The sequence below is a fragment of the Lentzea sp. NPDC020367 genome (genome assembly GCF_044387305.1).
In the GTDB taxonomy this organism is placed as follows: domain Bacteria; phylum Actinomycetota; class Actinomycetes; order Mycobacteriales; family Pseudonocardiaceae; genus Lentzea.
The window spans coordinates 1-57671 of record NZ_JBIRVV010000007.1 but is presented as its reverse complement, the minus strand read 5'-3'; the positions used below and the strand labels follow the sequence as shown (position 1 = coordinate 57671).

Genomic DNA, 57671 nt, shown 5'->3' with positions numbered 1-57671 from the left:
ACGGTGTCCGACGACCTGCTGACCCGGCTCGGGCACGGCGACATCACGGTGAAGCCGAACCTGACGCGGCTGGACGGATCCGGGGTCGTGTTCGCGGACGGATCCCGCGAGGACGTCGACGTGATCGTCTACTGCACCGGGTACAAGGTCGACTTCCCGTTCCTCTCCGCTGCCGAGTTCCCCGCCGTGACGTCCGTGGACAACGAGGTGTCGCTGTACCGGCGGGTCGTGGATCCGGCGCATCCCGGGCTCTACTTCCTCGGGCTGATCCAGCCGCTGGGAGCGATCATGCCGCTGGCAGAAGCGCAGTCCGAGTGGATCGCCGACCTGATCTCGGGGCGCGGGGCGCTGCCCTCGGTGCCCGAGATGAAGGCGGAGATCACCTCCTACCGGGAGACGCTGCGGCGCCGGTACGTGAAGTCGAAACGGCACACGCTGGAGGTCGACTTCCTCGGGTACCAGCGGGAGCTGCAGGAGGAACGGCGGGCCGCCGCCGCGCGCCGCTGACTGTTCGCCCCTTCCTGTTCGCGCTGGTCGCAGCCCTGCCGCCCCGATGTTGACCTTTGCAATGAGTCTTTTGACTTCGTCCGCAAACGTTTTTTGCATGCGGGTGGGCGGGAGCGATATATCAGTTGGCGGGCGGTTCGGCGGGAAATGAGGGGTGCGGGCCACGGCCGCGTGGGTACGGTCGGAGCGTGTCGTCGAGTGCTCAGGTGATCGTTCTCAACGGTGGGTCCAGCTCCGGCAAGTCGGGGATCGCGCGGTGTCTGCAGGCCGTGTTGCCGGAGGCGTGGCTGGCGATCGGGGTCGACACGTTGATCGACGTGATGCCCGCGCGGTTGCGGCTCGGGTCGGAGGGGATCGGGTTCGCGGGCGACGGTGAGGTCAGCGTCGGGGCCGAGTTCCGGTTGCTGGAGGACGCGTGGATGGGCGGCGTCGCGGCGATGGTGCGCGCCGGGGCGCGGGTGATCGTGGACGACGTGTTCCTCGGCGGGACCGAGTCCCGGCGGCGGTGGGAGAAGGCCCTGGACGGGCTGGACGTGGTGTGGGTCGGGGTTCGGTGTGACGCCGCCGTCGCCGCTGGGCGTGAGCTTGCCCGTGGTGATCGGGTCGCCGGGATGGCCGAGGCGCAGGCCGAGCTGGTGCATCGCGGGATGAGTTACGACGTCGAGGTCGACACCGCGAAGGCCGAGGCGGTCGAGTGCGCGCAGGCGATCGCTCGGGTCGTGAGCGTCTAGGGGCGGGGTGGGTCGTCGTTCGGGGCGCAGGAGCCGCCGCCCTGGGGCCAGCACGACGGGCCGGCGGTGACCGGCAAGGGCGGCTGGGCGGTCGACAGGATCGTCGCCAGGGTCGTATCCAATACATTGCCCAGCTGGATTCGGCGGGCGAACACGCACGGCCAGACTTCGCCGGACGATGAGATGGCGACGGCGCCGTGGCCGCAGCGGCCGCAGAGCTGATCAGGGACAGGTTGATCCGAACCGGGCTGGTCAGGGCCGGGTGAAGCGTTTGCGCCGCGGCCGACGCGACGCAGCCGGTCGACGCCGACATTCGCGACACCCAGCGACGACAGGTCGGCTTGGGCGGCGTGGGTGCGCTGGCGGCCGATGTGGTCCGAGGAACTGACATCGATGACGCCCGCGCGCAGCGGGATGTCCCGGCTCAGGGCCTCGGCGATGTTCGCGCGGGTGCGGGCGTGGCTGCCGAGCCGGCGGGTGATGGCCTCGTGCTGGGACGCCGTGTCGGAGTAGTAGCTCGTCGCCAGGCGCACGCCTGGACGGGAGAAGGTGTCCCACAGGCGTGGGCCGATGTGCACGAGATTGCTGAACACCTCGACCTCGAGTCCGGCGGTGAGTGCGCGGCCGACGAACTCCGGTAAATCGGGATGCAATGTCGGCTCTCCGCCGATGAACTGAATCGAGTTCGCGCCGAGTTCGGCGAGCTCGTCGATGACCCGGAACCAATCACGAGTTCTGAGCACGCCCTCGTCGCCGCGCGGTCCGGACTCCGCGTAGCAGTGGGTGCAGCTCAGCTGACATTTGCCGGTGATCTCAAGCCATGCGAAACGCAGGTCGGTCATGTCCCACTCCCCTGGACGACGCCGTGCGATAACCATCTTGCCCCGGCGAGCGGCGAAAGGAGCTGTCGAATTCAATTAAACATCGGTCTGCTGTTGGCGTGGTGACATGTCACCGACACGAATACGGCGTGCGCCTCGCCGTATTGGTATTAACTGACTAATCAATCGCGGTCAGGAGCGTCTCATTAGGAAGCACGCGAAACCGCTCCCGGAAGCGGGCTCCGGCAGCCGCTCGATGTCGAACGACTCCCCGAACAGCCGCTGTTCGTCACCCACGGCGAGACCGGGGAACCGGGCGCCACGGCGCTTCCACCACGGGATCTCGTCGTAGAAGCACCACATCAGGAACACCGAACCGGGGTGAGACAGCCGCAGCACGGTCGCCGCCATCGCCTCCTGGCCCGGCCCGCCCAGGTCGTCCAGCACGCCGTAGTCGACGAGCAGGTCGAACGTCCCGGAGACGCCGGGGATCGAGGTGGCCGTCAGATCCCCCTGCAGCCACTCGACCGACAACGACGGCGGCGTCGCGCGCCGGGCCTTCTCCAGGCCGACGGGGGAGAAGTCCACGCCTGTCACGTCGAAGCCGTGCTCCGCGAGGAAGATCGCGTTCGCCCCGCTGCCACAGCCGAGGTCGATCGCACGGCCTGGCGCGATCCGTCCCGACGTCACGAGGTCCACCAGTTCGGCACGGGGCCCGCCCTCCCACGGCGCCCAGGTCCGGTACATGAAGTTGTAGGCACGACGACCGACCATCCCACGTCCTCCCAACGAAAAACGGGGCCGCCGACATGACGTCAGCGGCCCCGCTCATCCGACAACCTTTCAGTGCACGCCCAGCACACCGTCGATCCGGCGCGGAATGCCGAGCGGGTTCGCGTCCTGCAACTCCACCGGCAGCAACGCGTCCGGCCACGACTGGTACGTCACCGGCGCGATCCAGCGGCGGATGGACGTGGCGCCCACCGACGTGTGCAGCGGGTTCGTCGTCGACGGCCACGGACCACCGTGGTGCTGACCCCACGCCACCGCGACACCGGTCGGCCACGCGTTGAAGATGATGCGACCCGCGACGTGCCGCAGGACCTCGGCGATCTCACCGGCCTCCGCGTGGTCCGACGCCTCCGCGTGCACCGTGCCGGTCAGCGTGCCCGGCAGCTTCGCCAGCACCGAGTGCAGTTCCGCCGGCGAGGAGTACGTCACGGCCAGGGCGGCCGGGCCGAAGTGCTCCTCGGTCAGCTTCTCGAGGTTCTCCTCGAACACCGACACCGGCACGCTGAACAGGCGCGGAGCCACGGCCCACGCCTCGTCCGGGCGCGTACCGGCGGACACGACGGTCACCAGGTCCGACGCGGCCAGCGCGTCCGTCGACGCCGTGTAGGAGTCGCACATCCGCTCGTTCAGCATCGCGCCACCGGACGTCGCCGCGACGGCCTCACCCAGCGCGGGCACCAGCGCCTCCGGCGTGAAGACCAGGCCGGGGTTCGTGCAGAACTGGCCGACGCCCATCGTCAGCGACGCCGCGAACCCGGCGGCGATGTCCTCGCGTTCGGCTGCGCCCGGCAGGATCACCGTCGGGTTGACGCTGCCCAGTTCGCCGTAGAACGGGATCGGGTCCGGCCGGCCCTGCGCCAGGTCGAACAGCGCCCGCCCGCCACCGGTCGAGCCGGTGAAACCGACCGCGCGCACCGCCGGGTGCTTCACCAGCGCGACACCCGACTCGGTGCCGTACACGATGCCGAACACACCCTCGGGCGCGCCGGCCTCGCGAAGAGCGTCCACCACGACCCGCGCGGTCTCGCGCGACGTCGACGGGTGCGCCGAATGTGCCTTCACCACAACGGAACAACCGGACGCCAGCGCGGAGGCCGTGTCACCACCGGCGACCGAGAACGCGAACGGGAAGTTCGACGCGGAGAACACCGCGACCGTCCCCAAAGGACGGAGCACCCGCCGCAGCACCGGCCGCGGCGGGATGATGTCCGGGTTCGCCGTGTCCAAAGTGGCCTCGACGTAGCTGCCCTCGCGCAGCACCTCCGCGAACAACCGCAGCTGGTTCGTCGTGCGCTTGAGCTCGGTCGTCAGCCGCGGCACGCCCAGCGCCGTCTCGCCGTCTGCCGTCTCCACGAGCAACGACGACTCTGCGTCCAGCGCGTCCGCGACCTTCTCCAGCACCACGGCGCGATCCGCCGCCGCGACGACCGACCACGCCGAGAACGCGACGGCCGCGGCGGAAGCGATCCGGTCCACCTCGCTGTCGGGGGTCTTCGCAACGGGTTCGCCGAACGGCTCACCGGTGCGCGGGTTGTATCCCTGAACGACGTGGCTCAACGCCCTGCCTCCTTGACTGCCGTGTCGAAATCGGGGCCACACCAGGCCCCGCCCACGTACCTCGCCGCGGGCGACGAGGGATCGAGCTCACCGCCGTGCTGCTCCAGCACCGCGGCCGCGTACTCCTCGGAGTCGTCCTGGGGCTCGTAGCCCAGAGCGCGGGCCTCGTCGAGCGAGAACCAGCCGCGCTTGTTGTCCGACACGCCCCACACGATCCGGAAACCGGGCGACGGGAAGGAAAGAGCCGCCTCGAACAGGCGCGCGCCGTCGTCCGGAGACATCCACGTCGACAGCATCCGCACGTCGCGCGGCTTCTCGAAGCACGAACCGATGCGGATCGCGATCACGTCCATGCCGTAGCGGTCGGCGTACAGCGACCCCAACGCCTCCAGCGCCACCTTGGACACGCCGTAGTAGGTGTCCGGACGCGGGAACGCGTAGTCGCCCGCCTCGCCGTCGGCGCGTTCGACGTAGCCGACCGCGTGGTTCGAGCTGGCCAGGACCACCCGGCGAACTCCCTGGCGGCGCGCGGCTTCCAGCAGCGTGTGCGTGCCGTCGATGTTGACGCGCAGGATCTTCTCCCACGGCTCCTCGAGGCTGTGGCCACCGAGGTGGATCACCGCGTCGACGTCCTTCAACGCCGCTTCCATCGCGGCCATGTCGGTCACCGACGCCTCGACGAGTTCGACGTTCTCGCCGTCGGCGGCCGCGGGAAGCTCCGCGATGTCCAGCAGCCGCAGGACACGGCCCTCCGCCGCGAGGCGGGTACGCATGAGCGTGCCCACCCCGCCGCCGGCGCCGGTGATCAGGATGCGTGCGGTCACGGGTTGGACCCCTCCGTCTTGTTCAGATGTGTCGGCAAAGCTCAGCGACCGAACTGGCGGAGGAGCTCGGTGATCTGCCGGGCGGCGTCGAGCAGAGCGGCGATGACCTGCCGTTCGTGCTCGGGGTCCAGTCTGCCCAGGGGAACCGAGCAACTCATAGCGTCCAGAACGGGATTTCGGTAGGGCAGCGCGACGGCGAAGCAGCCCAGCCCGGGCGTGTTCTCCTCGCGTTCGTGGGCATAGCCGACATTCCGGAACCCGGCGAGCTGCTCGTGCAGCGCCGCCCGATCGATCACGGTGTTCGGCGTCAGCGGAGCCAGCTCGGCCGGAAGGATCAGGTCGACCTCCTCCGGCGTGCGCGTCGAGAGCACCGCCTTGCCCAGCGACGTCGAGTGCGCGGGCAGCCGGCGGCCGACGCGGGAGACGACCCGCAGGTGGTGCTCGGACTCGCGGCTCGCCAGGTAGACGACGTCCGCGCCGTCCAAACGGGCAAGGTGGACGGTCTCGTTGATGTCCTGACGGACCTGTTCCATCACGCGGATCGCCGCGCGCACAACAGGGTCGTGGTCCAAATAGGACGTACCGACGAGCAGTGCGCGCACACCGATGCCGTAGGTGCCGCGGTCCGCGTCGACCTCGACCCAGCCGCGCGCCACCAGTGTCTGCAACAACATGTAGAGGCTGGACTTGGGATAGCTGAGTTCGCGGTGCAGCTCCGTGAGCGTGAGCCTGCGGTCCGACGCGGACAACACCTCAAGCAACTCCACTGTGCGGTCGGCGGACTTCACCGCACCGGGACGAGCTGTGCCCTTGCCGATCGGCGACGCCACCTGAAGCCTCCTCGAAACAGGGAAGAAACTTTCCCTTGACACGTTGCTGTGCTGATTCTTACAGTCCTGACTCAGGTTCACAAGTACGACCCACGTTCACATATCTGAACACGAAGGGCTTCGACGATGCGCCGTAGAACAGCCACGACACTTGCCACACTCGGTGTGGCAGCGCTGCTCGCAGGATGCGGTAGCGGTGGCACCACGGCGGCGTCGTCCAAAGACCCGAACAAGCCTCTGGAGGTGTGGACCCGCTCCACCGAGGCGACCGCGAAGGTCTACGAGAAGATCTTCAAGTCGTTCACCGAGAAGACCGGTGTGCAGGTCGACTACAAGCCGATCTTCAACGACTTCGACAAGCAGGTGCAGCAGCGCGCCGCGTCGAAGGACCTCCCCGACGTCGTCATCACCGACACCGGCTCGCTCGGCAACTTCGTCAAGCAGGGCTGGACGACCGAGGTGAACCGCGACGACGTCGCGGGCAGCGGCGACATCGTCGACCGCGCGTGGAACAACGGGAAGGGCGCGGACGGCAAGTTCTACGCCATCCCCTACTCCACCCAGGCGATGGTCACGCTGATCCGCAAGGACTGGCGCGAGAAGCTCGGCAAGCCGATCCCCACCACGTGGGAGGAACTCGACGACCTCGCGAAGGCCTTCACCTTCAACGACCCGGACGGCAACGGGCAGAACGACACCTACGGCATGCTCGTGCCGGGCACGACCGACCGCGGCTACCTCGCCTGGTGGGCGGCCAGCTACATCTGGCAGGGCGGCGGCGACATCCTCGAGGACGAGGGCGACGGCAAGTTCCGCGTCGGCATCGACTCGCCGGAGTCGACCAAGGCCGTCGAACGGCTGCGCAAGCTCTTCTGCGACGACAAGGTCATGCAGCCCGGCTCGCTGACCCTGGGCACGAACGACGCGCACCCGCTGTTCGAGTCGGGCAAGAGCGGCATCTACCTCACCGGCCCGTACATGATCGGCCGCTTCGACAAGTCGGTCGGCAAGGACAAGTACGAGGTCATCGCCTCCCCGAAGGGCCCGGCCGGCGCCACGGTGCTCGGTGAGGGCGAGAACATCTACCAGATGGCCGGCTCCGCGAAGACCGCCGACCAGAAGAAGCTCGCCGAGTACCTGATCACGCCGGAGGCGCAGCAGGCCGGCATGAAGGGTGACCCGCAGCCGGTGGTCCGCCTGCCCGTCAACAAGACCGTCGACGTCAACGCGACGTACAAGGACCCGCGCTGGGCGACCGTGGCGGGCGTGTACTCGAGCGAGGCGCGGCCGTTCCCCAGCGTTCCGAACTTCGCGCCGTTCCGGCAGAAGACCTCGGAGACCCTGAACTCCATTTTCGCGAAGTGCCCCGCTGACTCCTCAGCCGAGCTGAAGACGCTCGCGGAAGCGCTCAAGAAGGAGCTCGAGAACCAGAAGGCGTCGAAGTGACGGCACTTCAATCACTCGGCGACACCCGAGACGTGGGCTCGACGGCTAGTGGCGGCGGTGCCGTCGAAACCCACCCCGTGAGGCGGCGCCGCCGGCGTCGCCTCACGGGAGCCACCTTCATCCCGTGGCTCTTCCTGCTTCCCGCCGTGCTGATCTTCGTGGTCTTCAAGTTCATCCCGATGGGCGAGGGCATCCGGCTCTCGTTGTTCGAGGTCCGGCCGTTCCTCGGCGACATCTTCGTCGGCTTCAAGAACTACGCGACCATCCTGCAGGACGAGAAGTTCCTGACCGCCAGCTGGCACACCCTCGTGCTGGCCGGCGGTCAGACCGTCGGCGCGATGGTGATCGGCTTCTTCCTCGCGCTGCTGCTCGAAGGCCACACCAAGTCGCTGTGGTTCGTGCGGTCCGCGGTGTTCCTGCCCGTCGTGGCGGCCACCGCGGTCATCGGCGAGATCTGGCGGCTGTTCTTCTACCCGGCGCCAGAGGGCTTCCTCAACGAGCTCATCTCGTGGATCGGCCTCGGGCCCTGGGAGTACATCCACAGCACGGACACCTCGCTGGTGTCGGTCATGTTCGTCGGCATCTGGAAGCACGCCCCGTACGACATGGTGCTGATCCTCGCCGGGCTCGCCGGCATCGACCGCCAGCAGTACGAGGCCGCCGCGATCGACGGTGCCTCGACGCCGCAACGGATCTGGAACGTCACGCTCCCCGCGTTGCGGCCCGTCATCACCATCCTCCTGACGCTGGCGGCGATCCGCGGCCTGCGTGTCTTCACCGAGGTGTACGTGCTCACCGGGGGTGGACCCGCGGGGTCGACCGACGTCTGGATGACCCGCGTTTACACCACGGCGTTCGAACAGTCCGAAGCCGGACTCGCCTCGGCGGGCTCGGTGTTGTTGTTCCTGGTTACGCTCGTGCTCACGGTCAGCGTGCAGTGGTACCGCCGGAGGAAGGAGGCGCGATGAGCGTCAACTCGAGCCGCTTCGACAGCGCCATCGGCTGGTCCACCAGGCCGGACGCGTGGGGCAGCAAGGCCGTCCGCTTCTTTTTCAGTGCCCTCGCTGTAATCCTTTTCTGCGGCCCGCTGCTGGTCATCTTCTCCGGCGCGTTCGACCACAACCCGGACCCGACCAAGCTGTCGGTGATCCCGGCCAACCCGTCGCTGATCAACTTCCAGGTCGCGGCGGAGAACAAGATCTGGCACTACCTGATGAACTCGTTGATCATCGCCGGTGGTGCGCTGCTGTTGCAGCTGTCGGTGAGTGTTTTCGCCGCCTACGCGTTGGCGCGCAAGAAGTTCCGCGGTCAGGCCATCGCACTGTTGGTCATTCTCGCCACGATGATGTTGCCGGAGGAGGTCATCGCGATCCCGCTGTCGCTGGTGATCGGAGACCTACCGCTGGTGCACGTGAGTCTCAAGGGCACCCTGCTCGGCGTCATCCTCCCGTTGGGGGCTTGGGGTTTCTCCATCTTCGTCATGACGGAGTTCATGAAGGAGATCCCCAACGAACTGGAGGAAGCGGCCAAAGTGGACGGTGCCGGGGAGCTGCGTCTCTTCGCGCAGATCATCCTCCCGCTGTGCAAACCCGCGCTCGGCGTCATCGCCGTGTTCGGCTTCAACATGATTTGGGAGCAGTACCTGCTCCCCCTGATCGTCGCCGCTGACCCCTCCGATTACACGCTCACGGTCGCACTTCTCGCGCTACGTTCCGACGACCAGGTCGGAACGGGCATCGTGCTGGCCGGTGCGTTGCTGGCGCTGGTACCGAGCCTGGTCGTGTACCTGTCGCTGCAGAAGTCCTTCCTGCGTGGGATCACCACCGGAGCGATCAAGGGATGAGTCTGGTTATGCAACTCGATGGTGTGCTGTTCTTTCCGGTGACCCCGTTCGACAGCGAGGGGAACATCGCGTACGACGTGCTCGCCGAGCACGTCAAGCACGGTGTCTCCGCCGGGCCGGGCGCGGTGTTCGCCGCCTGCGGCACCGGCGAGTTCCACGCCCTGGGGCTGGACGAGTTCGAGCGCGCGGTGGCCGTCGCGGTCGAGGCGACCGCGGGCAAGGTGCCGGTGTTCGCCGGAGCGGGCGGCTCGGTCGTGGCGACCAAGCAGTTCGTCCAGGCGGCGGAACGTGCTGGTGCGCAGGGCATCCTGCTGCTGCCGCCGTACCTGGTGACGAACCCGGCCGCCGGACTCGTGCGCTACGTGGCCGAGGTCGCCGGCGTCACCGAGCTGCCGATCATCGTGTACCAGCGCAACAACGCGCGGTTCACGCCGGAGACCGCCGTCGAGGTCGCGCAGATCCCGAACGTCGTGGGCTTCAAGGACGGCATCGGCGACCTCGACCAGATGCAGCGGATCGTGCTCTCGGTTCGTGCCAACGTTGACAAGCCGTTCCAGTTCTTCAACGGCCTGCCGACCGCGGAGATGACCCAGCTCGCGTACCGGGGCATCGGCGTCGAGCTGTACTCGTCGGCGGTGTTCTGCTTCGCGCCGGAGATCTCGATCGGCTTCTACAACGCCGTGCAGTCCGGCGACACCGAGCTGGTGAACCGCTTCCTCTACGAGTTCTACAAGCCTCTGGTCGAGCTGCGGGACAAGGTTCCCGGCTACGCGGTCGCCCTGGTGAAGGCCGCGGTGCGCGCGAACGGCCTGGAGGTCGGTGGTGTTCGTCCGCCGCTGATCGACCCGTTGGACGAGCACCTCGCCGCTCTCGACAAGATCATCGCTGCGGGCAAGGCTCTGCTGAGCTGAGAGGGCGTTCGGAATGAAGATCACCGAGATTGTTCTGACACCGATCGCGTTCCGGGACCCGCCGCTGCTGAACTCGGCCGGCGTCCACGAACCGTGGGCGCTGCGCACCATCGTCGAGGTGCACACCGACGAGGGCATTTCGGGGCTGGGGGAGACCTACGGCGACCTCGGGCACCTGGAGCGCTCGAGGTCCGTTGTGGACTCCCTGATCGGCCTCGACGTGTTCGCGTTGAACGAGATGCACGCGCGGGTCTCCGCGGCTCTCGGCGGCAGGACGGGCATGGACAAGCACGGCCTGACCGGGAAGATCACGGCGGAGAGCACCGTCGACCGCGTGTACTCGCCGTTCGAGGTCGCCTGCCTGGACATCCAGGGCAGGGCACTGGGCCGTCCGGTGCACGACCTGCTGGGCGGCGCCGTTCGCTCCGCTGTCCCGTACTCGGCGTACCTGTTCTACAAGTGGGACGGGCACCCCGGGGCCGAGCCGGACGAGTGGGGCGAGGCGATCGACCCCGCCGGCATCGTGGCGCAGGCGACCAAGATGATCTCGCAGTACGGATTCGGGTCGATCAAGCTCAAGGGCGGTGTGTTCCCGCCGGAGCAGGAGATCGAGGCGATCCGGGCGCTGCGCGAGGCGTTCCCGGAGCACCCGCTGCGGCTGGACCCGAACGCGGCCTGGTCGACGGCGACGTCGCTGAATGTCGCCGAGGAGCTCGACGGAGTGCTGGAGTACCTGGAGGACCCGACGCCGGAGATCTCCGGGATGGCGGAGGTGGCCGCGAAGGCGCCGATGCCGTTGGCCACCAACATGTGCGTGGTCGCGTTCGAGCACCTCAAGCCGTCGGTGGAGCAGGACGCCGTGCAGGTGCTCCTGTCCGATCACCACTACTGGGGCGGCCTGCAGCGGTCGCGCCAGCTGGGGATGATCTGCCAGACGTTCGGCATCGGCCTGTCGATGCACTCGAACTCGCACCTCGGCATCTCGCTGGCCGCGATGACGCACCTGGCCGCGGCGACGCCGAACCTGAACTACGCGTGCGACACGCACTACCCGTGGAACGCGGCCGACGAGGTCGTGGAGCCCGGTGTGCTGTCCTTTGTGGATGGTGCGGTGCCGGTGCCCGTCACGCCGGGCCTCGGTGTGACGCTGGACCGGGACGCGCTGGCGCGCATGGCCGAGAACTACGAACGTTGCGGCATCACGTCTCGCGACGACACGGGCTACATGCAGAAGTTCGACCCGAGCTACGAGAGGAAGCGTCCCCGGTGGTGAAGTCGGTTGTCCATGCCTATCCGTGGGACCTGATCGGAGACCCTGAGGCCGTCGCGCGGTACCAGGAACTCGGAGTCGACGCGATCGCCGTTGCCGCGTCGTACCACACCGTGCGGGCCGCGACGCCGCTCCACCCTTCGCATCGGATGGTCGACGCGCGGCACGCGGCGTTCTACCTGCCGGTGCGTTCGGAGAAGTACGGCCGGCTGGCGCCCGCCGAACCGTCCTGGGTGGACGGTTCGGATTCGTTCGGTGCCGCGGCGGCATTGGTTCGTGCCGCCGGACTTCCCGTGTACGCGTGGACCGTGCTGACGCACAACTCGCGGCTGGGCGACCTGCACCCCGATGTGACCGTGGTGAACGCGTTCGGGGATCGCTACCCGTACGCGTTGTGCACCGCGCAGGCCGACGTCGTCGAGTACGCGTCGGTGCTGGTGTCCGAGGTGCTGGAACTCGGCGCGCCGGACGGGATCATCCTGGAGGCCTGCGGGCCGCTGGGGTTCTTCCACGGCGGGCACCACGAGAAGACCGACGGCACGGACTGGAACGCGGTGCAGCAGAAGCTGTTGTCGCTGTGCTTCTGCTCTGCGTGCACCGCCCTGTACGCCGACCCGGATGCCCTGCGTGAAGCGGTCCGGGCCGGGGTTGATCGCGGTGCACCCAATGTTGAGGAAGCGTTGGGTGCGCTCGCGGAAGACGTTCAGGCCGTGCGCACCGGCGTGGTGCGGTCGTTGCGACAGAGGCTGGTCTCGGAGATTCGGGCCGCCGCGCCTTCGATCCGGGTCGGCATGCACGTGACCGCGGATCCTTGGGGCACTGGGCCGTTCGCGACCGTGGCCGGGGGAGTCGGCGCCGATGTCGACGTCCTGACGACGATGTGCTGGCCCGGCCCGGAGATCGCGGTCCCCGGCATCGAGGCTCTTCGTGCCGCCGCCCCGGACACGCGGATCGCCGCGTACGTGCTGGGGTTGCCGCCCAAGCCGGCCGACGGTGCGGCGTTGTCGAAGGAGTGGCTCGCGTACCTGGACGCCGGTGTGGAGGAGTTCCACCTCTACCACGGAGGTCTCGCGTCCGCGGCACGGTTGGAAGCTTTGCGAGAGGCTGTAACCGCCGTTAGCCGGTAACTGTGAAGAGAAGTCCCAAGAGAGTCACTGCAACCCGTTGTGACTGTGGTTCCGTCCTTTGACCATGAGGCACATAGGAACCGTAGTTGGCACTGGCGTCCTGCTGCTGGTCATCTCGGCCTGTGGCAGTGCGCAGAACGCGGGCACCGGAGCAGGTGGCGGTCAGGAGTTGCCGACCGCCACCTCGTCCTCCGAAGTGCCCCCGAACATCGCGCCAGGAGAAGTGCCGCCGGACGGTAAACCCGTGACGAAGCTCGATGCCAACGGTCTGACGCCGGACTATCCGCGCACCGTGTGGACACAGGGCGACGGGAAGACCGTCGGAGTCGTCGCCCAGGAGGGCGGATGCGGCAAGGCGAGCGCGTCCGTGCTGGAGCAGAACGCTTCCACGGTGAAGATCGAGCTCCTCGAGACGCTGCCGCTGACCAAGCAGATGTGCACTATGGACATCCGCTTCCCTCCGCTGACGGTGCAGCTCTCCGAGCCCCTTGGCGAGCGCACGGTCGTGCTGACGTCGCGGCAGGACCAGAAGTAGACCTTCCTCCCCACGGTGCCCGGCCGGCATCTGCCCCGCCGGCCGGGCATCTCTTCTCGTTTCGCGGTGAAAGTTCGACCGGACAGGTCGCAGGACATTTGACAGGGACTTCGTGTCCCGGTTTGCGAGGATGGTGCGCATGAGAAACGCCGTCGCAGCCGTTGCTCTCGCCGTCGTGCTCGTCGGTTGCTCGTCCGGCACGCAGTCCGGCGCACCCGGCTCCAGCTCGTCGGGCGGAGCGCCCACGGGCACGACCGCGCCCGGTTCGAGCGGCACCCCCGGCACGGGCTCGTCGAGCGGTAACCCCACCGCTCCCGTCCAGCCTCCGGTCTCGATCTCGGAGGAGAAGCCCGTCGTCCCGCCCAACGTCACGCCCGTGGCGAAGGAGAAGGTCGACACGACATCGTTGTCAGACACCTACCGCGACGAGGCCTACGTCTTCGGCGACGGCCGTGACGTCGAGGTCTTCGGCGTCGGCGGGGGCTGCAAGGAGGCCCGCGCCGAGATCACCGGCCAGTCGGCCGACGTCGTCCAGATCACGCTCGTCACGATCACCAAGCAGCCCGCCGGCACCGTCTGCACCCAGGAGGTCCGGCAGGTGCCGCTGACCGTTCGCCTGGACGCGCCTCTGGGCAACCGCCGCCTGGTCCTCGAGTCCCGCGAGGAAACCGGCTGAGCGTTCAACACCTCGCACTTTCGCGGTCGTCAGGCACTGGGGCGGCGCACCATGCCCTCGCGTGCGCCGTCCCAGCGCTCGACCGCACCCTCGCTCACCTGCGGCTTAGCAATGACTCTTTTGACTTCGTCCGCAAAAGACTTGTTGCAAAGGGTGGAAGCGAGCCTGGGTGAGCGAGCCGATATATCAGTTTCCGGCGTCGGCGAGGAACTCCACGCGGTTGCCGACGGCGTCGAACGTGTGGAAGCGGAGACGGCCGGGGATCTCCGCGGGATCGGCCCAGACGACCGGGTGGCCCGCTGCCGCCACGGACTCGGCCACCGCGGTCACGTCGACCACGAACGCCGGGTGCGCTTTGCGTGCGGGGCGGAAGTCGGCCTCGACGCTGACGTGGATCTCGCCGCCGCCGGGTACCGCGAACCAGCAGCCGCCGCGCGCGGCGAGCAGCGGTGGTTTGGGCAGTTCGGTCCAGCCCAGCACGCCCGTGTAGAACGCGCGCTGCTCGTCCTCGGCTCCCGCCGGACAGGTGACCTGCACGTGGTGGATCAACGCGAAACCCCCGATCAACGAATACGGGACAACCGTACTGTTTGACCGGGGGCTTCGGGACAGCTGAGGAGATCTAGCGGCGGAAACTGATCTGCAGGGTCGGGGTCGACGTCTCCGCGAAGAAGTCGTTGCCCTTGTCGTCGACCACGACGAACGCGGGGAAGTCCTCGACCTCGATCTTCCAGACCGCCTCCATGCCCAGTTCGGGGTACTCGAGCACCTCGACCTTGCGGATGCAGTCCTGCGCCAGCCGCGCCGCCGGGCCACCGATCGAGCCCAGGTAGAAGCCGCCGTGCGACGAGCAGGCGTCTGTCACCTGCTTGGAGCGGTTGCCCTTGGCGAGCATCACCAGCGAGCCGCCCGCGGCCTGGAACTGCTCGACGTAGGAGTCCATGCGGCCGGCGGTGGTCGGGCCGAACGAACCGGAGGCGTAGCCCTCGGGCGTCTTGGCCGGGCCGGCGTAGTAGACCGGGTGGTCCTTGAGGTACTGCGGCATCTCCTCGCCGGCGTCCAGGCGTTCCTTGATCTTGGCGTGCGCGATGTCGCGGGCCACGACCAGCGGACCGGTCAGCGAGACGCGGGTCTTCACCGGGAGCTTGGTGAGGATGTCGCGGATCTCCGTCATCGGGCGGGTGAGGTCGATGTTGACGACCTCGTCGGACAGGTCCTCGCCCTCGATCTCGGGCAGGAACCGCGCCGGGTCGCGTTCCATCTGCTCCAGGAACACGCCCTCGGCCGTGATGCGGGCCTTGGCCTGGCGGTCCGCCGAGCACGACACCGCGATGCCGACCGGCAGGGACGCGCCGTGCCGGGGGAGCCGGATGACGCGCACGTCGTGGCAGAAGTACTTGCCGCCGAACTGGGCGCCGATGCCGAAGTTCCGGGTCAGCTCCAGGACCTGCTGCTCGAGGTCCGTGTCGCGGAACGCGTGGCCCACCGCCGAGCCCTCGGACGGCAGGTTGTCCAGGTAGCGGGCGGAGGCGAGCTTCGCGACCTTCAGGTTCTGCTCGGCGGACAGGCCACCGACGACGACCGCGAGGTGGTACGGCGGGCACGCGGCGGTGCCGAGCGAACGCAGCTTCTCGTCCAGGAACGACGCGAGGCGCTTCGGGTTCAGCACCGCCTTCGTCTCCTGGTAGAGGAACGTCTTGTTCGCGCTACCGCCGCCCTTGGCCATGAACAGGAACTCGTAGACGGGCTCCTGGCCGGGCTTGTGGAACACCTCGATCTGCGCGGGCAGGTTCGTGCCGGTGTTCTTCTCGTCCCAGAACGTCACGGGAGCCATCTGCGAGTAGCGCAGGTTGAGCTCCTGGTAGGCCTCGTAGACGCCACGGGCGAGCGCCTGCTCGTCGTCGCCGCCGGTCAGGACGGTCTCGGAGCGCTTGCCCATGATGATCGCCGTGCCGGTGTCCTGGCACATCGGCAGCACGCCGCCGGACGAGATGGCGGCGTTGCGCAGCAGGTCCATGGCGACGAAGCGGTCGTTGCCGGAGGCCTCGGGGTCGTCGATGATCTTGCGCAGCTGGGCGAGGTGCGACGGGCGCAGCAGGTGCTGGATGTCCCGGATCGCTTCCTTCGCGAGCAGCGTCAGCGTCTCGGGCGCGATCTCGAGGAACTTGCGGTCACCGGCCTCGATGAGCTTGACCCCGTCGGAGGTGACGAGGCGGTACTCGGTCTCGGTGTCCTTCGCGAGGGGGAGGACGTCGGTGTACTCGAATGTGGTGGGCACGGGGTACACAACTCCAACGGTGTGCAGTTCGGATCAGAAAACCGTACCGCCATCAAAGGGACGTACTGGTCCCCGTCCACCGTGTTCTTCGCAACCGTGCTTCTTGCGAGGCCCGCAAACGCGGAAGGCCGAGGCGGCCCCCGGCCGTCCCGACCTTCCTTCGCGTGCTAACCCGACTCACGACGGGCGTCGCGTGGCTCTGGTAACGCCCGACCGTGCCGTGAGTTGAGTCACAAGTCAATACTGCTGGTCGGGTGAGACCCGACCGTGACGACTCCGGGACTACGAGGCGTAGGCCCGCAGCTTCGCGGCGCGTTCGCCCTGACGGAGCTTGGACATGACCTCGCGCTCGATCTGGCGCACCCGCTCGCGCGACAGGCCGAACCGCTTGCCGATCTGGTCGAGGGTGCGCGGCTGGCCGTCCTCGAGGCCGTAGCGCAGCCGGATCACGGCCTGCTCGCGCGGCTCCAGCGTCGCGAGAACGCGGCGCAGGTCGTCCTGCAGCAGCCCGGAGATGACGGCGCTCTCGGCGTCGGTGGCGTCCGAGTCCTCGATGAAGTCACCGAGGGGAGCGTCCTCCTCCGTGCCGACCGGCATGTCGAGCGATACCGGGTCACGCGCGTGGTCGAGCAGGTCGGCGACCTTGTCCGGGTTGAGGCCGGCCTCCTTCGCGAGTTCCTCGTTCGTCGCCTCGCGGCCGAGCGTCTGGTGCAGGTCGCGCTTGATCCGCGCGAGCTTGTTCACCTGCTCGACGAGGTGGACGGGGAGGCGGATGGTGCGGCCCTGGTCGGCCATGCCGCGGGTGATGGCCTGGCGGATCCACCACGTCGCGTAGGTCGAGAACTTGAAGCCCTTGGTGTAGTCGAACTTCTCGACCGCGCGGATCAGGCCCAGGTTGCCTTCCTGGATCAGGTCCAGCAGCGGCATGCCACGGCCCGTGTAGCGCTTGGCCAGCGACACGACGAGGCGCAGGTTGGCCTTGAGCAGGTGGTCCTTGGCGCGGCGGCCGTCGCGGACGAGCGCCCCCATCTCGTCGCGGCGGGTGGGGGTGAGGCGCTTGGCCGTCTCCAGGACGTGCTGCGCGAACACACCTGCCTCGATGCGCTTCGCGAGCTCCACCTCCTCCTCAGCGGTGAGGAGCGCGGTCTTGCCGATTCCGTTCAGGTAGACTCGAACGAGGTCGGCTGCTGGTCCTTGCGCGTCGAGTTCGTGCTCGACGACGGTGGGCGTGTTCTCTCCGACTTCACGGTCGGAGATCCTCGTGACGGTCATGGATCTCCCTCCCCCTGGTGCGGGCGACGCTGCTGTCGGTCAGGACAGTCGCGCGTGGCGGTCAAGGCGGCGCGGCGCTGCGCCCTGGTTGCCGGTTGCGGCGGGCCCGCTCGGGATCCCATCGCTAGCTGGCTGATACCTGGGTAACGAAGACGATTCCGAATTCGTTCCCGACTTCCATGACCTGAAGACGTCATCGCTGTCACAGCGGTTGCGCGACTAATCTGAGGATTGGCTGAGAACCGTTTAGTCAGAGCTCGACGATCACCGTGAACGGACCGTCGTTCACGCTCCGTACCTTCATCTCGGCTCTGAATCGTCCCGTTTCGACGCGCGCGCCCTTTTGGCGTAGTTCCTGCACGACGGCGTTCACCAACGGTTCCGCGTGCTCGGGCCGGGCGGCCGCCGTCCAAGACGGACGGCGGCCCTTGCGAGTGTCCCCGTAGAGCGTGAACTGGCTGACGACCAGCAACGGAGCACCGGTCGACTCACACGACTGCTCGTCGTCGAGGATGCGCAGACCGTGCAGCTTCTGCGCCATTTTGCGAGCGTGCTCGGCCGTGTCGTCGTGATGGACGCCGAGCAGCACCAGCAATCCGGGCTCGTCGATCGCGCCGACGATCGCCCCTTCGACTTCGACACTCGCTTCTGTGACGCGCGCCACAACTGCTTTCACGCGGGAATCAACATTCCGTGCCGGATGAGATCACGAACGATCGGCAAGGCCGCTTCCGCGTCGATTTCTCCGTAAGCGAACTCGAGCAGCGCGAGCAGGTCCTCCAACGGCAGTGAGCCGTTGCAACCGGCGACGAGCTTCGCGGTCGCCTCGTCGACCTCGTGCTGCCAGCCGGGCCCGTCCGTGCGGTGCAGGCGCGCGACGACCTTGCGCCAGCCCTCGTCGCCCGCCTCGGACACCTCTTCGAGCAGAACGGTGTCGGCGACCCGGAACCGCCGGCTCAGCAGATCGGGATTCGCGCGCAGCCACGCGACGTTGTCGAGCCAGCGCGCCGCCTCCGGACCCAGCGGGTCGTCGTAGGCGTGGCGCAGGTCTTCGCAGATGACCTGGGAGTGCATCTCGTCGGTGCGTCGCAGCGTCACGTAGCCGAAGCCGACGCCCTGGACGTCGTTCTCCTCGAACCAGTCCAGCCACGCCGCGGCCTTCTGCCGTCCCTCGGGGCTGCGCGGGTCGACGCCCGCGTCCTTGAGCCACGTGCCGACGTACAGGGCGGGCTCGGCGATGTCGCGCTGCACGAACCACGCGTCGATGCCGCCGCGAGGCAGCCAGCCGGAGACGCGCTCCTCCCAGTCCTCACCCCTGCGGTGCACCCACGACGCGAGCAGCTGGCCGACGCCGCCCTCGTTGAGGAACGCGGGCAGCTGCCGGATGACCAGCGCCGACGCGTCATCGCCGCCGAGGCCGGAGTCGCGGTAGACGAAGTCCACGCGCGGCGGGCCGACGACGAACGGCGGGTTGCACACGACCTGGTCGAACCGACGGTTGCGGACCGGGCCGAACCACTCGCCCTGCAGCGTCTCCACGTCGAGCCCGTTGATGCGGAACGTGCCCTGCGCGAGCCTCAGCGCGCGCTCGGACAGGTCGGTCGCGGTGATGCGCTCGGCGTGCGTGCTGGCGTGCAGCGCCTGGACGCCGCAGCCGGTGCCGAGGTCGAGCAGAGTGCCGACCGGCGTGCGCTTGGTCGCGCGGGCGAGGCTGATGGACGCGTGCCCGACGCCGAGCACGTGGTCTTCGGGGACAGCGCTGCCGCGCAGGTCGGAGTCGAGGTCGGCGATGACCCACCAGTTGTCCTCGTACGGCCGCACGTCCAGCCCGGCCTTCAGACTCGCCGCGTCGAGGGCGGGGGCCAGGACCTCGTTGGTGACGAGGTCGTCGATGCCGACGCCGTCGAGCGCCTTGCGGACGTCCTGCTCCGGCTCGTGGTCGCCCAGCAGGAAGAGGCGGATCAGCGTGCCGAGCGTCCCGGCGTCCTTGCTCGCGCGGCGGGCGGGTTCGGGCTCACCGCGGCCGAGAGCGGAGTGGGCCTGGGCGCCGAGGGCCTCCACGACGCCGTCCGCGGTGTAGCCGGCGGTCTCGAACGCCCCGCGCAAACGGGCGCAGAGGTCAACAGAAAGATCGGGGTGCACGGGTGGAGATGCTTTCACGCCGCCCAGGTCACCGTGAGATCTGGCGGGAGTTCTGGAGGGTGATCTGGAGGGCGATGGCCATCGCGAGCCGCTGATCGGGATCGTCGAGGGGGAGCGGCGTCACCTCGGACATCTTCTGCATGCGATACCGCAACGTGTTCGGGTGCACGTTGAGCTCCTTCGCCGCCGCCCGCACGTCGCCCTGAGCCGCGAGCCACGCCCTCAACGTCGTCGCGTACTGCGTCCCGTACTCGGCGTCGTATCGCAATATATTGGATATCGGCCCGCGGGTAGGCAGCCGTCCAGCCTCGGCGACGGCGGCGAGCCGGTGCAGCAGGACCTGCGCCCACTCGTCGTCGTACACAACGGGTGTACCGGTGGAGAGCGCGAGGCATTCATCCGCTTCCTGCCGTGACGTCGGCAGCTGCGTTGCCTCGGCCGGACCACCGATGCCGGCCAGCACCGTCGCCTCGGCGGGCAGTTCGCGCACCAGCGACCTCACCCACCCGACGGCGTCGTCGGCGGCCGGGATGACGGTGTAGAGCACGTTGCCGAACAGCGCGCTGCGCCCCGGCCGCGACCAGCCGAAGCCCGCGGTGGCCCGCTGGAACGCGAGCACTGCCGCCCCGTGCTCGCCCTCACCCGCGTGGGCCTGGACCGCGATCACCCGCAGGTCTGCGGACGGCAGGCCCAGGCGCACGACGTCGGCTGATTCCGGGTGTTCGAGCAGCCTGATCACCAGGTCCGCCTCGGCCTGGCGTTCGAGGTCGGTCGACGCCCGCGACCGCAGCAGGTGCAACGCCGCCGTGCGCGCCCCGTCGACCAGCGCGGCGCTCCGGGCGGCGTCGACCGGCCCCGTCACCTCGACCCAGACGGACCCGAGCAGCTCACGGCCCGCCCGCACCGCGGCGACGAGCCGGTTGCCCAGCTGCGGGGTCAGCTTGGGCACGAAGATCGGCTCGTCCGACGACGCGAGGTGCGTGAACACGCCGAACTCGTCCAACGCCCGCCGCGCCTCCTCCGGAACGCGCCGCCCGAGGATGGTCTGCACGCGAACGGGGTCGACGTCCTCCTGCCGGTAGGAGTAGGCGAGCACCCGCGACTGCTGGTCCTCGATCGTCACCGGCCCGCCCACGACACCCGCGATGACGTCGGCGAGACCGAACAGGTCGCCGGTCCGCGTACCGCCGTTGACCAGCGTCTGCGTGACGTTCGCGAGCTGCCCCCACGGCACGGAGGGATCCACGAGCAACACCGCCGCACCGGACTTCTTGGCCGCGGCGATCACCCGTTCGTCGAGCGGCGGCCTCCCGTGCAACACGACGGCGGAAGCCGCGGTGGAGGACACCAGACGCGCCGCGGCGGCCACTGATGGCGTGCCCAGCCCGAGAAGCACGTCGCCCGCCGCGGCCGGCGTGTTCTCCGCTGGATCGTGCAGGGCCACCCCGCGCAGTTCGGCGTCACGGCCCCTCGGCGCGCAGGCCAGATGCGTGCCCAGACTGCCGAGCACGTCCACGAGGCGATCAAGGGCGACCACCCGCGGATGTTAACCGCCGACCGGGTGTCCCGGCGGTCACTCGGACGTGGGAGCATGAGACACGTGGAGGTGGTGTCGTGAGCAGTCCCGACCGGAACGACACCCCGGTGTTGATCACCGAGGCGGCCCCGTCCTACGAGGAACAGCACGCCGCTCGGCGCCGCAAGTACGCGATCATGATGAGCCTGCGCTTCCCGTGCCTCATCCTCGCGGCGTTGTTCGCTCACACCTGGTGGCTCGCCCTGTTCTTCATCGTGCTGTCCGTGCCGCTGCCGTGGATGGCAGTGCTGATCGCGAACGACAGGCCGCCGCGCAAGACCGAGAAGGCCAACCGCTACGAGGTCGAGCGCCGCGCCATCGCCCAGAAGAGCACCACCGTCATCGACGGCTGACCCTCCGCGAATCCCGCACGACCAGGCCGTCGCCGAACGCCGCCCACCCCTTTGCAATGACTCTTTGGACTTCGTCCGCAAACGTCTCGTTGCTAGGGCTCGTCCCTGCTCGCCCCGCCTTTGCAATGAGTCTTTTGCGGACGTCCGCAAACGTTTTTTGCATCCGACTGGCTGAGGAGGACACCGCGACCTGGGCCGATGGCCTCGGCGGCGAGGTTCGCAGGGCGTGCGAAGGGCACCGGTATATCAGCGGTGAGCTGATATACCGGCTGGACCCAGGTGCTAGCGGGGCGGTTGGGCGCCCACGACGCTGACCGCGCGAGAGCCTGCCCGGACACCGCCGAGGAGTGCGTCGCGCTTGGACGCGCCGGACAGCCAGGCCGCGAGGAAGCCCGCGTCGAAGGCGTCGCCCGCGCCGGTCGAGTCGACGCACTCGGTGACTTCAGCGGGGACTGAGATCAGCTCGTCGGCGTCGACCCACGCCGCTCCGTCAGGGCCCGAGGTGACCACGACGGCGCCGACGTGGGACAGCAGGGACTTCGCCGCGGCCGGTTCGGAGGAGCCGGTGAGGGCTAGGAGTTCGTCGGCGTTGGGGAGCAGGAAGTCGACGCCGCGCACGTCCTCGAGGAACGCCTCGGCCGAGTGGATCAGGACGGCCGCCTGCGGGTCGACGGACGTCGTCCAGCCCGCGGTGCGGGCGGCTTCGAGCACGGCCAGGCCGGCGGGGCGTGAGGTGGCGTCGAGCAGCACGTAGCCGGACAGGTGCAGGTGGCCGTCGGTGCCGGTGAGCAGGCCCAGGTCGAGGTCGGCGGGGGAGAAGCGGGCGTTCGCACCGCGGTCGGGCAGCATCGAGCGCTGGCCGTTCTCGTCTACCAGGACGACCACGCAGCACGTCGCCAGGTCCTGGTCCACCGCGAAGGCGCACTGGACGCCGGCGTGGGTGAGTTCGGCGTGGACCTGGCGTCCGGCCGAGTCGGCGCCCACGCGGGCCACCAGGACCGGTGAGGCGCCGCACGCGGCCAGCCACACGGCCGTGTTGGCGCCGGCGCCGCCGGGCTCGATGGTGACCTTCGCGCGCACGTCGCCGCCGTGGGCGATGGGGCCGGAGTGGCGGGCGACCACGTCGAGGCCCGCGTCACCGACGACCACGATCGGCCTCATCGGAACAGCTCAACGGCGACAGCGGCGGCGACCGAGGCGTTGTTGACGACGAGTTCCTCGTTGGCGTCGAGGCTGACGCCCTCGCTCGCGGTGTGGAAGTGCTCCAGCAGGACGGGCGTGACGTCCTTGCCGCGCACGTCCCCGTCGACGAGCTTTTGCAGGCCCTCGGCGAGCAAGCGGTCGTGCAGGGCCGTTTCCATCTCGAACGCGGCGGGGATCGGGTTCGCCAGCAGCATGCCGCGACCGCCGGCCGCGAACACGGCGGCGGCCTCGGCGGCGGTCTCGACGCGCCACGGGACGTCGAACTCCGACTCGCGGCGGTAGAAGGCGGGGAAGCGCGAGGTCTGGTAGCCGACGATCGGCACCGAACGGGTCTCGAGGACCTCCAGGGTGGCGCCCATGTCCAGGATCGACTTCACGCCCGAGCAGACGATCAGCACCGGCGTCGTCGCCACCACGTCGAGGTCGGCCGACACGTCCCACGTCTCGCGCGCGCCGCGGTGCACGCCGCCGAGACCGCCGGTCGCGAAGACGCGGATGCCCGCCTGGTGGGCCAGGGCAGTGGTCGAGGCCACGGTCGTCGCGCCGCTGCGGCCCAGGGCGTAGGCGGGGCCCAGGTCGCGCAACGAGAGCTTCACGAGGTCGCCCGCGTTGCAGACGCGGTCGAGCTCGGCGGAGGTGAGGCCGACGTGGGGCACGCCGTCGAGCACGGCGATCGTCGCGGGGACGGCGCCGGCCTCCCGCACGACCTTCTCCAGGCGTGCGGCGACGGCCAGATTGCGCGGCGCGGGCAGGCCGTGGGACAGGATGGTGCTCTCAAGAGCGACGACGGGCCGGTTCTCGGCCAGTGCGGCGGCAACTTCATCGGCGATGTGCAGCGTGGTCACGAGGGGACATCATCCCAGGTACCCTGGGCGCGTGAGCACCCAGACTCTTCCTGAGGTCGACGTACGGCCGGACGAGACCGACCAGTCTTCGGACGACACGCCGAAGATGTTCCACTACGTGCGCAAGGCGAAGATCGCCGAGAGCGCCGTGATGGGCACGCACGTGGTCGCGCTGTGTGGCGAGGTCTTCCCGGTCACGCGGTCGCCGAAGCCCGGTTCGCCGGTGTGCCCGGACTGCAAGAAGATCTACGAGAACCTGCCTCCCGGCGGAGACGGCGACTGAGCCTCGGCCCCAGAACCTCACACGCCCGGCGCCTCGAGTCGACTCGAGACGTCGGGCGCTGCTGTTCTCGTGCCCGCTAGCCCCGCTGCTTCTCCTCTTCCGAGTGGGACCGCTGCTCCTGGATCTTGAGCGGCGTCGTCAGCTGCGTGTCGGCGGGGGAGGGCGCGGAGTAGACCGTGTCGGTCGCTTCCGATTTGGGTTGCGCGGTCTCCTCGCGGATGCGGGACGCCGCGCGTTCCATCTCGAGCCTGCGCCAGCGGCGGCGCTGGCGGCGGGTCATGCGGGCGGGCCACATGTCCTGGATGGCGCTGTTGAAGTACGCGCCGATCGTGATGGCCAGGCCGATGAAGAACACGAACAGCAGGAACGCGATCGGTGTCGCCAGCGCGCCGTAGGTGTAGCCGGTGGTGGTGATCCACTGGATGTACAGGCGCAGCCCGATGGACGACAGGATGAACACCGCCATCGCGAGGATCGCGCCCGGCAGGACGCGGTGGTACGGCAGCCTTCGCGGCAACGCGACCTTGTAGAGCAGCGACAGCGACAGCACCAGCAGCAGCGCCACGCCGGGGTAGTAGAACCGGCCGACCCACGTCGCGATGTACGGCTGCCAGGACGTCGGGAAGAACTGCGGCAGGACGTCCGGGCCCAGCGCCAGCACCGGCAGGCCGATCACCAGCGCCACCAGGGAGATCATGTAGAGCAGCAGGGCGAAGATCCGCTGCCACAGCTCGTTGCGCACGCCGTACTGGCCGTGGGCGACCGTGATCGCGTCGACGAACGACGACATGGCAGACGACCCGGCCCACAGCGAGATCAGGAAGCCGATGGAGACGATCTCGCCCTTGCCGGTCGAGAGGATCTCCGCGACGGTCGGCTGGATCACGCCGTTGACGACGTCCGCGCTGAAGATCGTCCGGGTGAATCCGATGATCTTCTCCTGGACGGAGAGGACGATCTCGGGGCCGAACCAGGTGCCGATCCAGCCCATCGAACCCAGCACGCCGAGCAGCAGTGGCGGGAACGACAGCGTCTGCCAGAACGCGGCCTCGGCGGCTTCTGAGAAGATGTTGCCCTGCCACGCCTTCGACAGCGTGCGCGCAAGTAGACGCAGCGGCCCCTTGCGGCCGGACCTGCGTGCGTCGTTGTCGGAAGGCGAACCCATCGCAGTGACAAGCATGGTGCATACCGCCACGTTTCGCGGCATCGACGCTCGGAACAGGTACAGTCGCGGTGCCCTCGGCCACCGTCCGCCTGAGGGTATTACCTTGTTTGACCTGCATAAATGAGGAGAAACACGTCTGTGACAGCGACAGCAGCAATGCGACCGCTGCGGGCATGGCAGCGCCGCGCGCTGACCAAGTACCTGGCCGTGAAGCCGAAGGACTTCCTCGCCGTCGCCACGCCGGGCGCGGGAAAGACGACGTTCGGACTGCGTGTCGCCGCGGAGCTGCTGGCCGATCGGACGATCGAGGCCGTCACGATCGTGACCCCCACCGAGCACCTCAAGCACCAGTGGGCGAAAGCGGCTGCCGAACAGGGCATCCACATCGACTCGAACTTCCGCAACACCAACGCGATGACCTCCCGCGACTACCACGGCGTGGCCGTCACGTACGCGCAGGTCGCCGCCCATCCGACGTTGCACCGCGTACGCACCGAGAACCGCAAGACGCTCGTGCTGCTCGACGAGGTGCACCACGGCGGCGACGCCAAGTCGTGGGGTGACGCGATCCGTGAGGCGTTCACGCCCGCCGTGCGCCGCCTCTGCCTGACCGGCACGCCGTTCCGCTCCGACGACTCGCCGATCCCGTTCGTGCAGTACGAGGAGAGCAACGGCGGCTTCAAGACGTCCAAGGCGGATCACACTTACGGGTACTCCGACGCGTTGCGCGACGGCGTGGTGCGGCCGGTGCTGTTCCTGGCGTACTCCGGTGAGGCGTCGTGGCGGACCAGCGCGGGCGAGGAGTTCACCGCCCGCCTGGGCGAACCGCTGACGCAGGAGCAGACCGCAAGGGCCTGGCGCACCGCCCTGGACCCGGCCGGCGACTGGGTGGCGTCCGTGCTGCGCGCCGCCGACCAGCGGCTCACCCAGAAGCGCGAGAACGGCCTGCCCGACGCGGGCGGCCTGGTGATCGCCACCGACCAGACCGTCGCGAAGGCCTACGCGCAGGTGCTCCAGCGCGTCACGGGCCACATCCCCACGCTCGTCCTCTCCGACGACCCGAAGGCGTCCGGCAAGATCGCCGAGTTCGCGGCGACGACCGAACGCTGGATGATCGCCGTCCGCATGGTGTCCGAGGGCGTCGACGTGCCGCGGCTCGCCGTCGGCGTCTACGCGACGTCGTCGTCGACGCCGCTGTTCTTCGCCCAGGCCATCGGCCGCTTCGTGCGCAACCGGAAGCCCGGCGAGACCGCCTCGGTGTTCCTGCCCTCGGTGCCGGTGCTGTTGCAGCTCGCGTCCGAGCTGGAGGCCGAACGCGACCACGTCCTGGGCAAGCCGCACCGCGAGAAGGACGGCTGGGACGACGAGCTGATGGCGGCGGCCAACCAGGCCAAGGACGAACCCGGTGAGGACGAACGCGCCTTCACGGCCCTGGGCACCACCGCCGAGCTCGACCAGGTGATCTTCGACGGCTCGTCGTTCGGCGCCCCGACCCTCGCGGGCTCTGCGGAGGAGCAGGAGTACCTCGGCCTGCCGGGGCTGCTGGAGCCCGACCAGGTGCGGACCCTGCTGCTGCAGCGGCAGGAGGAGCAGATGGCGACCGCCGCCAAGCGCCCCAAGCCCGAGGTCGCGGTGCGGGAGGCGCGGCCCGTCGGCGTGCAGGAACGCCTCGCGTCACTGCGCAAGGAGCTCAACACCCTCGTCGCGATGCACCACCACCGCACGAAGAAGCCGCACGGCAAGATCCACAACCAGCTGCGCGAGTACTGCGGCGGGCCACCCACCGCGATGGCCACCATCGAGCAGCTCGAAGAGCGGATCTCGACCCTGCGCTCCTGGTAGAGCCAGGTCTCCGCGGCTGATATCCGATGTATCAGCCGCGGGTGACGGCGACGGCCAGCGTGTCGTAGTGCGTCGTGAAGCGGCCGCCGATCGTGTCGATCGCGCCGCCGACGTCGTCGAGGAGCCCGGTGACCTGCTCCGCGCCGAGCAGGGCCATCGGGCCCATGGTGAGCATGAGGTCGAGGTACTCCGCCGTCGTGTAGGTCTGCTCCCAGCTCGCCCGCCACTGGTCGGCGTGGGAGAACGCTCCGGTGCCGACGAACGCCTCACCCGTGCGCACGCAGCCCGCCTGATAGGCCTCGAGCGCCTCCTCGCGGCTCTGGCCGACGCGGAACGGGATGTCCGGCGCCGCCTTCCGGTAGGCGTCCATGAAGGCCTGGGCGATCGGCTCGGGCGGCGCGAACACGTGCCACAACGCCACGAACACCCCGCCGGGCCGCAACACCCGTGCGACCTGCCGCGGACCAGCTTCGGCATCGACCCAGTGCCACGCCTGCCCGGCGACGACGGCGTCGAACTCGCGGCCGGCGGGATCCCAGGTCTCGAACTTCGACACCTCGACGGGGACGCCGGTGCCGCGGGCGAACTCGGCCATCCGCTCGTCGTGCTCCACGCCGAGCACCTCGCACCCGGCCGCACGCAAGGGGCGGGACAGGACACCGGTGCCGCAGCCGACGTCGACGACGCGGGGCCCCGGACTGACCTCGATGATCTTCCGCACCAACTCGTCCGGGTAGGTCGGACGGGTGCGGTCGTAGCGAGCCGCATCGGCACCGAACGAGTTCGCCAGCCTTTCGGCGGCTTCCTTGTCGACGGTCATGCACCCAACCTAGGGATGTCCGGGAGGTGACAGGCGAGTGTTCGCCACGGGCGATATCCGATATATCGCCGCTGGAATCAGTAGCGTGGTGGTAACGCTCTCACGACTCTCAGTGACTAAATTTCGCCAGGGTTACCGCATCGTTGCGACTTAATCGATCCAGTGTGGTTCCGGTCACGCATATGTCAGGCATACGTTGTGCGCCACAACATTCTCTGTGACACAGCGCAGTGAAAGGGATGGCGGATGCGCAGCAAGACTCTCGCTTCCATCGCTGTTACCGCGGGCCTCGCCCTGACGGTTACGGCATGCGGCGCCAACACCTCCTCCAACACCGGAGGCAGCACCAACACGAGCACTGGCAGCGGCACGGGCGCGAAGGTCGGCGTGATCCTGCCCGAGACCAAGACCTCCGCTCGCTGGGAGGGCTTCGACAAGCCCCTCCTCGAGGCCGCTCTGAAGGCCGAGGGTCTCGACCCCGACATCCAGAACGCCCAGGGCGACGTCCAGAAGTTCAGCACCCTCGCCGACGGCATGATCAACAACGGCGTCAAGGTCCTGATCATCGCCACGCCCAACAGCGAGGTCGGTGCCTCCGTCGCCAAGAAGGCGCAGGCCCAGGGCATTCAGGTCATCGACTACGACCGCCTGAACACCGGTGGCTCCTCGTCTTACTACGTGTCGTTCGACAACGTGAAGGTCGGCGAGCTGCAGGGCCAGGGCATGGCCGACGCGCTCAAGGACGCTCCGCAGGGCGCGAACGTCATCGAGATCGAGGGCGCGCCGACGGACAACAACGCGACCCTCTTCGCGGACGGCCAGAAGAAGATCCTCAAGCCGCTGTACGACTCGGGCAAGCTCAAGCTCGTCCAGTCGCAGCCGATCGACGACTGGGACAACCAGAAGGGTGGTCAGGTCTTCGAGCAGATCCTGACCGGCAACGGCGGCAAGGTCGACGGCGTCGTCGCCGCGAACGACGGCCTCGCCGGCGCGATCATCACCGTGCTGAAGAAGGTCGGCCTCAACGGCAAGGTGCCGGTCACGGGTCAGGACGCGACCCCGGACGGCCTGCAGGCCGTTCTGCTCAAGGACCAGTACATGACCGTCTTCAAGCCGATCAAGGAAGAGGCCGAGGCGGCTGCCAAGCTGGCCGGTTTCCTCGCCAAGGGCGACACCGCGGGCGCTGACAAGCTGGCCTCCGGCGTCACCAAGGACACCAAGGCGAGCCGCGACGTCAAGTCCGTTCTCCTCACGTCGCAGCTGATCACCCGCGACAAGGTCAAGGTCGTCGTGGACTCCGGCTTCGTCAAGGCCTCCGAGGTCTGCGTGGCCGCCACCCAGGCTGCCTGCACCGAGCTCGGCATCAAGTAGGACCGCTCGTGACGAGGGCGGGGTGCGCGTCAGTCGCACCCCGCCTCTCGCCGCGTGTTACCCCGGAGGAAACCCAGTGAGCGAGCCGATTCTCGAGCTGCGCGGCATCAACAAGAGCTTCGGTCCCGTGCACGTCCTGCACGACATCGACCTCGACGTCAACCCAGGCGAGGTCACTGCCCTCGTCGGCGACAACGGCGCGGGCAAGTCGACGCTGGTCAAGTGCATCGCGGGCATCCACCCGACCGACTCGGGTGAGGTCCTGTTCGAGGGCCAGCCGGTCCACATCAAGGGCCCGCGTGAGGCCGCCGAGCTCGGTATCGAGGTCGTCTACCAGGACCTCGCTCTGGCCGACAACCTCGACATCGTCCAGAACATGTTCCTCGGCCGTGAGCGCACCAAGGCTGGTCTGCTCGACGAGTCCGACATGGAACAGGCGGCGCGCAAGACGCTGGCGTCGCTGTCGGTGCGCACGGTCAAGTCCGTCCGCACGCAGGTCTCGTCGCTGTCCGGTGGTCAGCGCCAGACCGTGGCGATCGCCAAGGCCGTGCTGTGGAACAGCAAGGTCGTGCTGCTCGACGAGCCCACCGCCGCACTCGGCGTCGCGCAGACGCGCCAGGTCCTCGACCTGGTCCGCCGCCTCGCGGAGCAGGGCCTGGGCGTCGTCCTGATCAGCCACAACATGAACGACGTGTTCGAGGTCGCCGACAAGATCGCGTGCCTCTACCTCGGCCGCATGGCCGCCGTCGTGTCGACCAAGGACGTCACGCACGGACAGGTGGTCGAGCTGATCACCGCCGGCCGTTCCGGTGACCTGGGCATCGCCCGCCCCGAGGCGGCGACGATCTGATGAGTACCGAAGAGGCGAGCAGCATGACCGACACCACCGAAACGCACGAGGCGGAGGCCCCGCAGGGCGCCATCTCCGACTTCGGCATCGACACGACCTCCCGTTCCGCCGGCGAGGCCATCAGGGACTACTGGTCCAGTGTCCGCGGCGGCGAGCTCGGCTCGCTGCCCGCTCTGCTCGGACTGATCGTGCTGCTCATCGTGTTCAGTTCGCTGTCCGACTCGTTCTTCACCCTCGGCAACCTCGCCAACCTGCTCCAGCAGGGCGCCAGCATCACCATCATCGCGATGGGCCTCGTGTTCGTGCTGCTGCTCGGCGAGATCGACCTGTCCGCCGGCACCGCGTCCGGCGTGACGGCCTCGGTGATGGCGCTGGACCTGATCCACGGCGGCAACCTGCTCGGCGGCATGGGCGACGGGGTCTTCTACGTCTTCTGCGGCTGGCTGGTCCTCGCGGTCGGCCTCTCGCTGCTGATGCGCCTGTGGACCGGCGCCGTGCTGTCCGGCATCGCGCTGGTCATCGCTCTGCTCGGCGTCCCCGCGAACGCGTGGATCGGCATGCTGCTGGCGATCTGCGTCGGCGCGTCGATCGGCTGCATCACCGGCTACCTGGTCGCGAAGATCGGCATCCCGTCGTTCGTCGTGACCCTGGCGCTGTTCCTCGTGTGGAGCGGTGTGGTGCTGCAGTTCATCGGCCAGGGCGGCACGCTCGGCCTGCGCGACGACACGATCTTCCAGGTCGCCAACGGCAACATCGGCACCGCCGGGTCGTGGATCCTGTGCGTCGTCGCGGTCGGCGGCTACGCGGCCCTCGTGCTCAACCGGCACTTCACCCGGCTGCGCAAGGGACTCGTCGCCCAGCCGACCGCGCTGGTGCTGACCAAGATCGGCGGCCTCGCGCTGCTGGCCGCGGTCGCCACGTTCGCGCTGACGCAGAACCGGTCGCCCAGCACCCTCGTGGTGATCGCGGGCGTGCCGTACGTCGTGCCGCTGGTGCTCGTCCTGCTGGTGATCGGCACGTTCGTGCTCGACCGCACCAGCTACGGCCGTCACCTCTACGCGGTCGGCGGCAACAAGGAGGCCGCGCGCCGCGCGGGCATCAACGTGGAGAAGATCCGGATGAGCGTCTTCGTCATCGCCTCCTCGGCGGCGGCGATCGGCGCCATCGTCTACTCCTCCAAGGTCGGCTCCGTCGACCCGAACGCCGGTGGCGGCAACACCCTGCTGATGTCGGTCGGTGCGGCCGTCATCGGTGGCACGTCGCTGTTCGGCGGCAAGGGCCGGCTGCGTGACGCCGTCATCGGTGGTGCGGTGCTGGCGGTCATCGCGAACGGCATGGGCCTGCTCAAGCAGCCCTCCGCCGTCGTGTTCATGGTGACCGGTCTCGTCCTGCTGCTCGCCGCGAGCGTCGACGCGTTGTCCCGCCGCCGGGCGGCCACCGCGGTCCGATGACGCGGTGACAGGACCTACGTCCGGCACTCGTCCCGACGAGATCCGCAGGCACAACAGGACGGCGCTGCTGCGCCGCCTGCACATCGACGGACCGTCCACCAGGGCGTCGCTCGCGGCTGAGCTCGGGCTCAACCGCAGCACGATCAAGGCCCTGGTGGACGGCCTCGCCGAAGCCGGTGTGGTCGCCGAACGCGTGCCCGCTCTGCGCAGCGGAGCGGGCCGCCCGTCCCTTCTCGTGCTGCCCCAGCCCAGCGCCGCCGTCGTCATCGCGATCGACGTGCGCGTGGAGCACGTGGCGATGGGGTTCGTCGGCCTCGGTGGGGAGATCCTCGGGCGGGACAGCTGGAACCTGCACCGGACGCGTGATCCGGGGGAGGTCATCACGCACATCGTCGAGTCGGCGCGCCTCATGGCCGACGACCTCGACGCCACCGCGGTGGGGGTGGGCGTCTCGGTGCCCGGCGTCGTGCGACGCGCCGACGGGCACGTGCACGAGGCACCCAACCTGCACTGGACCGGTGTGGCACTCGGCAAACGCCTGGAGGCGGTGCTGAAGCTGCCGGTCCAGGTCGGCAACGACGCGGAACTCGGCGCACTCGCGGAGCACGTGCGCGGTGCGGCCCGGGAGTCGGCGGACATGGTCTACATCTCCGCGGACGTCGGCGTCGGCGGGGGAGTGATCCTGTCCGGGCAGCCGTTGCGCGGCTCGGGCGGCTACGTCGGCGAACTCGGGCACATGGTGGTCAACCCGCGCGGCCTGCGGTGCTACTGCGGCTGCGACGGATGCTGGGAGACCGAGGTGGGCGAACCGGCGCTGTGCCGGGCCCTGGGGCTTCCCGACGACGCACCACGCGGCGCCGTCGTCGCGGCACTGCGGGCGCTGGACGACCCGTCGGTGCTCGACGAGTTCGCCGGCTGGCTCGCACTGGGGCTCGCGAACATCGTCAACGTCCTCGGCCCGGAGCTCGTCGTGCTCGGCGACCTGTACACGGCGCTGCCGCCGTCGGTGGTCGACTCGGTGAGCGCGGCCGTGCAGGTGCGCAGCCTGGTCTCCCGCGCGGTCGGCGGAACCCAGGTCGTGACCTCACCGCTGGGCAGGGACGCGAAGCTCGTCGGAGCGGCCGAACTGGCCTTCGAACCCGTCCTGGACGCCCTGTAAAGCCCTGGAAAAGCGAAGGGGGCGGAGATCCCTGGAGGATCTCCGCCCCGAGCGGCTAGGTGGGGTGGAAGTCAGCCCTGCTGAATTTCAGCAGCGAGTTCGCGCAATTTCTCACTGTGCGCCCGGGCGTGGTGCCCGCAGAACAGCAGCTCGCCCCCGGACGGGAGCAAAGCGCGAACCTGGGCAGCAGCCCCGCAGCGGTCGCAGCGGTCGGCAGCGGTCAACTCGGGGCGGGTGAGTGCTGCAGTCATGATGAATCTCCCTCCGTCCCGGCAACGGAACTGAGGTGTTCCGGTGCCCTCTTACCAAGCTGCGACCACAGCGCCCCTGGCAGGTGCGCGGTGCTCGCTGGCTCCACTCTGACAGACGTTTCGGCGATAGTCAGTGTTCCCGTGTACGTGGCGACTCGCGTCACTATCCGATTTACCCGGCTGCAGCAGGCTTACACCTGTGTTTGCCACCGGTTCACAGTCTTGACACGCACGCTGAGCAACCAGAAACCCGCTGGTGGAGCAGCACGTTCGGGCCATCCGGTCGGTTGCGTGCGGCCGGGAGTGTGATATCGGTTGCCCTTGTCCGCCCTCCGCGAACAGGTCACGAACGTCCCACGATTCGGACGCGGAACCGTGATCAAACTCCCGATCGAGCGCTTGTTCGGACCCCGTTCGATCAGCTCGCGAGGGCTGCGCTGATCGCTCGTGCGGCGTGCCCCACGGCCTCTCTCAGGGCCGTGGCGCTGCGCCCGTTGTCGAGCACCGCGGACACCGTGCCGACGACGCTGCTGGACGGCGTGCGCACCGGAGCGCTGACGAACTCCATGCCCGCCGGCACCGTCGCCCCCGGCCGCAACCGGGCCACGTCCTCGGCCCGCACGATGCTCGCCGCCGCGACCAGCACCCGGTCCCGCCGCGGCACCGTGAGGATCGTCGACGTCCTGATCGTCGCGGACAACGCCCGCAACGGCTGCCGGGCCACCCGCAGGATGCCGGGAGCAGGTTCCCAGGCCTGCCCGAACCGGAACATCTGCGCGCCGATGCGATAGCGGCCACGCACGTTCTCCACCGCGCCCAGGTCCTCCATCTGCTCCAGAAGCCTGTGCACCGTCGTCTTCGGCATGTCGCAGCGATCGGCGAGCTGCGTGAGCCCCAGCTCACCCTCGTCCATCAGCTTGTCCAGCAGTGAGAAAGCCCCTTCGAGTACCGACCTGCCCATGTTCTCCCGCCCCCTCGTTCCGTTGTCCGGAACTGTCCCTGTGCACCCCTCCGGCACAGCTGCACACTTGATGCTGTCGCGGATGCATAGGCGGCACATGAGTACAGGGGTACTCATCTTTCGGATGCGTTCGATCTCGGCTGCTCAGGCCAGGGCAGCACGGTGAGGTCCGGCCACTGCCCACGCCAGCGCGTGGTCTTGGCCTCGTAGACGGCGCGGGGAGCGAGCACGGGGTTGGGGCGAACAGGTCGATCGCCGATTCGGTCGACGTGTAAGGCACGCACGGAAAGCCGCAGTGATCCTCGTACCAAGAGGTGCACCCGCTTCATTGGCGGATCTCGACGACAGCGGGCAGCTCGGCGAATGGCGTTCAGCAGCCTGGATGACCTCGTTCTCGGAGGGAGCCGGCCGAGGATCATGCCGCAGCAAAACACAACAGCCCCGCACCGAACCGGTGCGGGGCTGTGTGCGTATGACTGGGTAAGACCTAGTCGAGGTAGTCGCGCAGAACCTGCGAACGCGACGGGTGACGCAGCTTCGACATCGTCTTGGACTCGATCTGGCGGATGCGCTCACGCGTGACGCCGTAGACCTGACCGATCTCGTCCAGCGTGCGCGGCTGGCCGTCGGTGAGACCGAAGCGCAGCCGGACGACGCCCGCCTCGCGCTCGGACAGCGTCGCGAGCACGGACTGGAGCTGGTCCTGCAGCAGCGTGAACGAGACGGCGTCGACAGCGACGACGGCCTCGGAGTCCTCGATGAAGTCACCGAGCTGGCTGTCGCCCTCGTCGCCGATCGTCTGGTCCAGCGAGATGGGCTCACGCGCGTACTGCTGGATCTCCAGCACCTTCTCGGGCGTGATGTCCATTTCCTTGGCGAGCTCCTCCGGGGTGGGCTCGCGGCCCAGGTCCTGGAGCAGTTCGCGCTGGATGCGACCGAGCTTGTTGATGACCTCGACCATGTGCACCGGGATGCGGATGGTGCGGGCCTGGTCGGCCATCGCGCGGGTGATCGCCTGCCGGATCCACCAGGTGGCGTACGTGGAGAACTTGTAGCCCTTGGTGTAGTCGAACTTCTCGACGGCGCGGATCAGACCCAGGTTGCCCTCCTGGATCAGGTCCAGGAACGCCATGCCGCGGCCGGTGTAGCGCTTGGCCAGCGACACGACGAGACGGAGGTTCGCCTCGAGCAGGTGGTTCTTGGCGCGCTCGCCGTCACGGACGATCCAGCGCAGGTCGCGGCGCAGCTGCGGGGTGAGCTTCTCCGCGTCCTCCTCGGAGCGACGCACGCGCTCGGCGGCGTAGAGACCCGCCTCGATGCGCTTGGCGAGCTCGACCTCCTCCTCGGCGTTGAGGAGGGCGACCTTGCCGATCTGCTTGAGGTAGGCGCGGACCGAGTCGGCCGAGGCGGTGAGTTCCGCGTCCTTGCGCGCCTGGCGCAGGGCCTCGGACTCCTCCTCGTCCCAGACGAAGTCGCCCGTCTTGCTGTCGGCGGTGTCCTCCGCCTCCTCGGGCTCGTCCACGACGGGCTCGTCGACGATCTCGACGTCCTCGACCAAGTCCTCGGCGCCGGGGGCGCCTTCCATGTCCTCGGGCTCGTCGCCGCTCTTGGCGGTGCCCTTCGCGGCAGGATCGGCCTTGCCGGCCGTCTTGCGCGGGGCCTTGGCGGCGGCTGCGGGCTTCTTCGCTGCCGCAGCGGTCGTCTTGCGCTTCGGCTTCTCCTCGGCCTCGCCGGCCGCGGTCGCCTTGGTGGTCCTGGCGGCGCTCGCGGCGGAGCTGGAGCGTCGGGTTGCGGATTCTGCGGCTGCCACGTACGCCCTTTCGCGACGGTCGTTCAAGGCAAACCAGAGGGCGCGAAACCTCGGTCGCCAGAGTTCGGGGGATCTCCCCGCCGATCTTGCTTGGCGGGTGTGCGTTCCATTGTAACGACGTCCGTGACTCGGTGTTGCGCCCCGAGGTGCTTCGAGGCGCTCTCACCTGCGTTCTCGCAGCTAGATCGAGTCGGACACGTTTCGGTGTCGAACGCTTCTCAAGGCCTGACGCCGTGCGCGGCGGCCCATGCGGCACCGACGATGCCCGCGTCGTTCTTGAGCGCGGCCGCGACGACCTCGGTGCGGACCTCGAGCAACGGCAACCACTTGTGCGCCTTCTTGCTCACGCCACCGCCCGCGATGACGAGGTCGGGCCAGATGAGGTCCTCGAGCACGTTGATGTAGCGGGTCACCCTGGGCGTCCACTCCTCCCAGGACAGGCCCTTGTCCTCCTTCACGGAGGCGGCCGCACGCGATTCCGCGTCGTGCCCGTCGACCTGGAGGTGACCGAACTCGGTGTTCGGGACGAGCTTGCCGTCCAGGAACACCGCGCTGCCGATGCCCGTGCCGAACGTCAGCAGCACCACGGTGCCGTTCTTGCCGACGCCCGCGCCGAACGACATCTCCGCGATGCCGGCCGCGTCCGCGTCGTTCATCACGACGACGTCCTCGGGCTTGCGCTTGAGGCGCTCCGCGAAGAGCTGCTGGGCGTCGCAGTTGATCCAGCCCTTGTCCACGTTCGCGGCACTGAGAGCGACACCGTGCTTGACCACGCACGGCAGCGTGACGCCGACCGGGCCGTCCCACTGGAACTTCTCGACGATCTCCGCGACGACCTCCGCCATCGCCTCCGGTGTCGAAGGCTGGGGCGTGGGGATCCGCATGCGTTCGCCGTCCAGTGTTCCTGCCTCGAGGTCGACCAGGCCGCCCTTGACGCCGGAGCCGCCGATGTCCACACCGAACCCGCGGGTGATGCCCATCCCCGTGGTCCTTCCTACTCGATCCTGCTTGCTTCGATTCAGTACCTGTGGTGCGCAGACATTAGCCTGACGGTCTCCGATAGTCCCGTGCTAGTGACGCAGGAGGGAACCGGTCGTGTTCGATCCCCGGCCACTCGTCGACATCGCGACGGCCATCGGACAGGAAGCGGGCGCACTTGTTCAGCGCATGCGTGCTTCCGCCGTCGTCTCGTTCGACACCAAGAGCACTTCGACGGACGTGGTGACCGCCGCGGACCGCGCCTCAGAACAACTCGTCCGGACGCGTCTTTCCGAGTTGCGCCCCGGCGAGCCGGTGCTCGGCGAGGAGGAGGGCGGAACCGTCGTCGAAGGGCTGACCTGGGTGGTCGACCCCATCGACGGCACCGTCAACTACCTCTACGGAATCCCCTGGTACTCGGTGTCGATCGCAGCGCAGCTCGACGGCGAGTCCGTCGCGGGCGCCGTGGTGGAACCGGCGACCGGCCGCGTGTGGACCGCCGCACGCGGGTGCGGCTCCTTCTTGGACGGTGCGCCGTTGCGCGTCTCCGCGACGACCGACCTGTCTCTCTCGTTGCTCGGGTACGGGTTCGCCTACCGGCCGGAGCGGCGTCAGCGGCAGGCCGACGCGTGGGCGCGGATGTCGACTCGGGTGCGCGACCTGCGCCGGGCCGGTGCGGCGTCGCTCGACCTCTGCTCGGTGGCCGCCGGTCGGCTCGACGCTTACACGGAGCACGCCCTCGGCCGGTGGGACTGGGCGGCCGGCGGGCTGATCGCCGCGGAGGCCGGTGCGGTCGTGCGGCTGCCTGGTTCTTCTCCCGAGCTGGGGGAGGACGCGACGTTCGCCGCCACGCCCAGCATCGCCGACGAGCTGTACACCGCGCTCGCCGAGTCCGGCTACGGCGAGGTCTGAAAACCGCAGGTCACGGCGCTAATATATTGGTTGTGCGAAGAACGTTTGCGGACGTCCGCAAACGTTCTTCGCATGAAGAGGCGGTGGTTCAGGTGCTCGAAGATCAGGAGCAGGTGACGTCGCGCGCGCCGGCCAGGTTCTCGGCGCTCAGCGTCGGCGGGGCGGCCGCGGCCACCTGACCGCCCTGCTGCTCCGGCTGCTGCTCGGCCCACTCCTTGAGCTGGTCGAGCACCTTGCGGGCGTCGCTGTTCGGCTTGACCTCGTCGAACTTCTTGCCGATCGCGATGTCGAGGGTCGCGTCCTGGCGGTCGTCGCGCACGAGTTCCAGGCACGGCTCCAGCAGCGACAGCGTCCTCGCGGCCGACGCTCCGGGCGCGCCGAAGCGGATCTGGCCGCGGCAGTTCATGTCGCCCGCCGGGTAGACCAGGTCGTTGCCGGGGTCGGCCGCCTGCTTCAGGCCGAGCTCGGTGAACATCGTCGCGACGGCCTTGGCGTGGTTGCGCTGCGTCGAGGCGTTGACGACCTTGAAGTTGACCTCGCCGACCGGCACCGGGTTCGTGCGGTCGAGCGCGTCGTGTTCCAGGACGGTGCCCAGCGGCGGTGGCGGCGCCGTCGACTCGGCGGCCGGATCGGCCCCCGCGACAGCCGAGGTCGTCGTCGCGACGTTGCCGGGTGCGTTGCACTTGATGGCCGCGTCCACGTCGCCCGCGTTGCCGAGCACCTTCACCCACACGAACACGGAACTGACCAACAGCACCGCGAACAGGACGAGCGCGGGCACGGGCCGACGCCTCTTGTAAGGCGTCAAGCTTCCCGATGCGGATCCCACGTTCGAAGCCCTCCCCGTGATCCGTCCCCTGAGATCAGCCTAGGCCCTGCCCGGCTGTTGCGCGCCCCGACGTGCGTGACCGACCGCACCGGCCTGATTGCTCACAGTCAGGACGGTACCGGCCCGGCGCCAGGTTGCACGCCAGAGTGCGCGTGCTCCCGCACAGGGTATCGGTCCAGCGTAGAAAGGTTGTGTCACCCGTCCGGTCGGTAAGGGGTAACCCGATGACGAGCCACCTGGGCAATGAGCTACCCTCTGCGCGCTCCGCACACATTTCGATCAAGCCGACGGTCACGTCAAGGGGGTTGGCTTGCCCGCCGGGTGTGCGAGACCTACGTCACCTTGACGTGGGGCACAAAAGAGGTCGCTGGAGCGTTAACCAGCGACACGAACAGTCTCCGTAGACCGCAGGGGTGAAGAAGATGGCGACCGACTACGACGCGCCGCGTCGCAGCGAGGCGGACGAACTCGCTGAGGACTCCCTCGAGGAGTTGAAAGCCCGGCGGAACGAGACGCAGTCCGGCGTCGTCGACGTCGACGAGGACGCGAGCGCGGAGAACTTCGAGCTTCCGGGCGCCGACCTGTCCGGCGAGGAGCTCACGTTCAAGGTCCTGCCCAAGCAGGCCGACGAGTTCACGTGCTCGAAGTGCTTCCTGGTGCACCACCGCAGCAGGCTCGCCGAGGACAACGGCGGCACGTACATCTGCCGGGACTGCGCCTGAGTTCAGTCCGCCGAAGAAAGAACTGGGCGCTCACCCTCACGGGTGGCGCCCAGTTGTGTTCTTTCAGGACTTGATCGCGGCGGCGAGTTCGTTCGGATGCCGCGTGCTGATCACCCAGTAGGGCGTCGGGTCCTCGGGGTCGGTCACGCGGACCCGCACGAGCGGCTTGACCCAGCCGCGGTGCACGACGAACGCCGCCGGGTCGAGTTCGCGGCCCATGACCCTGCGGCGGTCCTCGGCGGCGATGATCTCGACGTCGCCGAGCAGCTCCAGCGGGATGTGCGCGTCACCCGCGCGCAGTTCGCCGTCCGCGACCTCCACCTTCGTCGATCCCATCCGCACGATCAGCACGATCGTCAGCGGCAGCAGGATCACGTACGGCAGCCAGGAACGGACGCCGGGGAAGCCCATGTGCACCTCGGCGGCCAGCAACGCGGCCGCGAGCAGCGGCAGCGGCCAGATCCACCACGTCACGTACAGGCGTTCGCGGAAGGTCGTAGTGGCGGTCACGGCAGTCTCACTCACGTCGTCAGGGTAATCTCGGCCGCCGTGTCCAGCGTCGAGGTGTTGCTGACCCGGCTCGATCCGGGGGTTCCCGTGCCCGCCTACGCCCGTCATGGCGACGCGGGCGCTGATCTGGTCACCACGTCGGACGTGGTCATTCCACCAGGTGAGCGCGCCGTGGTCGGCACCGGTGTCGCCATCGCGCTGCCCGACGGGTTCGCCGGGTTCGTGCACCCGCGGTCCGGACTGGCTGCGAGGGTCGGCCTGAGCGTGGTGAACACGCCGGGCACGATCGACTCCGGCTACCGCGGTGAGATCCGCGTTTGCCTCGTGAACCATGATCTCCGTGAGCCGATCGCGCTGTCGCGTGGCGACCGGATCGCCCAGCTCGTCGTGCAACGCGTCGAGCACGCGGTGTTCCGTGAGGTCACCGAGTTGCCGGAAACGGAACGCGGTGCGGGAGGCTATGGCTCGACCGGCGGGCACGTGGTGCTCGCCCGGATGAAGGCGGAGGGGTAGGGGCATGTTCGGAAGGCGCCGCAAGCGCGGTCGTCACTCCTCGGGGGCGGTCGACACCGGTCCTGAGCACGACGAGGTCTTCGACGACGTCGACGGCCCGTGGGACTCGACGGTCGCGCCCCAGGACGACGTGGAGCGGCTCGACCTGGGATCTGTGCAACTGCCGATGCCGGACGAGGCCCAGTTGCAGGTCGAGATGGACCAGCAGAACGGCTCCGTGCGCGCCGTGCACGTCCTCACGTCCGTCGGCCAGCTGACGGTCAGCGCGTTCGCCGCGCCGAAGTCGGGCGGTCTCTGGCGCGAGGTCGGCGCCGAGCTGATCGACGGCCTCAAGGAGGACGGCGCCCGCATCAACCGCGAGAACGGCGAGTGGGGCGAGGAGATCACCGCGCGCAACCAGGGCGTGCAGATCCTCTTCGTCGGCGTCGACGGCCCGCGCTGGATGCTGCGCGGCGTCGCGGCCGGTCCCGAGGAGCACTTCGAGCAGAACTCGCAGGCGCTGCGCGAGATGCTGCGCGGCACCGTGGTCGTGCGCGGCGAGCAGCCGATGCCGCCCCGCACCCCGCTGCCGGTCGAGCTGCCGGAGGCGATCGCCCGGCACATCCAGCAGCAAGAGGGCTAACGAGCCCGCTGCCACGCCTGCACCGCACGCCCCAGTGCGTGCGGGTAGGCGTTCAGCGTCGTTGTGACGAGCACGGCGCGTGGGATGGCTTCCGCCCAAGCCCGCGCGACCGCGATCGGGTGCACCGGGTCATCCGTGCACCCGACGATTCCCGTCGGCACGTCCAGCGACTTCAGCTCGTCCAGCGTCGGCGCGAGCGACTCGGCGGCCTCTTCGAGGTGCGGCACGAGCTGGTCGCCGTAGCCGCGCCAGGCCCGGTTCAGCTCGTCGTGCAGCCAGCCGGTCGTGCCGGCGAGCGCCGTCGTCAGTCCCTGCGTCCGGACGATCTCCGCGCTGGCCCTGGCCGCGAGCGCCGCCGGTGCCTCGTCCGGTGCTCCGGTCCACGCGGGCAGCGCCAGGACCAGCCCCGCGCACCGGTCCGGGTTGGCCACTGCCCACCGCGCGGCGACGTGCGCGCCGAGTGAGACGCCGCCTACCACGATCGGGTGGCCTGCCGGGGCATTTTCGAGGGCCGTCAACCGTTCACTGAGTGTGCGAACGCTTGGTGCGTCAAGAACGGCACCGACCTGCGACAACGGCTCGGTGAAGACAGATCGGACGAACACCTCGTCGGAGGCGGTTCCGGGCAGCAGGAGGACGGTCTCGGCAGGCACACCCGAGATTGTCGTTGCCCGTGCGTACCCTCACTGTCAGACGGCCCACACCACGGGGCCACCAGAGCAATGCAGGAGTCGGGGATGAGCGGCTATTGGCGCCGCTTGGTGCGTCGCTTGACCAGCGACGTCACCGAGCTCGACGCGGACGACCTCTCGCGAAAAGCGGAGGCCGTCGGCGCGGTGAAGGCCTGCGACTGCAAGTCCGGTGAGGAGGTCACCGTCCTCGGAAGGCTCCGCAGCGTGGAGCTCTGCCCGCGGGACGCGGCCGCCACCCTGGAAGCCGAGCTCTACGACGGCACCGAGGGCGTCACGCTCGTCTGGCTCGGCCGCCGTCGCATCGCGGGAATCGAGCCTGGTCGGACGATCAAGGCCCGGGGCCGCATCGCCGTGCGCGACGGGCGCAAGGTGCTCTACAACCCCTATTACGAGTTGCAGAACGCTTCATGACCTCAGCTGAGACCGAAGAAAAGCAGCCCACCGTCCTAGAGCAGATGGGCGGCGTGAGCGGAATGCTCTACTCGTCGCTGCCCGTCCTGGTCTTCGTGATCATCAACTTCGCGACCAAGAACCTGATGGCCGCGATCATCGGCTCGCTCGCCGCCGCCGTCGTCATCGGCGTGGTCCTGGCCGTGCGCAAGGGCACCATCCAGCCCGCGATCTCCGCCGTCTTCGGCGTGGGCATCGCGGCGTTCATCGCCTACAAGACAGGCGAGGCCAAGGGGTTCTTCCTCTTCGGCATCTGGCAGAGCGTCGTGTACGGCAGCGCGTTCCTGCTGTCGATCATCGTGCGCCGGCCGCTCGCCGGCGTGATCTGGACGTTCCTCAACGGCAGAGACCGCTCCTGGCGCGACGACAAGGCATCGGTCCGCGACTACGACATCGCGACCTTCGTGTGGGCCCTCGTCTTCTTCGCCCGCTTCGTGGTCCAGCGCTGGCTCTACGACGAGGACCAGGTCGGCTGGCTCGCCGTGGCCCGCCTCGGCATGGGCTACCCGTTGATGGCCATCGCCCTGCTCGCCACGGTCTGGGCGGTCCGCCGCGCCGACAAGCGCCTCAAGGCGGCCGAGGAGGCCGCCGAGGCCAAGGTCAAGGCGGAGGCCGAGGTCGACGACGTGCTCGCACGCACGGCCGACGACCTGCTCACCCCGGACATGGACGAGCTCAAGCGCGTCGTCGACGCCGAGTCCCGCGACAAGTCCAGAGACTGACCCCGCTCCACTTCGAACGCGGCCGGCGCTTCCTTTCGGGAGCGCCGGCCGCGTTTTGTTCTGGATGTGACGGAGTCATGGGCACCTTCGGCACCGGTCCGTTCGACAGCGGTGGAGCCCTGGACCTGCTGGACGACCTCGCCGCCCGGCCGGCGGACAGCCGCGCCGACGTGCTCGCCGCACTGCTCGGCCGGCCGATCGCCGACCCTGCGTGCGTCGGCCGCGAGTTGTTCGCCGACCGAAGTCGTCGCAGCGGTCGTCCGGACCTGCCCGGCGTCGCGTCGGCGAGCCGTGGTGGGACGACGTCGCCGGGAAGGCCGCCGCGGTTCTGCCCGTCCCGGACCTGGCCCGGTTGGTGCCGGCCGCGCTGACGATCGTCGCCGAGCCGTGGGGCCGGACTGGACCTCGCCCGACGACGCCGTCGGCGCCGAGGAGACCGCGCGTCGACTGAACCGCCCGGCCCTTCGCTCGCTCCGCCGCCCACCCGGATGCAAAAAACGTTTGCGGACGTCCGCAAACGACTCATTGCAAAGGTGGGTCGAAGGGCGGGCGGCGCGTATGCCCAGGCCGGGCGCGCGATATATCGGATATCGGGTGTCGGCGAGGCGTCAGGACGAGCCGAGCACGGTTCGGAGTTCGTCGCGCCCCGTCACGCCGAGAATCCCGTAGATCGCGTGCAGGTGGTTGTCGACCGTGCGCTTGGACGTGTGGAGCCGTTCGGCGATCTGCTGGTTGGTGAGCCCGGACGTGGCGAGGCGGGCGACCTCGGCCTGGCGCCGGGTCAGGTGGGGCAGGTCGTCGGCGCACAGGGCCGGGGTGCGGACGCCGTCGAAGTCGCGCATCAGGAGGGCCTGGCGGGCGGAGGCCTGGGAGGCGGCGCGGGCGTTGCCCTGGGTTCGGTGCAGGCGGGTGGCGGCGGCCAGGGCTTCGGCTGCGTAGAGGGTGGCGCCGAGGCGCTGGAAGTCCGTTGCCGTGGCCTCCAGCGCGGTCGGTGCGGCGTGCGCGAGGGCGGTCGCGTGTGCCGTGTAGGCCGCTGTCATCGGGTCGTCCATCGTGGACGTGAGGGCCGTCAGGCGTTGGGACGTGTCCACGCCGAAACGCGCGGCGTTGTGCAGGGCCATGGCTTCGTTGCCGTGCGCGCCCAGTTCGGCACATTCGTCGGCGGCGGCCATCGCTGCGTCGGCGGCGGCGCGCAGGTCGCCGGTGCACGCGAGCACCTGGGAACGGGTCACCGAGACCGTGGTGCCGGTCAGGCGCCAGGCCGGGCGGCGGGCCTTCTCGGCGCGAGCGAGGGCTTCCTGGGCCAGGGCGGTGTCGCCGCAGATCGCCGCGGAGCCGGCCAGGTTCGCCAGCGCGATGGAGTCGAAGATCAAGGGACGCGAAGGGGTTTTCGGGCTGCCCTCGCGGGCCAGGCGCAGGGCGTGGGAGCCGTGGCCTCGCATGCGCGCGCAGAACGACAGCAGGCTGTAGAGCGATGTGGCGCCGGTGAAAGCCAGCTCGTCGAACGTCCTGTTGTGCATTGTGAGCGCGAGGGCTTCGGCCTCGGCGAGGTTGCCGGCGAACGCCAGCGCGAAGCAACGCATGCGCAGTGCGCCGTCGTCGGGCTCGGACAAGTCCTCCAGCGCCTCGTAGGCGGCGATCTCCTCCGAAACCTCGCGATAGCGGCCCGCGTGCAGGAGGCACAACGCTCTGGTGCGTCGCAAATGGACGGACAGATGCGGTGCCACGGGCTGATAGGTGCTCTCCAGCACCGTCGTCACGTGGCCGTGTTGCGCGGCCTCGATCACACGGACCACCTGAAGCCAGTCGCGCAGGTCTGCGGGGAGGCCGGGCACGTCGACGCGGTCGAGCACCGCGGCGGCGGCGTCCGCGTCGCCCAGACCGAAGTGGAGGTTCATCGATCGGGTGGCGCCGAGGCGGCTCAGGTCCTCCGCCGACAGCGGGCCCGCCATCACGTCCGCCAGCGTCGCCTCGGCCTGGTCCGGTGCGCGGCCGTGCATCAGGACCTGGCCGAACACGTGCCCGACGCGGTTGAGCCCGCCCGCCTCGACGGCGCCGCGGCACAGGCGTTCGGCGAGCGCCACGTCCTGTGCGGCCCAGGCCTGTTCGGCGGCCGCGGCCAGCAGGTTCACCGAGATGGGTGAACCGCTGTCCAGTCGCCACGTGGCGATGCGCATCAGGTCTTCACGGCGGCGTGCGCCCGTTGCCTCCAGAGCGGTGGCCAACGCGCGTTGGTGCGACTGCGCGCGCAACGTCGGGCACGTCGTACGAAGCAGACTGCCGTACAACGGATGCCCGAGCCGCACGACCATGCGACGTCCCGACGGCACGACACGGATCAACCCACGTGTCTCCAGGTCGTCGAGTGCCTCTTCCCGCACCAGAGACGCCAGCAGGTCCAGTTCCACCGGCTCGGAATACGCGAGCAGCTCCAGCGCGTGCCGGTGCGCCGGTTCCAGCCGGCCGAGGTTGGCCTGCACGAGCTCCGCGAGCCGCCCGCCGAGCTCGATCGCGCCGTGCCACGACCAGATGCCGTCCTCCGCGCGCAACGCCCCCACCGCACGGCCCGACACGACGAGTTCCCTGAGGTACAAGGGATTTCCCGCGCTGCCGGACCACAGCAGCGATGCCGAGCGGGTGTCGATCGGCCCGTCCAGCGCGCGTTCGAGCAGCAGGTCGGACTCGGTCCGCGACAGGTCGCCCAGCGGATAGCGCCGCAGCAACCCCTCCTGCCACAGCTCGGTGCGCTCACCAGGCCGTGAGGTCACCAGCACCCGTGCGTGCCCGTGTCGGATCACGTGATGCAGCAACGCGATGGAGGCGTCATCGAGCAGATGCGCGTCGTCCACCACGATCGTCAACGGCCGCGGCGAAGCCAGCAGGTGTTCCACGGCGCGACCGAGCGGGTTCGCCGTGCGCATGTCGGCGGGCAGCATCGCGGCCATCGCCCCGAACGGGATCGTCGACGTCGCCACCGTCGCGTAACAGCGCTGCACGGTTCGACCGGTGCGCTCCAGCCGTGTCACGACCTCGTCCGTGAGCCGGGTCTTGCCCACACCGGCGGGGCCGACGAGCGCGGCGCCCTTTTCGTCGGCTCCGGTGAGCGCGGACATCACGTCTCCGAGCTCCCGCACCCTGCCCACGAACGGCCACACAACTCGCAGTGTGCCGAAGGTCCGGCTCACCGCGCACATCGATTTACGCCCCTTGACCGAACAACGCGCGCAAGCCACCCCGTCCCGTCACGCCCACCGCCGCGTACGTCGTGTGCAGATGGTTGTCCACGGTGCGTTTGGCGATCGCCAGCCGTTCGGCGATCTCCACGTTCGTCAGCCCGGCCACGGCCAGACGCGCGATTTCCAGCTGACGTGGCGTCAACGCGGCGAGCGTGCTCGTCACCACCAGGCCGGGCGTGGTCGCGCCGTCGAACGACTCCGCGAGCGCCGCCGCCTGCCGTTCCAGCCGGTCCGCGTCACGGGGCCGGTCGTGCAACCGCGACAGCCTGCTGGCCTCCGCGAGGGCCTCGGCCGCGTACAACGTGGCACCGCACGCCGTGAACGCCGCCGCCACCTCCTCCAGCCCCGCCGGGTCACGCAACGCGCGCGCCTGGGCGTGCGAGGCGTACGCGGTCGTGAGCGGATCCTTGCGCGACTTCGCGAGCTCCAGAAGACGAGGCGAGGTGTCCGCACCGAACCGTGCGGCGTCGTGCAGCGATCCGATCTCCTCGGAGTGCGCGCCATGTGCGCGAGCCAAGGTGGCGTTGTCCAGAGCGGTCTGCATCGCCTCGTTGACACGTCCGGCGCCCGCGAGCACCCACGACCGGGCGGCTCCCACAGCGAACTGCGCGATACGCCACGAGGGCCGCAACCCTGCTTCCGCGCGGGCCAGGGCACGGAAAGCGCGATCCGTCTGCCCCTGCAACGCCGCACCGGCCGCGAACTCGGCCAGCAGCAGCACGTCCCACATCATCGGCAACGCGGCCGGGTCCGGAACGCCCTCGGCGGTGATCCGCACCGCCGCAGCGGCCTTCCCGCGCAACCGCGCGCTCTGACTCAGCAACACCCGCGGCGGCACCTGCGTGACCGACCAGCGGTCCTCCTCGATCAGCTCGGCCAGTGCCTGCGCGCCCCGCTTCTCCGCCCCCACGAGGTCACCGCACCGCAGAGCACTCTCGTTGCGCACACCGTTCGCCGCGCTCATCAACGACGGGAACCGTCCCGCTGTCGCTACCACGGCCTCATGGTTGTCCTCGACCCGTGCGATGGCATCGGTGTAGCGACCCGCGAACTGGTCGGCGAACGCCAGCACCTGCCGTCCCGCCGTCTCCGCCCAGCCGCCCTCGGCGATCAGCAGCTCACCGCCGAGCCGCGCGATTCCCAGCGGCGCGGCCTCCAGCGCGAACGTCAGCGCGAAGAACAGCACCGCGTGCTCCAGCTCGGCCGGCAACTCCCGTGCGGTGACGAGATCTAGCACGGCCACGGCGGCGTCCTCGTCACCGAGGCCGAAGAACAGGTTGAACGCGCGCGTACAGCCGACCTGGATCACCGTCAGCATGTCGCCGCCCGCCGCCATGGTCTCGGCGAGCACTTCCTCGGCCTGTGCGCACTGACGTTGGTACATCAGCACAAGACCCAGCACGAGCCCCACGCGTGATGTCGCCCCACGCGCCATGGCCGCGCGCGAGAGCCGTTCCGCGAGCTCCCAGTCCTGAGCGGACAGTGCCTGCTCGGCCGCCCGCGCCAGCACGTCCGGCGATTCGGCCGTCCCGCTGTCGAGCCGCCACGTCGCGACGCGCACCGCGTCACCGGGCCGGTCCGCGCCTTCCGCTTCCAGCCGATCAGCCAACGCACGGCGATGCGCCCGCGCCCGCAAAGTCGGGCACGTGGCCCGCAGGCGCGCGCTGTAGAGCGGATGCGCGACGCGAGCGCGTCCGTCGTCACCGACGCGCACGAACCCCATGTCCACGAGGTCTTGAGGAACGGGCAACAACCGGGGTTCGAGCGGTTCGCCGTACGCGAGCAGCTCCAACGCACGCCGTTGCGGTTCCGCGAGCCGTCCCAGTGTCAGGTCGACGAGCTCGGCGAGCCGCCCGGACAGCTCCAGCGGTCCGCTCCAGTTCCACCCGCCCACGGTCTCGGTCAGCGCGCCCGAATGCCGTCCTGCGGCGACGAGTTCCTTGAGGTACAACGGATTTCCCTGGCTGTTCGCCCACACCAGGTGCCGCGTCGAGGCGTTGGCCGGTCCGCCGAGAGCCGTCGCCAGCAACGTGTCCGCGCGTTCCTGGTCCAGCGCGTCCACCCCGACAACGGTCAGCCCGTTCATGCCCCAGCCGGGCCGTGCGGTGCAGATGATCCGTGTCAGCCGGTGGCGCACAAGATGCTGCAACACCAACAACGACGTGTCGTCGAGCAGATGCGCGTCATCGACCGACAACACCCGCCGCCCGCCACGAGAGAGATGCTCGGCGGCCGCGCGCACGGACGACGACGGCAGGATCGATCCCCGCGAGGCAGGCAGGTCGGTGGGCACGAGCGACGCGAGCGCGCCGAGTGGAATCCGAGACGTGGCGACTGTGGCGTAACAACGCACCACCGGATGCGGCACTGCGGCGAGCACCTCAGCGGCCAGACGTGTCTTGCCCACGCCCGGAGGGCCGGACAGCAGCACCGCGCCGTCCACGGCCAACGCCCGCAACGCGGTCCGTAGCTCTCTCTCGCGCCCGACCAGGGGCAGCTGATCGCTCACAGGTGGTAAGTGCTCGCTTCCGATGCGCAGATACCGGACAAGACGAGCATGCCGTGTATCAGGCGGTGAGCGGCAGGCGTCGAAAGGCCATGAACCTTCTCAAGCGCAAGGCCGCGATCCTGGCCGCACTGACCCTCGTCGCAGGCGGCGTCCTCGTCACGTCCTCGGTGGCACAGGCGCAGAACACCATCTACGTCCAGTCGAAGTTCAACGGCAGGTGCGTGACCGCGTCGACCGGGCAGAACGGCGCCGGCGTCATCATGGTCGACTGCCAGAACGCCCTCACCCAGCGCTGGTACTGGGACGGGCTGAAACTGCGCAACGCCGACGGCGGCAGATGTCTCACCGCCGCCTGGGGCAACGGGGACAACGGCGGCCACCTGCAGATGTACGACTGCCAGCCGGGCAACAACGCCAACCAGATGTTCTACCGGCCCGCCTCCACGAACGCGGAGATCGGGCGGATCCGGTCCTGGCTCGGCGGCAACCGGTGCGTCGAGATCGCGGGCGCGAACTGGTGGCAGGGCGCCTCCGTGCAGCTCTGGGACTGCCACGGAGGCGGGCACCAGTACTTCTGGGCCTAATACCCCAGCGCGGTCTTGATGTCCTGCTCGACGGCGGCGGTGGTCACGAACAACAGCTCATCGCCGCCTTCGAGCGTGTCGTCCGGCTGCGGCACGATGACCCGTCCGCCGCGCAGGATCGTCACCAGAGCGGCGTCACGGGGCAACGTCAGCTCCGAGACCGCACGGCCGGCGAACGGCGTCGACTCGTCGAGCGTGATCTCCACGAGGTTCGCCTGGCCCTGACGCAACGTCATCAGCCGTACGACGTCACCGATCGTCACGGACTCCTCGACCATGGCGGCCAACAGCCGTGGCGTCGACACGGCGACGTCGACACCCCACGACTCGGTGAAGAGCCATTCGTTCGTCGGGTCGTTCACGCGCGCGATGACGCGACGGACCGCGAACTCCGTCTTGGCCAGAAGCGACACCACGAGGTTGACCTTGTCGTCACCGGTCGCGGCGATCACCACGTCGCACAGGTGCATGCCCGCGTCCTCCAAAGAGGACAACTCGCACGCGTCGGCCTGCACCCACTCGGCCTGCTCGACCGAGTTCGGGTCGAAGTGCTTGCGGTCGCGCTCGATGAGCATGACCTGGTGCCCGTCCGAGACGAGCTCCTGCGCGATGGACCGCCCCACCGCTCCCGCACCAGCGATCGCGATCCGCATCAGCTCTCCTCCGGTGCCTGCAGCGCCGCCGCCGCGACGTCGGTGATCGTGCCGGACAGCGCCGCCACGTAGATGGTGTCGTCGGCCTGCACGACGGTCTTCGCGTCCGGCAGCACACCCGTGCCGAAGCGCATCACGAACGCCACGCGCGCCCGGATCGCCTCCTCGAGCTCGCGCACCGGCCGCCCGACCCACTCCTCGGCGACCTCGATCGGCAGCACCGCGACGGTCCCGGACGGGTCGCGCCACGCCGTCGCCGCGCCTTCGGGCAACAACATCCGCAGGAACCGGTCGGTCGACCACGGCACCGTCGCCACGGTCGGGATTCCCAGCCGCTCGTACACAGCCGCGCGCTTGTGGTCGTAGATGCGCGCGACGACGTGCTCGACACCGAACGTCTCGCGCGCCACCCGCGCCGAGATGATGTTCGAGTTGTCACCGCTGGAGACCGCGGCGAACGCGCCCGCGCGCTCGACCCCCGCCTCGATCAGGACATTGCGGTCGAAACCGTTGCCGACGACCTGCTGCCCGTGGAAGTCGCTGCCCAGCCTGCGGAACGACTGCGGGTCCTTGTCGATCACGGCGACCTGGTGTTCGAGTCGCTCCAGAGCCCTGGCCAGGGACGCCCCCACCCGGCCACACCCCATGATCACCACGTGCACGACATGCCTCCTCAGGCGAACTCTCCGCAGAACCTACCGAGCATTAGCCCGTCCCGGTGAGTGGACCCCTTACGCTCTGGCGGTGTCCAAGCTCGCCACCGCTGCCAAACGCCTCCTGGTAGGACGGCCGTTCCGCAGTGATCGCCTCGCGCACACCCTCCTGCCCAAACGCATCGCCTTGCCCGTGTTCGCCTCCGACGCCATGTCGTCGGTCGCGTACGCGCCGGAGGAGATCTTCCTGATGCTGTCGGTGGCGGGCCTGAGCGCCTACGCCATGGCGCCGTGGGTTGGGGTCGCGGTCGTCGTGGTGATGCTCACCGTGGTGGCCAGCTACCGGCAGAACGTGCACGCCTATCCGTCCGGCGGCGGCGACTACGAGGTCGCGACCGTCAACCTCGGGCGCAGAGCGGGCCTCACGGTCGCGAGCGCCCTGCTCGTCGACTACATCCTCACGGTCGCGGTGTCGATCTCGGCGGCCGCGGCGAACATCGGTTCCGCGATCCCGTTCGTCGCGACTCACAAGGCGGAGTTCGCGGTCGCGGCCATCGTGCTGCTGACGGCGGTGAACCTGCGCGGCATCCGCGAGTCCGGCAGCGCGTTCGCCGTGCCGGTCTACGCGTTCATGATCGGTGTCTTCGGCCTGATCGGTTACGGCCTGTTCCGCGGCTTCGTGCTGGGCGACGACATGCGGGCCGAGAGCTCGGGCCTCGAGATCCACGCCGAGCAGGACCACCTGATGGGACTCGCGTTCGTGTTCCTGGTGCTGCGGGCGTTCTCGTCCGGCTGCGCCGCCCTCACCGGCGTCGAGGCGATCAGCAACGGCGTGCCCGCGTTCCGCAAGCCCAAGTCCCGCAACGCCGCGACGACGTTGCTGCTGATGGGCACCATCTCGGTGGTCATGCTGATGGGCCTGATCATCCTCGCCCAGCTGACCGACGTGCGGATGGCGGAGTTCCCCGCGCAGCAGATCTCCAACGCCCCGGCGGGCTACGAGCAGAAGACGATGGTCGCGCAGATCGCGCACGCCGTGTTCGACAACTTCCCGCCCGGCTTCTACTTCATCGCCGGCGTCACCGCGCTGATCCTGGTGCTCGCCGCGAACACCGCGTTCAACGGGTTCCCGGTGCTCGGCTCGATCCTCGCCCAGGACCGCTACCTGCCGCGCCAGTTGCACACCCGCGGCGACCGGCTGGCGTTCTCCAACGGCATCCTCTTCCTGGCCGGGTTCGCGGTCGTGCTGGTGATCGCGTTCGACGCCGAGGTCACCCGGCTGATCCAGCTCTACATCGTCGGTGTGTTCGTGTCGTTCACGCTGAGCCAGCTCGGCATGATCAAGCACTGGCACCGGCTGCTCAAGACCGAGACCGACGAGCAGGCGCGCAGGCGGATGCGGCGCTCGCAGGCGATCAACACGTTCGGTCTCGCGCTGACCGCGACCGTGCTGATCATCGTGCTGATCACCAAGTTCACCAAGGGCGCGTGGATCGCCATCGCCGCGATGGCCGCCATCTACGCGTTGATGACCGCGATCCGCAAGCACTACGACACCGTCGCCGAGGAGCTTCGCAAGCAGGAGCGCGTGCGCACGATGCCCGCGCGCAACCACGCGATGGTGCTGGTGTCCAAACTGCACATGCCGACTCTCAGGGCGTTGTCCTACGCCAAGGCCGTGCGCCCGGACGTGCTGGAGGCCGTCACGGTCAACGTCGACGACGGCGACACGCGCCGGCTCGTCGCGGAGTGGGAGAAGGAGAACTTCAAGATCCCGCTCAAGGTGATCGAGTCGCCCTACCGGGAGATCACCAAGCCCGTTCTCGACTACGTCAAGCGCGTCAAGTCGGACAACCCGCGCGACGTTGTTACCGTGTTCATTCCCGAGTACGTGGTCGGCCACTGGTGGGAGCAGCTTCTGCACAACCAGAGCGCGTTGCGGCTCAAGGGAAGGCTGCTTTTCCAGCCGGGAGTGATGGTGACCAGTGTCCCGTGGCAGCTCGAATCCTCGGTGAAGGTCAAGGACAAGGACGTCATCGCGCCCGGCGCTGTCCGAAGGGGACTTGACGACCGATGAGCACCACCAAAGAAGACTGGACCGGACGCAAGTTCGAAGTAGAAGTGGGGCCTGTCGCTCACGGCGGGCACTTCGTCGCACGGCACGAGGGGCGCGTTCTGTTCGTGCGTCACGCGCTGCCTGGCGAACGCGTTGTGGTGTCGGTGTACGAGGACAACGGCGGCTCGTTCTGCCGTGCGGACGCCGTGGAGATCCTGGAGGCGTCACCGGACCGCGTCGAGGCGCCGTGCCCGTTCAGCGGACCGGGGATGTGCGGCGGCTGCGACTTCCAGCACGTCTCGTGGGACGCGCAACGGGGGCTGAAGGCCGAGGTCGTCCGCGAGCAGCTGGCGAGGCTCGCCAAGATCGAACGCGACGTGGTCGTGGAGGCGCTGCCGGGCGGCCCGCTGGAGTGGCGGACCCGGATCCGGATGGCCGTCGGCCGCGACGGGAGGCCGGGCTTCCGCGGCCTGCGTTCCCACGATGTGATCCCGATCGACCACTGTGTGATCTCCAAGCCGGGCATGGTCGAGGCGGTGACCGACCGAAAGTGGCGGGCACAGGAGCTCACGATCGTCCAGGACGGTGACGGCAACCGTCATGTGGGTGAGGTGCGTGGCCGACACACCACACGACGCGCCGGAACCGGTACGGCCGTCGAGACCGCCGCCCAACGAAAGTGGCGAGTTTCGGCGGACGGCTTCTGGCAGGTCCACCCGGCCGCCGCGGACACGTTCGCGTCCGTCGTGGGGGAGTGGGCCGCGGCCGAGCCGGGGCAACGCGCGTGGGACCTCTACGGCGGTGCGGGGCTCTTCGCGTCCGTGCTGGGACGGCAGGTCGGCGAAAGCGGATCAGTGCTGGTCGTGGAGTCTTTCCCCGGTGCCGTGGAGGACGGCCGGCGCAACCTCCGCCGCATGTCCCAGGTGGAGTGGGTGGCGGACAAGGTCGAGCTCGCCGTGACGCGCAAACTCCCCGTCGAGAACCCTCACGTCGTGGTGCTGGACCCCCCTCGCAAGGGGGCGGGCAAGGTCGTTGTGGCTGAAGTCGCACGACGCCGTCCGCAGCGGGTCGTCTACGTCGCCTGCGACCCCGCCGCACTGGCCCGCGACCTGGCCGAATTCACAGTTCAGGGGTACCGGCTCGCGGAACTGCGGGCGTTCGACGCGTTCCCCATGACCCATCACGTGGAGTGCATCGCCCTGCTCGTGCCTGAGACGAGCTGAGGCAGCGTCTCAGTCGCGTCTCCGTAGACTGAGCCGAAGTCTTCAGGAGTGAGGTGGGCGTGGTGACCCTGCTGGAGTCCGTGCACGGACCAGCTGATCTGAAACGGATGGACGAGGCGCAGCTGTCGCGCCTGTGTGAGGAGATCCGGCGTTTCCTGGTCGACAAGGTGTCCAAGACGGGCGGGCACCTGGGCCCGAACCTGGGTGTCGTCGAGCTGACCGTGGCACTGCACCGGGTCTTCGACTCGCCGCAGGACCCGATCGTGTTCGACACCGGTCACCAGTCGTACGTCCACAAGATCGTCACGGGCCGCCGCGACGGCTTCGACCGGCTGCGCAAGCAGGGCGGGATGTCGGGCTACCCGTCGCGGTCGGAGTCCGAGCACGACGTGCAGGAGAGCTCGCACGCCTCGACGGCGCTGTCCTACGCCGACGGCCTGGCGAAGGCCAAGCAGATCAACGGCGCGCACGGCCACGTGGTCGCGGTCGTCGGTGACGGCGCGCTGACCGGCGGTATGTGCTGGGAGGCGTTGAACAACATCGCGGCGGACAAGACCCGTCCCGTCGTGATCGTCGTCAACGACAACGGCCGCTCCTACTCGCCGACGATCGGTGGTCTCGCGGACCACCTGTCGTCGCTGCGCCTGCGCCCCGGCTACGAGCGCGTGCTGGAGAAGGGCAAGAGCGCGCTGCAGCAGACGCCGTTCTTCGGCAAGCCCCTCTACGCCGCGCTGCACGCCGCCAAGCGCGGCATCAAGGACGCGCTGGCGCCGCAGGCGATGTTCGAGGACCTCGGCCTCAAGTACATCGGCCCGGTCGACGGCCACGACATCGCGACGCTGGAGTCCGCACTGCAGCGCGCGAAGTCGTTCGGCGGCCCGGTGATCGTGCACGCGGTCACCCGCAAGGGCATGGGGTTCGCGCCGGCCGAGAACCACGAGGCCGACCAGATGCACGCCACCGGCGTCATCGACCCGATCACCGGTGAGGACGTCAAACCGTCCAGCCGGACCTGGACGCACGTGTTCTCCGACGCGCTGGTGCAGGTCGGCCGCGAGCGTTCCGACATCGTGGCGATCACCGCCGCGATGCAGGGACCAACCGGCCTCGACCCGTTCGCCAAGGCGTACCCGGAGCGGTTCTTCGACGTCGGCATCGCCGAGCAGCACGCGCTGACCTCCGCCGCCGGACTGGCGATCGGTGGTCTGCACCCGGTCGTGGCCGTCTACGCGACGTTCCTCAACCGCGCGTTCGACCAGTTGCTGATGGACGTCGCGCTGCACAAGCAGGGCGTGACGGTCGTGCTGGACCGTGCCGGCGTCACCGGTCCGGACGGCGCGTCGCACCACGGCATGTGGGACATGTCGATCCTCGGCGTCATCCCCGGCGTCCACGTGGCGGCGCCGCGGGACGCCGGCACGCTGGTCGAGGAGCTGCGCGAGGCCGTGGCGATCTCGGACGCGCCGTCGGTGATCCGCTACCCGAAGGCCTCGGTCGGCCCGGACCTGCCCGCGTTGGAGCGCGTGGGTTCCGTGGACGTGCTTCGGCGTTCGGGCAACGACGTGCTGCTGGTGACCGTAGGCGCGTTGGGCGGGCTTGGTCTCGAGGCCGCGCAACGGCTGGAGGACCAGGGCATCGGCGTGACGGTCGTCGACCCGCGGTGGATCTACCCGATGTCGGTGGACCTCGTGGAGATGGCCGCGTCGCACAAGCTCGTCGTGACGGTCGAGGACGGTGGCCGCCACGGTGGCTTCGGTTCCTCTCTCGCGGCCGCGCTGCGCGATGCCGACGTCGAGGTGCCGTTGCGCGACATCGCTCTGCCGCAACGCTTCCACGACCACGGTGACCGTGGCGAGGTGCTGGCATTGTGCGGCATCACCGCGCAAGACGTCGCACGGCGCGTGACGGAGTGGGCCGCTCGCCTGGAATGCCTGCCCGTCGAGATCGACGCTCCCGCGGAGAAGTAGCTCGGCTGAACACGACGACCCCGGCCGCCTGGCGACCGGGGTCGTCGTGCGTCCGGACGTGGTCGAAACAGCTTGTGAAGGTGTCGTTAAGCGCCTTCTCAGGTGAATGTGGCACCTTTGAGGCGTGCGGATTCTGGTAGTCGAGGACGAGGCGCCTCTGGCCGACGCGATCGCTCGCGGCCTGAGGCGCGAAGGCATGGCCGTGGACGTCGCCTATGACGGCGAGACCGGGCACGAGAAGTCGACCGTCACGCGGTACGACGTGGTCGTGCTCGACCGCGACCTCCCCGGGATGTCCGGCGACGAGCTGTGCAAGGAGATCCTCAGCTCCGGCGCGCTCACCAGGGTCATGATGCTGACGGCGAGCGGGTCCATCGAGGACCGAGTCTCCGGCCTGTCGCTGGGCGCGGACGACTACCTCGCGAAGCCGTTCGCGTTCCCCGAGCTGGTCGCGCGCGTGCGGGCGCTGGCCCGGCGCGCGACTCCGGCGACGCCGCCCGTGCTCGCCGCTCAGGACGTGGAACTGGATCCGGCGCGGCGCACCGTGTCGCGCGGTGGGCAGCCGATCGAGCTGACCCGCAAGGAGTTCGGGGTCCTCGAGGTGCTGCTCGCGGCCAAGGGGTCGGTCGTCAGCAGTGAAGAGCTGCTTGAGCGCGTGTGGGACGAGAACGCCGACCCGTTCACCACGACCGTGCGCGTCACCGTGATGACGTTGCGCAAGAAGCTGGGCGAGCCGGGCATCATCGACACCGTCGTGGGCTCGGGCTATCGGGTCCCCAGTGCCTCGAACGGCTCTGCAGAGGACTGACCTGTGCGACGACGCGGGCCAGGACTGCGTCTCCGGATCACGCTGCTCACCACCGCGCTCGTCGCCGTGGTGAGTGCTGTTCTGCTCTTCCTCGGCTGGACGCTGGTCGGGCGGGTCTTCGACTCGTCTCCGTCGTTCCCCTCCGACACCCAGGTCACGGTGGACGGGGTCAACGTCACCGTGAAGGTGCTGACCGACGCGTTGACGGCCACCGCGCGTCAGGACCTGCTGCGCGCCGGCTTGATCGCGTTCGCGTGCATGGTCGTAGCTGCTGCTGTCCTGGCGTGGACGTTCACCGGCCGTGTGCTGAAGCCTCTGCACGACGTGACGGGTGCCGCCCGCCGGTTGTCGGCGGAGTCGCTGGGGTCGCGGTTGCGGATGGAGGGCCCGCGTGACGAGGTCGCGGAGCTCGCGGACACGTTCGACTCCATGCTCGACCGGCTGGAAGCGGCTTTCGACTCGCAGCGCCGGTTCGTGGCGAACGCATCGCACGAACTGCGCACTCCTCTCTCGGTGGTGCGCACGGAGCTGGACGTGACTCTGTCCGATCCGGACGCTGACGTGGAAGAGCTGCGACGCATGGCCGGTGTCGTGCGCGCGGCGGGGGAGCGTGCCGAACAGTTGGTGTCGGCGCTGCTGCTGCTCGCGCGCACGGACGGCCTTGGGCTCGCTGTTCGTGAGCCGGTCGACCTGTCCGCGGTGGTCGAGTCCGCGTGGAAGGCGACACGGGCAGATGCCGAGGCACGCAACCTGCGCGCGGTGTTCCGGTGCGTGCCGGCGCTGGCGGTCGGCGATCCCGCGCTACTGGAGCGCATCGCCGGCAACCTGCTGGAGAACGCCATCCGGCACAACCACGTCGGCGGATGGATCGAGACCGTGGTGGAGACGGGGCCGCAGTGGTCGGTGCTGCGGGTGTCGTCGTCGGGTCAGCTGATCCCTCCTGACCGCGTGGAGGAGCTGTTCGAGCCGTTCCGCCGCGGGGGGAAGGACCGGACCAGTCAGTCCGGCACGGGTCTCGGGCTCTCGATCGTGCGTGCCGCGGTGGCCGCGCACGGCGGGTTTGCGCAGGCAGTGGCCGTGCCGACCGGTGGTCTGTCGGTCTCCGTGCACCTGCCGGCCGCACCCCGCTGACGCTGGATACAAGATTGTCGGCGTGGCCCCGGTCACACTGTGCGTCGATCTTGGCGGGTTTGGGCCGTCCGCGTAGTGTCTGACCTGCGGTTACGCCGTTAGGGACCCCCGATTTGGATCTCCTGGGGCGCCCGTGTAAATTTCTCCATGCCAGCACGGAACGGGCCGGAAAACACAGCCGGAACGGAGTGCGGCGAAAGACTTCTAAGCCTGACACAGCCCCGGAAGTGAGTCTCCTCGGAGATGAGCTGCGGTGTGCGCGTGTTCTTTGAGAACTCAACAGCGTGCCGAAACACAGCCAGTAATATGAATTACCTCCTCGTCGAGGTAGTTCCTTTGAGGCAAGACTAGATTGATGCCAGACATATTCCGTCTGGAGCGATCAAACACAATCCTTAT

General features: G+C 68.9%; 56 protein-coding genes (1 of these 56 running past the window's edge). 30 read left to right on the top strand and 26 right to left on the bottom strand.

Translation table 11 applies throughout. The features are described 5' to 3' along the window. Both ACH413_RS28450 and cpt read left to right on the top strand, forming a co-directional pair. On the top strand, nt 1–507 hold the end of the coding sequence (locus ACH413_RS28450) for an NAD(P)-binding domain-containing protein (RefSeq protein WP_360043422.1). Its footprint begins 813 nt before the window's first position; 507 of the gene's 1320 nt are visible here — the last part of the coding sequence; its start codon lies off the left edge, out of view; it ends in the stop codon at nt 505–507. 188 nt (nt 508–695) lie between these two features. Next, a complete protein-coding gene (cpt, locus tag ACH413_RS28445) occupies nt 696–1238 on the top strand; it encodes a chloramphenicol phosphotransferase CPT (RefSeq protein ID WP_360043424.1) in 543 nt (180 codons plus the stop codon). Here the strand turns inward: cpt and ACH413_RS28440 are convergent. The 5 genes from ACH413_RS28440 to ACH413_RS28420 all read right to left on the bottom strand — a co-directional run bounded on the left by ACH413_RS28440 (nt 1235) and on the right by ACH413_RS28420 (nt 6062). After that, nucleotides 1235–2080 carry a radical SAM protein gene (locus tag ACH413_RS28440; RefSeq protein WP_360043426.1) on the bottom strand — a complete coding sequence of 282 codons (846 nt, stop codon included), beginning with the start codon at nt 2078–2080 and terminating at the stop codon, nt 1235–1237. The genes cpt and ACH413_RS28440 overlap by 4 nt on opposite strands. A gap of 171 nt (nt 2081–2251) precedes the next feature. Beyond that, a complete protein-coding gene (locus ACH413_RS28435) occupies nt 2252–2833 on the bottom strand; it encodes a class I SAM-dependent methyltransferase (protein WP_360043429.1) in 582 nt (193 codons plus the stop codon). A gap of 69 nt (nt 2834–2902) precedes the next feature. After that, nucleotides 2903–4408 carry an aldehyde dehydrogenase (NADP(+)) gene (locus ACH413_RS28430; RefSeq protein WP_360043432.1) on the bottom strand — a complete coding sequence of 502 codons (1506 nt, stop codon included), beginning with the start codon at nt 4406–4408 and terminating at the stop codon, nt 2903–2905. Further along, nucleotides 4405–5232, bottom strand: coding sequence for an NAD(P)-dependent oxidoreductase (locus tag ACH413_RS28425; protein WP_360043435.1), 828 nt, complete (start codon nt 5230–5232; stop codon nt 4405–4407). The genes ACH413_RS28430 and ACH413_RS28425 overlap by 4 nt, the downstream gene beginning before the upstream one ends. A gap of 41 nt (nt 5233–5273) precedes the next feature. Further along, nucleotides 5274–6062 carry an IclR family transcriptional regulator gene (locus ACH413_RS28420; protein WP_360043438.1) on the bottom strand — a complete coding sequence of 263 codons (789 nt, stop codon included), beginning with the start codon at nt 6060–6062 and terminating at the stop codon, nt 5274–5276. A 126-nt stretch (nt 6063–6188) separates the two neighbouring features. Here ACH413_RS28420 and ACH413_RS28415 point away from each other — a divergent pair, with 126 nt between their 5' ends. The 8 genes from ACH413_RS28415 to ACH413_RS28380 all read left to right on the top strand — a co-directional run bounded on the left by ACH413_RS28415 (nt 6189) and on the right by ACH413_RS28380 (nt 13870). After that, on the top strand, nt 6189–7508 hold the full coding sequence (locus tag ACH413_RS28415; protein ID WP_360043441.1) for a sugar ABC transporter substrate-binding protein: 1320 nt from the start codon (nt 6189–6191) through the stop codon (nt 7506–7508). Next, entirely contained in the window at nt 7505–8476 is a 972-nt protein-coding gene (locus ACH413_RS28410) for a sugar ABC transporter permease (RefSeq protein WP_360043444.1), read from the top strand. Before ACH413_RS28415 ends, ACH413_RS28410 begins: the two co-directional genes overlap by 4 nt. Continuing rightward, complete coding sequence (locus tag ACH413_RS28405; RefSeq protein WP_360043447.1) at nt 8473–9351, top strand: carbohydrate ABC transporter permease; 879 nt, start codon at nt 8473–8475, stop codon at nt 9349–9351. Before ACH413_RS28410 ends, ACH413_RS28405 begins: the two co-directional genes overlap by 4 nt. 8 nt (nt 9352–9359) lie before the next feature. Further along, nucleotides 9360–10262 (top strand): 5-dehydro-4-deoxyglucarate dehydratase, encoded by a 903-nt coding sequence (locus tag ACH413_RS28400; protein WP_360043450.1) that lies wholly within the window; start codon nt 9360–9362, stop codon nt 10260–10262. Between the two features lie 13 nt (nt 10263–10275). Then, nucleotides 10276–11535 carry a glucarate dehydratase family protein gene (locus ACH413_RS28395; RefSeq protein ID WP_360043453.1) on the top strand — a complete coding sequence of 420 codons (1260 nt, stop codon included), beginning with the start codon at nt 10276–10278 and terminating at the stop codon, nt 11533–11535. Next, nucleotides 11532–12659, top strand: coding sequence for a hypothetical protein (locus ACH413_RS28390; protein WP_360043456.1), 1128 nt, complete (start codon nt 11532–11534; stop codon nt 12657–12659). The genes ACH413_RS28395 and ACH413_RS28390 overlap by 4 nt, the downstream gene beginning before the upstream one ends. 244 nt (nt 12660–12903) lie before the next feature. Beyond that, nucleotides 12904–13194, top strand: coding sequence for a hypothetical protein (locus tag ACH413_RS28385; RefSeq protein WP_360043459.1), 291 nt, complete (start codon nt 12904–12906; stop codon nt 13192–13194). A gap of 139 nt (nt 13195–13333) precedes the next feature. Beyond that, nucleotides 13334–13870: a hypothetical protein gene (locus ACH413_RS28380; protein ID WP_360043462.1), complete on the top strand. Its 537-nt coding sequence runs from the start codon at nt 13334–13336 to the stop codon at nt 13868–13870. Between the two features lie 186 nt (nt 13871–14056). Here the strand turns inward: ACH413_RS28380 and ACH413_RS28375 are convergent, their stop codons facing one another. The 6 genes from ACH413_RS28375 to ACH413_RS28350 all read right to left on the bottom strand — a co-directional run bounded on the left by ACH413_RS28375 (nt 14057) and on the right by ACH413_RS28350 (nt 21099). Continuing rightward, on the bottom strand, nt 14057–14437 hold the full coding sequence (locus ACH413_RS28375) for a glyoxalase (RefSeq protein WP_360043465.1): 381 nt from the start codon (nt 14435–14437) through the stop codon (nt 14057–14059). 55 nt (nt 14438–14492) lie between these two features. After that, the gene (locus ACH413_RS28370) at nt 14493–16157 is read right to left on the bottom strand and encodes a fumarate hydratase (RefSeq protein ID WP_396425326.1); all 1665 of its coding nucleotides are present in this window, start codon (nt 16155–16157) and stop codon (nt 14493–14495) included. A gap of 273 nt (nt 16158–16430) precedes the next feature. Then, the gene (locus ACH413_RS28365; protein ID WP_090073384.1) at nt 16431–17420 is read right to left on the bottom strand and encodes a sigma-70 family RNA polymerase sigma factor; all 990 of its coding nucleotides are present in this window, start codon (nt 17418–17420) and stop codon (nt 16431–16433) included. A 250-nt stretch (nt 17421–17670) separates the two neighbouring features. Further along, nucleotides 17671–18096, bottom strand: a complete 426-nt coding sequence (dtd, locus tag ACH413_RS28360; RefSeq protein WP_093599539.1) for a D-aminoacyl-tRNA deacylase — start codon at nt 18094–18096, stop codon at nt 17671–17673. Next, the gene (locus ACH413_RS28355) at nt 18093–19580 is read right to left on the bottom strand and encodes a methyltransferase (protein WP_360043471.1); all 1488 of its coding nucleotides are present in this window, start codon (nt 19578–19580) and stop codon (nt 18093–18095) included. The genes dtd and ACH413_RS28355 overlap by 4 nt, the downstream gene beginning before the upstream one ends. A 10-nt stretch (nt 19581–19590) precedes the next feature. Further along, nucleotides 19591–21099 carry a helix-turn-helix domain-containing protein gene (locus ACH413_RS28350; protein WP_360043473.1) on the bottom strand — a complete coding sequence of 503 codons (1509 nt, stop codon included), beginning with the start codon at nt 21097–21099 and terminating at the stop codon, nt 19591–19593. A 77-nt stretch (nt 21100–21176) separates the two neighbouring features. On the opposite strand from ACH413_RS28350, the gene ACH413_RS28345 reads away from it, so the two are divergent. Continuing rightward, the gene (locus ACH413_RS28345) at nt 21177–21491 is read left to right on the top strand and encodes a DUF3099 domain-containing protein (protein ID WP_360043476.1); all 315 of its coding nucleotides are present in this window, start codon (nt 21177–21179) and stop codon (nt 21489–21491) included. A gap of 282 nt (nt 21492–21773) precedes the next feature. Here ACH413_RS28345 and ACH413_RS28340 read toward each other — a convergent pair whose 3' ends face one another. Then, the gene (locus ACH413_RS28340; RefSeq protein ID WP_360043478.1) at nt 21774–22652 is read right to left on the bottom strand and encodes a sugar kinase; all 879 of its coding nucleotides are present in this window, start codon (nt 22650–22652) and stop codon (nt 21774–21776) included. Further along, entirely contained in the window at nt 22649–23539 is an 891-nt protein-coding gene (locus ACH413_RS28335; protein WP_360043481.1) for a pseudouridine-5'-phosphate glycosidase, read from the bottom strand. Before ACH413_RS28335 ends, ACH413_RS28340 begins: the two co-directional genes overlap by 4 nt. Nucleotides 23540–23570: 31 nt before the next feature. Here ACH413_RS28335 and ACH413_RS28330 point away from each other — a divergent pair, with 31 nt between their 5' ends. Beyond that, nucleotides 23571–23822, top strand: coding sequence for a DUF3039 domain-containing protein (locus ACH413_RS28330; protein ID WP_090006425.1), 252 nt, complete (start codon nt 23571–23573; stop codon nt 23820–23822). A 76-nt stretch (nt 23823–23898) separates the two neighbouring features. On the opposite strand, the gene ACH413_RS28325 is transcribed toward ACH413_RS28330, so the two are convergent. Further along, nucleotides 23899–25002, bottom strand: coding sequence for a YihY/virulence factor BrkB family protein (locus ACH413_RS28325; RefSeq protein ID WP_360043484.1), 1104 nt, complete (start codon nt 25000–25002; stop codon nt 23899–23901). Between the two features lie 141 nt (nt 25003–25143). On the opposite strand from ACH413_RS28325, the gene ACH413_RS28320 reads away from it, so the two are divergent. Next, the gene (locus ACH413_RS28320; protein WP_360043487.1) at nt 25144–26829 is read left to right on the top strand and encodes a DEAD/DEAH box helicase; all 1686 of its coding nucleotides are present in this window, start codon (nt 25144–25146) and stop codon (nt 26827–26829) included. Between the two features lie 31 nt (nt 26830–26860). On the opposite strand, the gene ACH413_RS28315 is transcribed toward ACH413_RS28320, so the two are convergent. After that, the gene (locus ACH413_RS28315) at nt 26861–27649 is read right to left on the bottom strand and encodes a methyltransferase domain-containing protein (RefSeq protein ID WP_360043490.1); all 789 of its coding nucleotides are present in this window, start codon (nt 27647–27649) and stop codon (nt 26861–26863) included. Between the two features lie 246 nt (nt 27650–27895). Here ACH413_RS28315 and ACH413_RS28310 point away from each other — a divergent pair, with 246 nt between their 5' ends. The 4 genes from ACH413_RS28310 (at nt 27896) to ACH413_RS28295 (ending at nt 32480) form a co-directional block, all read left to right on the top strand. Then, the gene (locus ACH413_RS28310; protein ID WP_360043493.1) at nt 27896–29020 is read left to right on the top strand and encodes a substrate-binding domain-containing protein; all 1125 of its coding nucleotides are present in this window, start codon (nt 27896–27898) and stop codon (nt 29018–29020) included. A 76-nt stretch (nt 29021–29096) separates the two neighbouring features. Continuing rightward, nucleotides 29097–29870, top strand: a complete 774-nt coding sequence (locus tag ACH413_RS28305) for an ATP-binding cassette domain-containing protein (RefSeq protein ID WP_360043496.1) — start codon at nt 29097–29099, stop codon at nt 29868–29870. Nucleotides 29871–29893: 23 nt separating this feature from the next. Further along, nucleotides 29894–31321 carry an ABC transporter permease gene (locus ACH413_RS28300; RefSeq protein WP_360043568.1) on the top strand — a complete coding sequence of 476 codons (1428 nt, stop codon included), beginning with the start codon at nt 29894–29896 and terminating at the stop codon, nt 31319–31321. Nucleotides 31322–31325: 4 nt separating this feature from the next. Continuing rightward, nucleotides 31326–32480, top strand: coding sequence for an ROK family protein (locus ACH413_RS28295; RefSeq protein WP_360043499.1), 1155 nt, complete (start codon nt 31326–31328; stop codon nt 32478–32480). A gap of 71 nt (nt 32481–32551) precedes the next feature. Here ACH413_RS28295 and ACH413_RS28290 read toward each other — a convergent pair whose 3' ends face one another. From ACH413_RS28290 to ppgK, 4 genes are all read right to left on the bottom strand, one after another. Next, nucleotides 32552–32731 (bottom strand): hypothetical protein, encoded by a 180-nt coding sequence (locus ACH413_RS28290; RefSeq protein WP_231642793.1) that lies wholly within the window; start codon nt 32729–32731, stop codon nt 32552–32554. 418 nt (nt 32732–33149) lie between these two features. Continuing rightward, the gene (locus tag ACH413_RS28285; protein WP_360043502.1) at nt 33150–33692 is read right to left on the bottom strand and encodes a helix-turn-helix domain-containing protein; all 543 of its coding nucleotides are present in this window, start codon (nt 33690–33692) and stop codon (nt 33150–33152) included. A 487-nt stretch (nt 33693–34179) separates the two neighbouring features. Continuing rightward, the gene (locus tag ACH413_RS28280; RefSeq protein WP_360043505.1) at nt 34180–35502 is read right to left on the bottom strand and encodes an RNA polymerase sigma factor; all 1323 of its coding nucleotides are present in this window, start codon (nt 35500–35502) and stop codon (nt 34180–34182) included. Between the two features lie 218 nt (nt 35503–35720). Beyond that, a complete protein-coding gene (gene ppgK / locus ACH413_RS28275) occupies nt 35721–36482 on the bottom strand; it encodes a polyphosphate--glucose phosphotransferase (RefSeq protein WP_360043508.1) in 762 nt (253 codons plus the stop codon). 115 nt (nt 36483–36597) lie between these two features. Between ppgK and ACH413_RS28270 the strand changes: the two genes are divergently transcribed. Beyond that, nucleotides 36598–37392 (top strand): inositol monophosphatase family protein, encoded by a 795-nt coding sequence (locus ACH413_RS28270; RefSeq protein WP_360043511.1) that lies wholly within the window; start codon nt 36598–36600, stop codon nt 37390–37392. Nucleotides 37393–37495: 103 nt separating this feature from the next. Here the strand turns inward: ACH413_RS28270 and cei are convergent, their stop codons facing one another. Further along, a complete protein-coding gene (gene cei, locus ACH413_RS28265) occupies nt 37496–38221 on the bottom strand; it encodes an envelope integrity protein Cei (RefSeq protein ID WP_360043514.1) in 726 nt (241 codons plus the stop codon). Nucleotides 38222–38643: 422 nt separating this feature from the next. Here cei and ACH413_RS28260 point away from each other — a divergent pair, with 422 nt between their 5' ends. After that, entirely contained in the window at nt 38644–38943 is a 300-nt protein-coding gene (locus tag ACH413_RS28260) for a DUF4193 domain-containing protein (RefSeq protein WP_030474775.1), read from the top strand. 63 nt (nt 38944–39006) lie between these two features. Here the strand turns inward: ACH413_RS28260 and ACH413_RS28255 are convergent, their stop codons facing one another. Next, a complete protein-coding gene (locus ACH413_RS28255) occupies nt 39007–39468 on the bottom strand; it encodes a DUF3093 domain-containing protein (RefSeq protein ID WP_360043516.1) in 462 nt (153 codons plus the stop codon). 24 nt (nt 39469–39492) lie between these two features. On the opposite strand from ACH413_RS28255, the gene dut reads away from it, so the two are divergent. Continuing rightward, nucleotides 39493–39966: a dUTP diphosphatase gene (gene dut, locus ACH413_RS28250; protein WP_319978224.1), complete on the top strand. Its 474-nt coding sequence runs from the start codon at nt 39493–39495 to the stop codon at nt 39964–39966. Nucleotides 39967–39970: 4 nt separating this feature from the next. After that, a complete protein-coding gene (locus ACH413_RS28245) occupies nt 39971–40588 on the top strand; it encodes a DUF3710 domain-containing protein (protein WP_360043519.1) in 618 nt (205 codons plus the stop codon). On the opposite strand, the gene ACH413_RS28240 is transcribed toward ACH413_RS28245, so the two are convergent. After that, on the bottom strand, nt 40585–41241 hold the full coding sequence (locus ACH413_RS28240; protein WP_360043522.1) for an alpha/beta hydrolase: 657 nt from the start codon (nt 41239–41241) through the stop codon (nt 40585–40587). The two genes, ACH413_RS28245 and ACH413_RS28240, sit on opposite strands and share 4 nt — an antisense overlap. A 69-nt stretch (nt 41242–41310) precedes the next feature. On the opposite strand from ACH413_RS28240, the gene ACH413_RS28235 reads away from it, so the two are divergent. From ACH413_RS28235 to ACH413_RS28225, 3 genes are all read left to right on the top strand, one after another. Then, nucleotides 41311–41691, top strand: a complete 381-nt coding sequence (locus ACH413_RS28235; RefSeq protein WP_030474780.1) for an OB-fold nucleic acid binding domain-containing protein — start codon at nt 41311–41313, stop codon at nt 41689–41691. Then, complete coding sequence (locus tag ACH413_RS28230) at nt 41688–42452, top strand: DUF3159 domain-containing protein (RefSeq protein WP_360043525.1); 765 nt, start codon at nt 41688–41690, stop codon at nt 42450–42452. Before ACH413_RS28235 ends, ACH413_RS28230 begins: the two co-directional genes overlap by 4 nt. 77 nt (nt 42453–42529) lie before the next feature. Next, a complete protein-coding gene (locus ACH413_RS28225) occupies nt 42530–42823 on the top strand; it encodes a hypothetical protein (protein WP_360043528.1) in 294 nt (97 codons plus the stop codon). A 237-nt stretch (nt 42824–43060) separates the two neighbouring features. On the opposite strand, the gene ACH413_RS28220 is transcribed toward ACH413_RS28225, so the two are convergent. Then, nucleotides 43061–45607, bottom strand: a complete 2547-nt coding sequence (locus tag ACH413_RS28220; RefSeq protein WP_360043531.1) for a LuxR C-terminal-related transcriptional regulator — start codon at nt 45605–45607, stop codon at nt 43061–43063. Between the two features lie 43 nt (nt 45608–45650). Further along, a complete protein-coding gene (locus ACH413_RS28215) occupies nt 45651–48197 on the bottom strand; it encodes an AAA family ATPase (protein WP_360043534.1) in 2547 nt (848 codons plus the stop codon). An 89-nt stretch (nt 48198–48286) separates the two neighbouring features. Between ACH413_RS28215 and ACH413_RS28210 the strand changes: the two genes are divergently transcribed. Beyond that, a complete protein-coding gene (locus ACH413_RS28210) occupies nt 48287–48781 on the top strand; it encodes an RICIN domain-containing protein (RefSeq protein ID WP_360043537.1) in 495 nt (164 codons plus the stop codon). On the opposite strand, the gene ACH413_RS28205 is transcribed toward ACH413_RS28210, so the two are convergent. Both ACH413_RS28205 and ACH413_RS28200 read right to left on the bottom strand, forming a co-directional pair. Then, on the bottom strand, nt 48778–49434 hold the full coding sequence (locus ACH413_RS28205) for a TrkA family potassium uptake protein (protein WP_093599449.1): 657 nt from the start codon (nt 49432–49434) through the stop codon (nt 48778–48780). The genes ACH413_RS28210 and ACH413_RS28205 overlap by 4 nt on opposite strands. Next, nucleotides 49434–50096 carry a TrkA family potassium uptake protein gene (locus tag ACH413_RS28200; RefSeq protein WP_360043541.1) on the bottom strand — a complete coding sequence of 221 codons (663 nt, stop codon included), beginning with the start codon at nt 50094–50096 and terminating at the stop codon, nt 49434–49436. The genes ACH413_RS28205 and ACH413_RS28200 overlap by 1 nt, the downstream gene beginning before the upstream one ends. 82 nt (nt 50097–50178) lie before the next feature. On the opposite strand from ACH413_RS28200, the gene ACH413_RS28195 reads away from it, so the two are divergent. From ACH413_RS28195 to ACH413_RS28175, 5 genes are all read left to right on the top strand, one after another. Further along, the gene (locus tag ACH413_RS28195) at nt 50179–52164 is read left to right on the top strand and encodes an APC family permease (RefSeq protein ID WP_360043544.1); all 1986 of its coding nucleotides are present in this window, start codon (nt 50179–50181) and stop codon (nt 52162–52164) included. Then, nucleotides 52161–53366, top strand: a complete 1206-nt coding sequence (locus ACH413_RS28190; protein WP_360043547.1) for a class I SAM-dependent RNA methyltransferase — start codon at nt 52161–52163, stop codon at nt 53364–53366. The genes ACH413_RS28195 and ACH413_RS28190 overlap by 4 nt, the downstream gene beginning before the upstream one ends. Nucleotides 53367–53428: 62 nt before the next feature. Continuing rightward, the gene (gene dxs, locus ACH413_RS28185; RefSeq protein WP_360043550.1) at nt 53429–55333 is read left to right on the top strand and encodes a 1-deoxy-D-xylulose-5-phosphate synthase; all 1905 of its coding nucleotides are present in this window, start codon (nt 53429–53431) and stop codon (nt 55331–55333) included. Between the two features lie 124 nt (nt 55334–55457). Then, nucleotides 55458–56141: a response regulator transcription factor gene (locus ACH413_RS28180; RefSeq protein ID WP_330277978.1), complete on the top strand. Its 684-nt coding sequence runs from the start codon at nt 55458–55460 to the stop codon at nt 56139–56141. Nucleotides 56142–56144: 3 nt separating this feature from the next. Continuing rightward, complete coding sequence (locus ACH413_RS28175) at nt 56145–57272, top strand: HAMP domain-containing sensor histidine kinase (RefSeq protein ID WP_360043554.1); 1128 nt, start codon at nt 56145–56147, stop codon at nt 57270–57272. The last annotated feature ends 399 nt before the right edge of the window (nt 57273–57671 follow it).

Coding starts and splice junctions, on each gene's coding strand:
- ACH413_RS28300 (WP_360043568.1), top strand. CDS start 29,894: ATGACCGACACCACCGAAACGCACGAGGCGGAGGCCCCGCAGGGCGCC.
- ppgK (WP_360043508.1), bottom strand. CDS start 36,482: ATGGGCATCACCCGCGGGTTCGGTGTGGACATCGGCGGCTCCGGCGTC.
- ACH413_RS28285 (WP_360043502.1), bottom strand. CDS start 33,692: ATGGGCAGGTCGGTACTCGAAGGGGCTTTCTCACTGCTGGACAAGCTG.
- ACH413_RS28310 (WP_360043493.1), top strand. CDS start 27,896: ATGCGCAGCAAGACTCTCGCTTCCATCGCTGTTACCGCGGGCCTCGCC.
- ACH413_RS28205 (WP_093599449.1), bottom strand. CDS start 49,434: ATGCGGATCGCGATCGCTGGTGCGGGAGCGGTGGGGCGGTCCATCGCG.
- ACH413_RS28260 (WP_030474775.1), top strand. CDS start 38,644: ATGGCGACCGACTACGACGCGCCGCGTCGCAGCGAGGCGGACGAACTC.
- ACH413_RS28415 (WP_360043441.1), top strand. CDS start 6,189: ATGCGCCGTAGAACAGCCACGACACTTGCCACACTCGGTGTGGCAGCG.
- ACH413_RS28435 (WP_360043429.1), bottom strand. CDS start 2,833: ATGGTCGGTCGTCGTGCCTACAACTTCATGTACCGGACCTGGGCGCCG.
- ACH413_RS28315 (WP_360043490.1), bottom strand. CDS start 27,649: ATGACCGTCGACAAGGAAGCCGCCGAAAGGCTGGCGAACTCGTTCGGT.
- ACH413_RS28320 (WP_360043487.1), top strand. CDS start 25,144: ATGCGACCGCTGCGGGCATGGCAGCGCCGCGCGCTGACCAAGTACCTG.
- ACH413_RS28340 (WP_360043478.1), bottom strand. CDS start 22,652: ATGAGGCCGATCGTGGTCGTCGGTGACGCGGGCCTCGACGTGGTCGCC.
- ACH413_RS28440 (WP_360043426.1), bottom strand. CDS start 2,080: ATGACCGACCTGCGTTTCGCATGGCTTGAGATCACCGGCAAATGTCAG.
- ACH413_RS28395 (WP_360043453.1), top strand. CDS start 10,276: ATGAAGATCACCGAGATTGTTCTGACACCGATCGCGTTCCGGGACCCG.
- ACH413_RS28225 (WP_360043528.1), top strand. CDS start 42,530: ATGGGCACCTTCGGCACCGGTCCGTTCGACAGCGGTGGAGCCCTGGAC.
- ACH413_RS28290 (WP_231642793.1), bottom strand. CDS start 32,731: ATGACTGCAGCACTCACCCGCCCCGAGTTGACCGCTGCCGACCGCTGC.
- ACH413_RS28380 (WP_360043462.1), top strand. CDS start 13,334: ATGAGAAACGCCGTCGCAGCCGTTGCTCTCGCCGTCGTGCTCGTCGGT.
- ACH413_RS28245 (WP_360043519.1), top strand. CDS start 39,971: ATGTTCGGAAGGCGCCGCAAGCGCGGTCGTCACTCCTCGGGGGCGGTC.
- ACH413_RS28405 (WP_360043447.1), top strand. CDS start 8,473: ATGAGCGTCAACTCGAGCCGCTTCGACAGCGCCATCGGCTGGTCCACC.
- ACH413_RS28210 (WP_360043537.1), top strand. CDS start 48,287: ATGAACCTTCTCAAGCGCAAGGCCGCGATCCTGGCCGCACTGACCCTC.
- ACH413_RS28365 (WP_090073384.1), bottom strand. CDS start 17,420: ATGACCGTCACGAGGATCTCCGACCGTGAAGTCGGAGAGAACACGCCC.
- ACH413_RS28400 (WP_360043450.1), top strand. CDS start 9,360: ATGCAACTCGATGGTGTGCTGTTCTTTCCGGTGACCCCGTTCGACAGC.
- ACH413_RS28325 (WP_360043484.1), bottom strand. CDS start 25,002: ATGCTTGTCACTGCGATGGGTTCGCCTTCCGACAACGACGCACGCAGG.
- ACH413_RS28190 (WP_360043547.1), top strand. CDS start 52,161: ATGAGCACCACCAAAGAAGACTGGACCGGACGCAAGTTCGAAGTAGAA.
- ACH413_RS28235 (WP_030474780.1), top strand. CDS start 41,311: ATGCAGGAGTCGGGGATGAGCGGCTATTGGCGCCGCTTGGTGCGTCGC.
- ACH413_RS28230 (WP_360043525.1), top strand. CDS start 41,688: ATGACCTCAGCTGAGACCGAAGAAAAGCAGCCCACCGTCCTAGAGCAG.